General features: G+C 41.8%; 48 protein-coding genes (2 of these 48 running past the window's edge). 25 read left to right on the top strand and 23 right to left on the bottom strand.

Features of this window, described 5'->3' with window-relative positions; all coding sequences use genetic code 11:
* From R2S08_RS24065 to R2S08_RS24050, 4 genes are all read right to left on the bottom strand, one after another.
* A protein-coding gene (locus R2S08_RS24065; protein WP_316837521.1) for a succinate dehydrogenase/fumarate reductase iron-sulfur subunit crosses the window boundary here: on the bottom strand, nucleotides 1–232 show its 5' end (the start). 539 nt of this gene lie to the left of the window's left edge; 232 of the gene's 771 nt are visible here — the first part of the coding sequence; it begins with the start codon at nucleotides 230–232; the stop codon falls past the left edge of the window.
* An 18-nt stretch (nucleotides 233–250) separates the two neighbouring features.
* The gene (locus R2S08_RS24060; protein WP_133783659.1) at nucleotides 251–2230 is read right to left on the bottom strand and encodes a fumarate reductase/succinate dehydrogenase flavoprotein subunit; all 1980 of its coding nucleotides are present in this window, start codon (nucleotides 2228–2230) and stop codon (nucleotides 251–253) included.
* A 27-nt stretch (nucleotides 2231–2257) separates the two neighbouring features.
* The gene (locus R2S08_RS24055; protein WP_133783661.1) at nucleotides 2258–2938 is read right to left on the bottom strand and encodes a succinate dehydrogenase cytochrome b subunit; all 681 of its coding nucleotides are present in this window, start codon (nucleotides 2936–2938) and stop codon (nucleotides 2258–2260) included.
* A 172-nt stretch (nucleotides 2939–3110) separates the two neighbouring features.
* Nucleotides 3111–4625 (bottom strand): trypsin-like peptidase domain-containing protein, encoded by a 1515-nt coding sequence (locus tag R2S08_RS24050; protein WP_316837520.1) that lies wholly within the window; start codon nucleotides 4623–4625, stop codon nucleotides 3111–3113.
* Nucleotides 4626–4824: 199 nt separating this feature from the next.
* Here R2S08_RS24050 and dapF point away from each other — a divergent pair, with 199 nt between their 5' ends.
* Complete coding sequence (dapF, locus tag R2S08_RS24045; RefSeq protein WP_316837519.1) at nucleotides 4825–5610, top strand: diaminopimelate epimerase; 786 nt, start codon at nucleotides 4825–4827, stop codon at nucleotides 5608–5610.
* Here dapF and R2S08_RS24040 read toward each other — a convergent pair.
* The 4 genes from R2S08_RS24040 to R2S08_RS24025 form a co-directional block, all read right to left on the bottom strand.
* Nucleotides 5607–7883: a helix-turn-helix domain-containing protein gene (locus R2S08_RS24040; RefSeq protein WP_316837518.1), complete on the bottom strand. Its 2277-nt coding sequence runs from the start codon at nucleotides 7881–7883 to the stop codon at nucleotides 5607–5609. The genes dapF and R2S08_RS24040 overlap by 4 nt on opposite strands.
* A 40-nt stretch (nucleotides 7884–7923) precedes the next feature.
* A complete protein-coding gene (locus R2S08_RS24035; RefSeq protein WP_133783669.1) occupies nucleotides 7924–8625 on the bottom strand; it encodes a response regulator transcription factor in 702 nt (233 codons plus the stop codon).
* A gap of 12 nt (nucleotides 8626–8637) precedes the next feature.
* A complete protein-coding gene (locus R2S08_RS24030) occupies nucleotides 8638–10464 on the bottom strand; it encodes a HAMP domain-containing sensor histidine kinase (RefSeq protein ID WP_316837517.1) in 1827 nt (608 codons plus the stop codon).
* 82 nt (nucleotides 10465–10546) lie between these two features.
* Nucleotides 10547–11113 carry an NAD(P)H-dependent oxidoreductase gene (locus tag R2S08_RS24025; RefSeq protein WP_316837516.1) on the bottom strand — a complete coding sequence of 189 codons (567 nt, stop codon included), beginning with the start codon at nucleotides 11111–11113 and terminating at the stop codon, nucleotides 10547–10549.
* A 67-nt stretch (nucleotides 11114–11180) separates the two neighbouring features.
* Between R2S08_RS24025 and R2S08_RS24020 the strand changes: the two genes are divergently transcribed.
* Entirely contained in the window at nucleotides 11181–12401 is a 1221-nt protein-coding gene (locus tag R2S08_RS24020) for a TCR/Tet family MFS transporter (RefSeq protein WP_316837515.1), read from the top strand.
* A 504-nt stretch (nucleotides 12402–12905) separates the two neighbouring features.
* On the opposite strand, the gene R2S08_RS24015 is transcribed toward R2S08_RS24020, so the two are convergent.
* Nucleotides 12906–13268 (bottom strand): DUF3127 domain-containing protein, encoded by a 363-nt coding sequence (locus R2S08_RS24015; protein WP_108553847.1) that lies wholly within the window; start codon nucleotides 13266–13268, stop codon nucleotides 12906–12908.
* Between the two features lie 72 nt (nucleotides 13269–13340).
* Between R2S08_RS24015 and R2S08_RS24010 the strand changes: the two genes are divergently transcribed.
* From R2S08_RS24010 to R2S08_RS23995, 4 genes are read left to right on the top strand one after another with little or no spacing between them, the layout of a single operon-like run.
* On the top strand, nucleotides 13341–14528 hold the full coding sequence (locus R2S08_RS24010) for a class I SAM-dependent RNA methyltransferase (protein WP_316837514.1): 1188 nt from the start codon (nucleotides 13341–13343) through the stop codon (nucleotides 14526–14528).
* Nucleotides 14529–14543: 15 nt separating this feature from the next.
* Nucleotides 14544–15197: an HD domain-containing protein gene (locus R2S08_RS24005; RefSeq protein WP_316837513.1), complete on the top strand. Its 654-nt coding sequence runs from the start codon at nucleotides 14544–14546 to the stop codon at nucleotides 15195–15197.
* A 53-nt stretch (nucleotides 15198–15250) separates the two neighbouring features.
* Nucleotides 15251–16507 carry a putative DNA modification/repair radical SAM protein gene (locus tag R2S08_RS24000; protein ID WP_316837512.1) on the top strand — a complete coding sequence of 419 codons (1257 nt, stop codon included), beginning with the start codon at nucleotides 15251–15253 and terminating at the stop codon, nucleotides 16505–16507.
* A gap of 11 nt (nucleotides 16508–16518) precedes the next feature.
* A complete protein-coding gene (locus R2S08_RS23995) occupies nucleotides 16519–17277 on the top strand; it encodes a TIGR03915 family putative DNA repair protein (protein WP_316837511.1) in 759 nt (252 codons plus the stop codon).
* Between the two features lie 47 nt (nucleotides 17278–17324).
* Here the strand turns inward: R2S08_RS23995 and R2S08_RS23990 are convergent, their stop codons facing one another.
* Together R2S08_RS23990 and R2S08_RS23985 are read right to left on the bottom strand one after the other, a co-directional pair.
* Nucleotides 17325–18890: a SusD/RagB family nutrient-binding outer membrane lipoprotein gene (locus R2S08_RS23990; protein WP_316837510.1), complete on the bottom strand. Its 1566-nt coding sequence runs from the start codon at nucleotides 18888–18890 to the stop codon at nucleotides 17325–17327.
* A gap of 18 nt (nucleotides 18891–18908) precedes the next feature.
* Nucleotides 18909–22118, bottom strand: coding sequence for a SusC/RagA family TonB-linked outer membrane protein (locus R2S08_RS23985; protein WP_316837509.1), 3210 nt, complete (start codon nucleotides 22116–22118; stop codon nucleotides 18909–18911).
* Between the two features lie 244 nt (nucleotides 22119–22362).
* Here R2S08_RS23985 and R2S08_RS23980 point away from each other — a divergent pair, with 244 nt between their 5' ends.
* The 4 genes from R2S08_RS23980 (at nucleotide 22363) to R2S08_RS23965 (ending at nucleotide 27728) form a co-directional block, all read left to right on the top strand.
* Nucleotides 22363–24738, top strand: a complete 2376-nt coding sequence (locus R2S08_RS23980) for a phosphocholine-specific phospholipase C (protein WP_316837508.1) — start codon at nucleotides 22363–22365, stop codon at nucleotides 24736–24738.
* 137 nt (nucleotides 24739–24875) lie between these two features.
* Nucleotides 24876–25901 carry a sensor histidine kinase gene (locus tag R2S08_RS23975; protein ID WP_133783690.1) on the top strand — a complete coding sequence of 342 codons (1026 nt, stop codon included), beginning with the start codon at nucleotides 24876–24878 and terminating at the stop codon, nucleotides 25899–25901.
* Between the two features lie 163 nt (nucleotides 25902–26064).
* Entirely contained in the window at nucleotides 26065–26706 is a 642-nt protein-coding gene (locus tag R2S08_RS23970) for a DUF47 domain-containing protein (protein ID WP_199076840.1), read from the top strand.
* Nucleotides 26707–26717: 11 nt separating this feature from the next.
* On the top strand, nucleotides 26718–27728 hold the full coding sequence (locus R2S08_RS23965) for an inorganic phosphate transporter (RefSeq protein ID WP_316837507.1): 1011 nt from the start codon (nucleotides 26718–26720) through the stop codon (nucleotides 27726–27728).
* 63 nt (nucleotides 27729–27791) lie between these two features.
* Here the strand turns inward: R2S08_RS23965 and R2S08_RS23960 are convergent, their stop codons facing one another.
* Both R2S08_RS23960 and R2S08_RS23955 read right to left on the bottom strand, forming a co-directional pair.
* Nucleotides 27792–28640: a hypothetical protein gene (locus tag R2S08_RS23960; protein WP_316837506.1), complete on the bottom strand. Its 849-nt coding sequence runs from the start codon at nucleotides 28638–28640 to the stop codon at nucleotides 27792–27794.
* The gene (locus R2S08_RS23955; RefSeq protein ID WP_316837541.1) at nucleotides 28633–29211 is read right to left on the bottom strand and encodes a sigma-70 family RNA polymerase sigma factor; all 579 of its coding nucleotides are present in this window, start codon (nucleotides 29209–29211) and stop codon (nucleotides 28633–28635) included. The genes R2S08_RS23960 and R2S08_RS23955 overlap by 8 nt, the downstream gene beginning before the upstream one ends.
* 206 nt (nucleotides 29212–29417) lie before the next feature.
* Between R2S08_RS23955 and R2S08_RS23950 the strand changes: the two genes are divergently transcribed.
* From R2S08_RS23950 to R2S08_RS23925, 6 genes are all read left to right on the top strand, one after another.
* Nucleotides 29418–30200 (top strand): DUF4197 domain-containing protein, encoded by a 783-nt coding sequence (locus R2S08_RS23950; RefSeq protein WP_316837505.1) that lies wholly within the window; start codon nucleotides 29418–29420, stop codon nucleotides 30198–30200.
* A gap of 645 nt (nucleotides 30201–30845) precedes the next feature.
* Nucleotides 30846–32063, top strand: a complete 1218-nt coding sequence (locus tag R2S08_RS23945) for a DEAD/DEAH box helicase (protein WP_316837504.1) — start codon at nucleotides 30846–30848, stop codon at nucleotides 32061–32063.
* Between the two features lie 36 nt (nucleotides 32064–32099).
* Nucleotides 32100–33380, top strand: a complete 1281-nt coding sequence (locus R2S08_RS23940) for a replication-associated recombination protein A (RefSeq protein WP_316837503.1) — start codon at nucleotides 32100–32102, stop codon at nucleotides 33378–33380.
* A gap of 11 nt (nucleotides 33381–33391) precedes the next feature.
* Nucleotides 33392–34870, top strand: coding sequence for a DUF5687 family protein (locus tag R2S08_RS23935; RefSeq protein ID WP_316837502.1), 1479 nt, complete (start codon nucleotides 33392–33394; stop codon nucleotides 34868–34870).
* On the top strand, nucleotides 34867–35562 hold the full coding sequence (locus R2S08_RS23930; protein ID WP_316837501.1) for an ABC transporter ATP-binding protein: 696 nt from the start codon (nucleotides 34867–34869) through the stop codon (nucleotides 35560–35562). The genes R2S08_RS23935 and R2S08_RS23930 overlap by 4 nt, the downstream gene beginning before the upstream one ends.
* 151 nt (nucleotides 35563–35713) lie before the next feature.
* Entirely contained in the window at nucleotides 35714–36394 is a 681-nt protein-coding gene (locus R2S08_RS23925) for an OmpA family protein (protein ID WP_316837540.1), read from the top strand.
* Nucleotides 36395–36476: 82 nt separating this feature from the next.
* On the opposite strand, the gene R2S08_RS23920 is transcribed toward R2S08_RS23925, so the two are convergent.
* Complete coding sequence (locus R2S08_RS23920) at nucleotides 36477–36830, bottom strand: hypothetical protein (protein WP_133783706.1); 354 nt, start codon at nucleotides 36828–36830, stop codon at nucleotides 36477–36479.
* 80 nt (nucleotides 36831–36910) lie between these two features.
* Between R2S08_RS23920 and R2S08_RS23915 the strand changes: the two genes are divergently transcribed.
* Complete coding sequence (locus tag R2S08_RS23915; RefSeq protein WP_316837500.1) at nucleotides 36911–37924, top strand: Gfo/Idh/MocA family oxidoreductase; 1014 nt, start codon at nucleotides 36911–36913, stop codon at nucleotides 37922–37924.
* 1 nt (nucleotide 37925) lies between these two features.
* Nucleotides 37926–38708, top strand: coding sequence for a zinc-dependent peptidase (locus R2S08_RS23910; RefSeq protein ID WP_316837499.1), 783 nt, complete (start codon nucleotides 37926–37928; stop codon nucleotides 38706–38708).
* Here R2S08_RS23910 and R2S08_RS23905 read toward each other — a convergent pair.
* The 3 genes from R2S08_RS23905 to R2S08_RS23895 all read right to left on the bottom strand — a co-directional run bounded on the left by R2S08_RS23905 (nucleotide 38703) and on the right by R2S08_RS23895 (nucleotide 42840).
* Nucleotides 38703–39692, bottom strand: coding sequence for an alpha/beta hydrolase (locus R2S08_RS23905; protein WP_316837498.1), 990 nt, complete (start codon nucleotides 39690–39692; stop codon nucleotides 38703–38705). The two genes, R2S08_RS23910 and R2S08_RS23905, sit on opposite strands and share 6 nt — an antisense overlap.
* Before the next feature lie 138 nt (nucleotides 39693–39830).
* The gene (locus R2S08_RS23900; protein WP_316837497.1) at nucleotides 39831–42152 is read right to left on the bottom strand and encodes a TonB-dependent receptor; all 2322 of its coding nucleotides are present in this window, start codon (nucleotides 42150–42152) and stop codon (nucleotides 39831–39833) included.
* Nucleotides 42153–42507: 355 nt separating this feature from the next.
* A complete protein-coding gene (locus R2S08_RS23895) occupies nucleotides 42508–42840 on the bottom strand; it encodes a hypothetical protein (RefSeq protein WP_316837496.1) in 333 nt (110 codons plus the stop codon).
* Nucleotides 42841–43041: 201 nt separating this feature from the next.
* Between R2S08_RS23895 and R2S08_RS23890 the strand changes: the two genes are divergently transcribed.
* From R2S08_RS23890 to R2S08_RS23880, 3 genes are all read left to right on the top strand, one after another.
* On the top strand, nucleotides 43042–43695 hold the full coding sequence (locus R2S08_RS23890) for a TetR family transcriptional regulator C-terminal domain-containing protein (RefSeq protein ID WP_133783719.1): 654 nt from the start codon (nucleotides 43042–43044) through the stop codon (nucleotides 43693–43695).
* Between the two features lie 2 nt (nucleotides 43696–43697).
* Entirely contained in the window at nucleotides 43698–44996 is a 1299-nt protein-coding gene (locus R2S08_RS23885) for an AarF/ABC1/UbiB kinase family protein (protein WP_316837495.1), read from the top strand.
* A 156-nt stretch (nucleotides 44997–45152) separates the two neighbouring features.
* Nucleotides 45153–45548, top strand: coding sequence for a response regulator transcription factor (locus tag R2S08_RS23880; RefSeq protein ID WP_108552941.1), 396 nt, complete (start codon nucleotides 45153–45155; stop codon nucleotides 45546–45548).
* On the opposite strand, the gene R2S08_RS23875 is transcribed toward R2S08_RS23880, so the two are convergent.
* Nucleotides 45545–46312: a Ku protein gene (locus tag R2S08_RS23875; protein WP_316837494.1), complete on the bottom strand. Its 768-nt coding sequence runs from the start codon at nucleotides 46310–46312 to the stop codon at nucleotides 45545–45547. The genes R2S08_RS23880 and R2S08_RS23875 overlap by 4 nt on opposite strands.
* Nucleotides 46313–46426: 114 nt before the next feature.
* On the opposite strand from R2S08_RS23875, the gene R2S08_RS23870 reads away from it, so the two are divergent.
* Entirely contained in the window at nucleotides 46427–47188 is a 762-nt protein-coding gene (locus R2S08_RS23870; protein ID WP_316837493.1) for a dienelactone hydrolase family protein, read from the top strand.
* A 3-nt stretch (nucleotides 47189–47191) separates the two neighbouring features.
* On the opposite strand, the gene hisS is transcribed toward R2S08_RS23870, so the two are convergent.
* The 3 genes from hisS to pdhA all read right to left on the bottom strand — a co-directional run bounded on the left by hisS (nucleotide 47192) and on the right by pdhA (nucleotide 51335).
* Nucleotides 47192–48574 carry a histidine--tRNA ligase gene (gene hisS / locus R2S08_RS23865; protein WP_316837539.1) on the bottom strand — a complete coding sequence of 461 codons (1383 nt, stop codon included), beginning with the start codon at nucleotides 48572–48574 and terminating at the stop codon, nucleotides 47192–47194.
* Nucleotides 48575–48657: 83 nt separating this feature from the next.
* Complete coding sequence (locus R2S08_RS23860; RefSeq protein WP_316837492.1) at nucleotides 48658–50310, bottom strand: 2-oxo acid dehydrogenase subunit E2; 1653 nt, start codon at nucleotides 50308–50310, stop codon at nucleotides 48658–48660.
* Between the two features lie 29 nt (nucleotides 50311–50339).
* On the bottom strand, nucleotides 50340–51335 hold the full coding sequence (gene pdhA, locus R2S08_RS23855; protein ID WP_133783733.1) for a pyruvate dehydrogenase (acetyl-transferring) E1 component subunit alpha: 996 nt from the start codon (nucleotides 51333–51335) through the stop codon (nucleotides 50340–50342).
* Between the two features lie 315 nt (nucleotides 51336–51650).
* Here pdhA and R2S08_RS23850 point away from each other — a divergent pair, with 315 nt between their 5' ends.
* Nucleotides 51651–52205 carry a C40 family peptidase gene (locus tag R2S08_RS23850; RefSeq protein ID WP_199076866.1) on the top strand — a complete coding sequence of 185 codons (555 nt, stop codon included), beginning with the start codon at nucleotides 51651–51653 and terminating at the stop codon, nucleotides 52203–52205.
* A 64-nt stretch (nucleotides 52206–52269) separates the two neighbouring features.
* A complete protein-coding gene (locus tag R2S08_RS23845; RefSeq protein ID WP_316837491.1) occupies nucleotides 52270–53394 on the top strand; it encodes a CapA family protein in 1125 nt (374 codons plus the stop codon).
* A 352-nt stretch (nucleotides 53395–53746) separates the two neighbouring features.
* Here the strand turns inward: R2S08_RS23845 and R2S08_RS23840 are convergent, their stop codons facing one another.
* Nucleotides 53747–55792 carry a M13 family metallopeptidase gene (locus tag R2S08_RS23840; RefSeq protein WP_316837490.1) on the bottom strand — a complete coding sequence of 682 codons (2046 nt, stop codon included), beginning with the start codon at nucleotides 55790–55792 and terminating at the stop codon, nucleotides 53747–53749.
* Between the two features lie 183 nt (nucleotides 55793–55975).
* On the opposite strand from R2S08_RS23840, the gene R2S08_RS23835 reads away from it, so the two are divergent.
* The gene (locus R2S08_RS23835) at nucleotides 55976–56905 is read left to right on the top strand and encodes an SPFH domain-containing protein (RefSeq protein ID WP_108554793.1); all 930 of its coding nucleotides are present in this window, start codon (nucleotides 55976–55978) and stop codon (nucleotides 56903–56905) included.
* A 70-nt stretch (nucleotides 56906–56975) separates the two neighbouring features.
* Here R2S08_RS23835 and R2S08_RS23830 read toward each other — a convergent pair whose 3' ends face one another.
* Nucleotides 56976–57671, bottom strand: partial view of a carboxy terminal-processing peptidase gene (locus tag R2S08_RS23830; RefSeq protein WP_316837489.1) — the 3' end only. Its footprint extends 1449 nt past the window's final position; 696 of the gene's 2145 nt are visible here — the last part of the coding sequence; its start codon lies off the right edge, out of view; it ends in the stop codon at nucleotides 56976–56978.

Genomic DNA, 57671 nt, shown 5'->3' with positions numbered 1-57671 from the left:
GGCCATTGATAAACATAGAGCAAGCCCCACAAATACCTTCACGGCAATCATGGTCAAAAACAACTGGTTCTTCTCCCTTGTCAACAAGACCTTCGTTCAATACGTCAAACATTTCAAGGAATGACATATCAGGTGAAATATTAGATAATTTATAATCTACCAAACTACCTTTGGCAATGTTATTTTTTTGACGCCATACTTTCAGCGTTAAATTCATATTTCCTGTACTCATGGTATTGGGATTTTTTACCTATTTATAACTTCTTTGTGCAACCTTAATATTTTCGAACTTCAGCTCTTCTTTATGAAGTTCAAAAGTTACATCACCTTTGTATTCCCATGCAGAAACATAAGCATAGTTCACATCATCTCTTAAAGCTTCGCCTTCTTCTGTCTGGTATTCTTCTCTGAAGTGACCGCCGCAAGACTCATTTCTGTTCAATGCATCCATACACATCAGCTCACCCAGTTCAATAAAATCGGCTACCCGGCCTGCTTTCTCCAGTTCCGGATTCAGCTCATTGGCATCACCAGGAACACGCAGATCAGACCAGAATTCTTTGCGCAATTGCTGGATTTCCTCGATACCTTTTTTCAAACCTTCCGCATTGCGGGCCATCCCACATCTTTCCCACATGATCTTACCTAATTTCTTGTGGAAATGGTCTACAGATTTAGTTCCTTTTATGGCAAAGAATTTATCAATAATACCTTTTGCACTCGCCTCAGCCTCAACAAAAGCCGGGTGATCTTGTGGAATTGGTTTTGTAGCAAGTTCTTTTGATAAGTAAGCACCAATGGTGTAAGGAATCACAAAATAACCATCAGCCAAACCTTGCATCAGAGCCGAAGCACCTAAACGATTTGCACCATGATCAGAGAAATTGGCCTCACCCAAAGCATATAAGCCCGGTACAGTGGTCATCAGGTTATAATCTACCCATAAACCACCCATGGTATAGTGAACTGCAGGATAAATACGCATTGGAAGCTCGTATGGATCCTCTCCGGTAATCTGCTTGTACATATCAAACAAGTTACCATATTTCTCCTTGATCACTTCCCTTCCCAGTCTCATACAGGTTTCTTTATCTGGATTATGAATATTATGCTTATTGGCTTCTATCTTTCCATAACGTTCTGTATTCGCCTTAAAGTCAAGATAAACCGCTAATTTAGAAGCACCCACACCATAACCAGCATCACATCTTTCTTTGGCCGCACGGGAAGCCACATCACGCGGCACCAGGTTACCAAAAGCAGGATACCTGCGCTCTAAATAATAATCTCTTTCATCTTCTGGGATCTCCGAAGCTTTGCGGGGATCGTCTTTTTTCTTAGGTACCCAGATTCGTCCATCATTACGTAACGACTCAGACATCAGCGTCAGTTTAGACTGGTGATCTCCGGAAACCGGGATACAAGTAGGGTGAATCTGCGTATAACAAGGATTACCAAAGAAAGCACCTTTTTTATGCGCTTTCCAGGCTGCTGTAACGTTACTACCCATTGCATTGGTAGAAAGATAAAATACGTTACCGTAACCACCACTACAAAGTAATACCGCATGACCTGAATGGCGTTGCAATTCTCCGCTAATTAAATCACGGGCAATAATACCTCGTGCTTTACCGTCAACCACCACCACTTCCAGCATTTCGTGACGGGTAAACATTTCTACTTTACCCATTCCAATCTGGCGCTCTAAGGCACTATAAGCACCTAAAAGCAATTGCTGACCAGTTTGACCCGCAGCGTAAAAAGTTCTTTGTACCTGTGTACCTCCAAAGGAACGGTTGTCTAATAAGCCACCGTACTCTCTGGCCAATGGCACACCTTGTGCCACGCACTGGTCTATAATGTTCGCACTTACTTCCGCTAAACGGTGTACGTTTGCTTCGCGGGCGCGGTAATCACCACCTTTAATGGTATCATAGAATAAACGGTAAGTACTATCTCCATCATTCTGATAGTTTTTTGCTGCATTGATACCACCCTGAGCCGCAATAGAGTGCGCTCTGCGGGGCGAATCCTGGAAACAAAAGCATTTTACCTTATATCCCATTTCAGCCAGGGTAGCCGCAGCCGAAGCGCCTGCCAGCCCTGATCCTACCACGATGATCTCTATACTCCTTTTATTGGCTGGATTTACCAAAGGCATAGAAGAACGTAACTTAGTCCATTTTTCGGTTAATTCACCTTCTGGTATATGAGCATTTAATTCTGCCATGTTATTTTAAGCTTATACGTTCAAAAATTAATTAATAAAACCTGCATAGATTGCAATTGGCATTAAAGCGAAAAGCAATGCAATGATGATAGAATACCATACACCCACGCCTTTAATAAGCGGCGTATATTTCTTATGGTTCCATCCCAAAGTTTGAAATGCAGAGGAAAAACCGTGTAATAAGTGATAAGCAAGGGAAAACATTGCCAGCACATACAATACAACGATCCAGATATTTTTAAAAGTTTCCTTCATCACAGCAAACAGATCTTCATGCCCATTCGCATCTGTTGTAGGAATACCGGTAAACCGGGATACGACCCAAAAATTAGACAAATGCACAATTAAAAAGATCAGCAACAAGGTGCCCAGTAAGCCCATAGAGCGGGAATACCATTTACTGTTTGCATTACCGTTACTTACTGCATATTTTACCGGACGCGCAGCCTGGTTCTGGAAAGTTAAACGTGCACCCTGAACAATGTGTGCAATAAGCCCTACAAACAGGACAATCTCTCCAGCCCTGATCAGCCAGTTGGTGGCCATAAAATGTGCCCCAATATTAAAGGTAAGTCCACCGTCATTAATAAAGATCAGTGCATTGATAAAGCAATGCACTATTAAAAATAAAACCAAGAACAGGCCGGTAATGCCCATTATTAATTTTTTTCCGATAGAGGAGGAAAAAGCGTTTCCGAAACTAGCCATTTGATTTGTTTTTTTATAATTCTATTCCTGCAAAAGTATTTAATAAATGAATTAAATTGGTAATTCCAAGCACAAATCGACTATTTAGAAACGTTCTAAGATGACATAAGGATGATAAATAAAAAAGGGGAGCTCAGATAAAGCTCCCCTTTTGCTTAAAAAATTTTAAGGCTTAGAACGCAATCGTAAATTTACCATTGTCTCCAATGCCTGAGATGGTGGTTCTTCCATTTCTGGAAGTAGGCAGGGCCTCTTCTACTTCTTTTGCACTATTCACTGGTTTACCATTGATAGAAGTGATCAGCGTACCTCTTGCAATATCAAAAGAATCGAATGCTTTTCCTTCTTCTACATTAGTGACCATCACACCGCTTCTTACACCATATTTTGCTTTTAATCCTGCAGGTGCTGGTGAAAAGGAAGCGCCCAATTTAGAAATGCTTGCTCCGGTAGATTTGGTGCCATTGGCTTTAGCCACAACACCTACACTCTTATCACCTCTTAAAGTAACACTCATATCTCTCAGCTGACCATCTCTTAAAATCGTCAGATTAACTTTATCACCAGGACTCAGACGTCCTATTTTTTCCTGAAGATCAGGAGAATCGTAGATCACATTACCTTCTACTTTTTTAATGATGTCACCCGGTTTAATTCCCGCAGCCGCACCACCGCCATCAGGCATCACATCGCTCACATATAAGCCATCAATATCTTTAACTTTCAAACGTTCGGCCTGATCAGCATCAAGTGGCGTAAAAGTAACGCCGATATAACCGCGTTTTACCGCACCATACTTTTTAAAATCCTCCAGGATTTTTTTAGCCAGGTTTACCGGAATCGCAAAACCATAACCTTCATTTGTTCCTGTTTGAGAAGCAATAGCAGCATTAATACCGATCAATTCACCATTTGCATTGACCAAAGCACCACCGCTGTTTCCTGGATTAATGGCTGCATCGGTCTGAATATAAGATTCAATGCTGCTGTTGGCTGGTCTTTTACCAGTCTTTTGATATTGTTCATATTCTTCTTCAGTTGGCTGCTGATTTCTGGCCAGAATTCCAATAGATCTCGATTTAGCACTTACAATACCTGCGGTTACTGTGGTTTGCAGATCCAATGGGAAACCTACGGCCAATACCCATTCCCCAACCTGTACATTATCTGAATTCCCCATCTTTACCACTGGCAAATCTGTAGCCTCAACTTTAATCAAAGCCAGATCTGTATTTGGATCAGCACCAATTACCTTGGCGATTACTTTTTTCCTGTTCGACAGAACCACTTCAACTTTCTCTGCATTTTCTACCACGTGATTATTGGTTACAATATATCCATCAGGTGTTAAGATTACCCCAGATCCAGATGCTGCCCTTGGAGCACGGGATCTACCCCCGCCACCAAAAAACTGCTCCATCATATCCATTGGAGAAGAACCCCCGCTATTATTTGAACTGTTAAATGTTGTTCTGATGTGCACTACCGCCGGCGAAACTGCCGCTGCTGCCTGCACAAAATCTACTGCCCCTGCTGAAGAAATCTTAATTGGGTTACTTGCAAAAAGCACCTTTTGTTTTTCTTCAATAGACATTCCATCCTGACCGCGCTCTAAAAATCTATAGGCGCCAATTGCCGCAGCACCACCTACCAATGCCGCTAAAACTATTAATCCTATCTTTTTCATTTGTTCTGTATGTTTATGGTGTATATCAATTATTATATCTGTTTTACAACATCACTAATCCGGTTTTAATGGCTGTAAATGAGTGAAATAATTATTTTTATATTCCTATGTTCAAATTTAATACCATATGCACGATATTTGTATCTGCTCAGCATCATTATTTAGTTAAAAAATGTTAAATAGGGAGCAAATAAAATAAATGAACATTCCATTCTATAAATACCAGGGCGCCGGCAACGACTTCATTCTGATCGACAACAGAAAAAAAGAATACAACCAACTGAATTATAAAGATATAGAAAAAATATGTGATCGACGATTTGGAGTTGGCGGTGATGGATTAATGTTGCTGCAGGAACATTCTGGCTATGATTTTGAGATGCTCTATTTTAATGCTGATGGCAGGCCGGGAAGCATGTGCGGTAACGGTGGGCGTTGCATTGTTGCTTTTGCCAAATTTCTGGGCATTATCGACACAAAAACTGACTTTTTGGCTGTAGACGGCCCGCATCACGCCAAAATTACAGCCGAAGGCAATTGGGTAGATCTGCAGATGATCGATGTGAACCACATCAGCCAGGATGGTGAAGCCTATGTATTGAACACAGGTTCCCCTCACTATGTAGAGCAGGTTACTGACCTGGAAAGGCTGGATGTATATCTGGAAGGAAAATCCATCCGGAACAATGAAACCTACAAAGAACAGGGCATCAATGTGAATTTCATAGAAGACAAAGGCGACCATCTCTTCGTAAGAACCTTCGAAAGAGGGGTTGAAGATGAAACTTATGCTTGCGGAACAGGTGTTACCGCTGTTGCTTTATCTATGGCGAAACATAAAGGCCAGAGTGGCCACATCAGCACACCAGTCAAAGTATTGGGCGGAAAGCTCCGGATTGAATTTGATTATGACGGAGATGCCTTCACCGATATTTTTCTTTGCGGACCAGCAGAGCAGGTCTTTGCTGGAACAATCAAGCTTTAATCTCCCTCGGCAAGATGCGCAGCGATGCCAATTTTGATCTCGCCAAAACTGTATTCTCTGCCAAGACGATCCCTGATAGGGTTCATTTGTAAGGTCTTAAGGTCGCGGATAGCTTCCAGAATCTTTTGAAGTTTTTTAGCTCCTATAATCTCTTTTGCGGAGATTTCCTGCCTCGCAATATAGTGGGCCAGATGACCTTCTATGGTGCCAAGCGCCATTTTTCTTTCTGAAGCTATTTCCTGTACCGTTTTGCCTTCTTTCAACAACTGGAGAGACAGTTCCTTTGTATCTACTTTTGGAACTTTTTCTTTAGCTTCCGTTTTCTTTGTTTTCGATGTCTTGCTTTTTTTGGCCGTAAAATCCAATGTATTAGGCATTGCGAATACCTTTTTCATTTCAAATTCGCGATTGGCCTCATCCAGCAGTTCATTGACATCCTTTTTGGTAAATTCCTCTCCCCTGATCGTCGCTTTTAGAAGCGCAGTAGCCTTCCTGATGTTTTTATATTGTTCATAGAACAGAGACTCCATCTCCAGTAGTTCTGTTAGAAAAGCAACCACCTGCTTATCCTGTTTAACCAGCTCCATGCGGTCAAAAATATTCTTTGACATCCGCTGAAGCAAAGGATTAAAGTAATTCTCTGCAGCAATTGTACGGTCCAGCAGCAAATTCAAACCAGCTTCAGTCTTATCCGCGCAAAGCCGCTGTATCTGCACCAAAAACTTGCTGGCATTCACTTTTTGCTCACTGAGTTCCTTCAACAATTGCTGGGCCCATTTAAAATGCTTTTGTTTCGCCGACTTATTCAGGTCTTTGGTATAGGAATGAACATGTTCATAAACATAATTATCAAGGCTCGTTAAATCAAAACACTTTAGAAGATAGCGCTGCAAAAACACTTCACTCTCCGATTTAATCTGATCGCCAAGCACTGCCCCGTCGGCCTTATTTTTAGAAAAAAGAGAAACATTTGGATCCTGGCGGATACCCGTTGAAGGAAGTGGAGAGGTAAGTACCAAGCCATCCAGAGACCGGAGCCTGGACAAGGCCACATATATCTGACCTGGAGCAAAAGCATTACCAATATCGACAATTGCCTTATCAAAGGTCAAACCCTGGCTCTTATGCACGGTAATTGCCCAAGCCAGCTTGATCGGATACTGTATAAACTTTCCGATCACCTCTTCCTTAATTTCGTGAGTTACTTTATCAGTGGTATATCTGATGTTCTTCCAGGTATATTTTTCTAGTTTGATCCGCTCTCTCTCTCCTTCGGTTTCTACTTCAACAGCGTCGGCAGCCAACGACACCACTGTAGCAATTTTCCCATTAAAGAATCTTTTTTCCGGCGAAGGATCATTCTTGATAAACATGATTTGTGCACCTACTTTCAATTCGAGACTCTGCTCTGCCGGATAGGAGGACTCACTGAATTCATCTTCAATGGCTGATTTATAGAAATAAGACGGAGATTTCAACGCATCCAGGCTCTGCCTGTTCAAAGCATCCGCCCTTTGATTGTGCGTAGTCAGGGTAATGTATTTTTCTGTAACAGGGGGATTGAAATTCTCTTTATAATGCTGTTGTAGCAGGGCCACATCTGCAGCAGTAGTCGCATTATTCCTCAGATTATTCAAGAGGTTGATAAAAACCTCATCTGCTTGCCTGTATACCTTTTCCAATTCTATATAAATAGGCGGATGGTGCAGCAATGCATGGGCATCAAAAAAATAAGGACTTTGATAAAAGGTACTTAGCAATGGCCATTCGTTGGATTTCACCACCGGAGGCAACTGATGCAAATCACCAATAAAAAGTACCTGTACGCCTCCAAAACTTGAATTATCTCTTCGTATATAACGAAGCACCATATCTATGGCATCCAGAAGATCTGCCCGCAACATACTGACCTCATCAATGATCAGCAATTCCAGATCCGTAAAGATCCGGCGTTTGGTACTATTCATTTGCAGATGGCGGACAATCGATTTAGGCGTGTTGTAATGTTGATTTCCCTCCACTTCTCCTGCCACTGGCTGCTTGGGCAGGTAAGCCCCAAAGGGAAGCTGGAAAAGGGAGTGTATGGTTACCCCTGCTGCGTTAATCGCCGCAATTCCTGTTGGCGCTACAATAACCGCCCTTTTATGGGTCAGCTCAATTAAATTCCTCAGAAAAGTAGTTTTACCAGTACCAGCCTTTCCGGTAAGAAAAATGTGTCTGGAAGTATAATTGATAAATTTAGCAGCAAGCTCAGCAGGATTCGTTTCAGCCATGAAACAAAGATAGCAAGATTTTGATTAATCTATTAAAAAATTAATTAACCAACAGCTTATATCCTTTACCATGAACATTCAAAATCTCCACCTTTGGATCTTCCCGCAGGTATTTACGCAGTTTACTTAAAAACACATCCATACTCCGTCCGTTAAAATAATTATCATCGTGCCAGATGCTCAGTAAAGCTTCTTCACGGGTCAGTACAGAATTCTTCTTTAAACAAAGCAATTGCAGGAGTTCCGCCTCCTTGGTCGACAGTTTCTGTTGCTGTCCGTTAAACCAGATGAGCTGTGTAGTATAATCAAACACATAATTCCCAATTTCAAACTGGGTTTGCTGAGGTTCCTTCTCATCAGATTCCCTTGCAGTTGATACCCGTTTCAATAAAGCATTGATGCGAAGCAGCAATTCTTCTATTCTAAATGGCTTGGTAATGTAATCATCTCCTCCCAGGTCGTAAGCAGAGGCTTTATCTTCCATCATAGCTTTGGCAGTTGCAAAAATAATAGGCACATGCTGATTGATCTTTCTGATCTCCTTACCTAACGTAAAACCATCTTTTTTAGGCATCATTACATCGAGGATACAAAGATCAAAGCTCTGCTTATGAAATGCACGCAAACCTTCGTCCCCGTCAACACACAACACAACATCAAACTTACCTTTTAACTGCAGATAATCCTGTAAGAGCAAGCCCAGGTTCGGATCATCTTCCACAAGTAGAATTTTTTTGAGCATATATAAAGATATTTAAATTAATGGTAAAGTTATTTCAAAAACGGTGCCTTTGTCTTTTTCACTTTGCACTTTAATATTTCCACCCAGCTGGGTAACTATATCCTGCACATAATTCAAACCCAGACCAAAGCCTTTTACATCATGCAGGTTTCCGGTTGGAACCCGGTAAAACTGATCAAAAATCCGCTTGGTCTGATCTTTCGTCATCCCAATCCCATGATCGGTAATTTGAATCAAGAGATTTCGCGGAGTATTCTTCGTTATAATTTCAATTACAGGACTTTCCATACTGTACTTATTTGCGTTGTCGATCAGGTTATAGATCACATTGGAAAGGTGTAATTCATCTCCCTCAACTACCGGATGCGCCGCATCCAGATTGAGGATCAGTGTTGCATTTCTTTTCTGCAGCTGCAGGCTCATACTATCCGCCACCGCAGCAATCAGATCATTCATATTGACCTCTGTTTTTTCAAAGTGGAGCTCATTTTTTTCCAGCCTAGCGATACTCAGCACCCGCTCGATATGGTTGCCTAAACGGACATTTTCATCATAAATAATTCCCGCAAGCCGTTTAATACGGCTTTTGTCTTCTACAATCTCCGGATCTTTAAGCGCCTCACTGGCAATCATAATTGTTGCCACCGGAGTTTTAAACTCATGCGTCATGTTGTTGATGAAATCCGTTTTCATCTCTGAGATTTTCTTTTGCCTTAATATGGCGTAAAGCGTATAAGAAAAAATAAAAATCAGGACCAGCAACAATCCACCCGAGGAGGCAAGGGTAACCCCCATATTGCTAAAAATGGCCTCACTTTTATTCGGAAAACTAACATACAGCATTCCGGGATCTCTTAAAATATCATTGCTAAATAAAGTTGTCTGATAGGTATTGGACGGTAAAACCTCTGCTGCTGCATTGGAGACTTTCTTATACAGCAAGGAATCCCTATTGACCAGTTTCACCCAAAAATCGTAAGGAAGGTCAATATTATTATTAACCAGTTCTCTTTTAATAAGGGTATCCAGAACATCTTTTGAAATTCTTTGGGTAATCGGAACATCTCCCCTTTCCATTTCCTTTGCTGTTTCCTCTACCAAATTAAAATTACTGGAACTGAACAATGGAATGGTATCTGCTTTCAATTGCTTCATTTCCCGCTCATAACGCCTTTTTGCCAGTGTATCATCCCTGTTAAACCGCAAGGCAACGTCACCATCAACCGTAGCGACAGACACTTTTAGGGGTTTTCCATCCAGCTTATTATAAACCAGGTAGCGAATACTATCCGGAAGCTTATAAGGGCGCATGCTAAATGTTCTTGCCCTGGAAAGCATAAATGTCTTTCTAACATTGCCACCAACAACATTCAAATCTGAATCAAAAGCGACACTTACATCGACATTTAAAGGTGTGGTCGACTGACTGCTCAAAGCAATATAATCGGCCTCTGAAATAATGGTCGGATTTAAATATACCGCCCTGATGATGCTGTCCTGAAGATTCAGGTCATCAATGATCATGCGCTGTTGTTCAAACTTACGCTTGCGTTCCCCCTCCTTATAACGTTCCTCCAGACTAGCAATCGTCTTTTCCTTATCACGCTGCTCTTTTTCTCTCTTCAATCTCCAGTCAAAATCCTTCCGTGTAATCAGCGTGGCCGCGTTCCTCCGCTGTACCTTGTTCACCACAGCAGTTAAAGCCTGGTTAACATTCTGTTTAAACACCTCAGAATTTAGTTCATAGGCCTGCCTGATGTAATATAACTGCATTACAACCACACCTACCAGCGCAATAGTCATCAGCGCGGTAATCAGCCAAAAGCTCCTTTTCTTCATGATCTATTCAAAATTAACGAAGCATGAACAGAAAGCTGTGTTTTTAACACTTTTTAACTTAAAGGCTTAGCCTTTCCAGACCTTATTCACGCATTGTTTTCAAGGCTCTTGTCCAGCGAAGCAACTCCTTCAGCATATTATCTGCAGCAATTAAGGAGATCTCGCCCGGCACAAATTCATTCTGCTCGTTAATCAGTTTCGCAAAAAATGGAATAAACACGGCATCTGCCAGAGGAACGATCTTTAAGGTGGCAAGATCTCCCTTTAAACTGTTTGCCGCCCGCGTACCAGCGGAGATACCTCCATAACTAACTATACCAGCCGCTTTATATGCCCATTCCTTTTGAAGATATTCCAACGCGTTTCTCAATGGAGCCGGATACCCGAAATTATATTCCCCGGTCACAAAAATAAAGGCATCCGCACTGTTAATTTTAGCACTCCAGTCTTTGGTATGCTGATGCTGATATTTCTGAAGCGAGGGATGATTGGGCTCATCCATCATCGGAAGTTTTACCTCCCCAAGATCCAGCAGTTCCACTTCAAACTCCTCATTTCGGCGGGCAATATCCGCTATCCATTTAGCGATTACCGGACCTTTCCTCCCAGGCCGTACAGTAGCAGATATAATTTTCAGCTTATACATCATTCCTTATTTTTAAATTATAACATCTGCTGGCCACATCTTGTTTAGTGATTTAATTACATTTGAGGTTATGAACCAGATTCAACAAGAAATGCGTCCGGCAGGATTAAGCTTTATTTTCATTACTCTTTTGATTGATGTAATAGGTCTAGCCATTATTATACCTGTTTTCCCTAAGCTCATTGAAGGCCTCATTCACGGAAATGTTAGCGATGCATCCAGGATTTCCGGCCTGCTGCTGGTGGCCTATGCTGTCATGCAGTTTCTTTGTGCACCCCTGGTTGGAAACTTAAGTGATAAATATGGCCGCAGGCCTGTACTCCTTTTTTCTTTACTCGGATTCGGGATCGATTACCTGTTCCTTGCTTTTGCGCCCACGATTGGCTGGCTGTTTGTAGGCCGGATCATTGCGGGGATCACCGGTGCCAGTTTTACTACAGCTTCAGCTTATATTGCAGATGTCAGTACACCTGAAAAACGTGCCCAAAACTTTGGAATGATCGGCGTGGCTTTTGGTCTTGGTTTTATCCTTGGCCCTGTGATCGGGGGTATTCTGGGAAAAATAGATACCCATTATCCCTTTTATGCCGCAGCAGCCCTCGCTTTTATCAATGCGCTATATGGCTTCTTCATCCTTCCGGAGTCTTTATCTAAAGAACACCGCCGCCCACTGGACTGGAAACGATGTAATCCTTTGGGTACTTTGATACAACTCAGGAAATACCCGTCCGTGATCAACTTATCGGTATGTCTGTTCGTTGTGTATTTTGCCGGGCATGCCGTGCAAAGTGTATGGACCTTTTACACCATGCAAAAATTCAAATGGAGTGAGGATCTGGTGGGCTATTCTTTGGGCTTCATCGGACTTATGATCGCTATTGTACAGGGCGGCCTGATCCGGATTGCGATCCCCAAACTTGGGCAAGAACGCAGCATCTGGATTGGCCTCACACTCTATGCCATAGGCATGGTCCTTTTTGGCCTTGCCAACAAGAGCTGGATGATGTTTGCCTATATGGTACCCTATGCTTTAGGTGGTATTGCCGGTCCGGCGCTGCAAGGTATTATGACCAATCAGGTTCCCGCAAACGAACAGGGAGAACTTCAAGGGGGCTTAACCAGCTTAATGAGCCTGAGCTCTATTTTCGGCCCCTGGTTTATGACCTATATCTTTTATTACTTTACCAACGCCAACGCTCCGATCTATTTACCAGGCGCACCTTATTTTGTTGGTGCGGCACTGATGTTGCTGAGCGCTTTTCTGGCGATAAGAAGTTTCAAAACAGCCTGACCCGGATTTTTTTCAAATGAACAATTTTCCTGTTAAGTTGGTTAGGATTGAAACAAATCTGGCAACTGTCTCAAGGCTGCGCCTGATTAGGCCCCTGAAAAAGGGGCAAATCAGCCAAGGCCTTTCAACAGCAGCCAAATTTGTTTCTGGATCCCACGCCTAGCCGGATGAACTGCACAAAACTCCTAAAAGTCCAGGTTTGGGCTTATTCTTTATAAATCCGCTAGACCTATAAACCTATTTTCTTTCTTCAATTTGCTCTGCATCCTGCCCAGTCACCCCCCTCCCTCTGCAATTTGCTACGGAAAATTCTCGTACACTGCGGAAAGACCTCAGAGATCTGCGGGCTCCTTCAGCCCGCCTGATATCGTTAGTCTTGAAGCAGCTGTACAGAATTTTCCGACCAATTCACCCTCCTAAAACCCCTTAAAAAAAGCCATAAAAAAAAGCACCGGGATAAATCCCGGCGCTCCTAGTTCAAAATTGTTTCCTTAAAAAAGATCTTTAAAATGGCAGGTCATCTTCCTCACCAGGTGCACTGTTTAAATCTACAGGCGGAGCATATTCTGGAGTAGCGGCAGCAGCATTGTTCAATGCATTGATACGCCATACTACTAAACTGTTAAAATAAGAAACTTTACCGGTTTTATCCGTCCACGGGCGACCGCGTAAATTGAAGGCAACCTCTACATTGTCACCAACTTTCAAACTATCAAATAATGCAGTTTTATCTTGCAAAGCCTCAAATCTGATATATTCCGGATAAGTAGGGTTTTCAGCGTACTCTATGATCAGATCACGTTTTTTAAAAGTCTCACTCACTTGCTGTAATGCACCGATTTCGTGCACTTTTCCTTTTAATTCCATAACAAATACTCTTATATTCTACTTTCAAGTTCAAATCTCTATATTTTTATTGATAACTTCGCACAATAAATTATGCAAGTTTTCCACACAAAGAATAAGGTTATCGTAACCTGCAACAAAAGACTGTCTTCCTATCTGGCGGAAGAAGTTAAAGACCTGGGATACACCATTATCAGGGAATTCCCTACCGGTGTAGAGCTAAATATCACCTTAACAGAGTGTATAAAACTCAACCTCAACCTGCGTTGCGCCAGCCAGATTTTATACTGTTTAAACAGCTTCAAGGCCAATAATCCAGAAGAACTATACCAACAGCTGGTCGAAATGCCATGGGAAGAACTCATTGATTTTTCCGGTTATTTCTCGGTAACCTCTAATGTGGATAACCCAACCATTACAACCCCATTATTTGCCAACCTGAAAGTAAAAGATGCGATTGTCGATCGCTTCCGGGCAAAGAAAAACATCCGGCCAAATTCTGGTTCCGATGCCAATAAAACCGTAGTTCATTTATACTGGAAAGACAGCGAGGCCGACATTTTTCTGGATACCTCCGGAGAAACCCTGGCCAAACACGGTTACCGCAAAATACCAGGAAAAGCACCCATGCTGGAAGCCCTGGCTGCAAGTACCATATTGAGTACAAAATGGGACAGAAAATCACCTTTTGTAAACCCAATGTGCGGTTCCGGTACCCTGGCCATTGAAGCAGCCCTGATCGCAACCAACAGACGTCCGGGCCTGTTCAGAATGAATTATGGCTTTATGCACATCCTCGGTTACGACGAAGAAGTCTTCTTTGCCGAAAGAAGAATACTTAAAGACCAGGTGATCAAGAATATTGACCTTAACATTATCGCTACTGATATTTCTGAGGATGCCGTAGACGTAAGCCGCAGAAATGCAAAAACTGCTGGTGTAGATACCTTAATTACCTTTGAAGTTTGCGACTTTGCAGATACCCAGGTACCTGAAGGCGGCAGGGGCATTGTAGTCTTTAATCCGGAATACGGAGAGCGCCTAGGAGAACATTCTAAACTGGAAGCCACCTATAAGCGAATGGGCGACTTTATGAAACAGCACTGCAAAGGCTATTCTGGCTATATCTTCACCGGAAATCCGGACCTGGCAAAGAGGATCGGGCTGAAAGCCTCACGTAAAATCGAATTCTATAATGGAAAACTGGACTGCCGGATGCTGGAATATGAATTGTATGACGGAAGCAGAAGACCGGAGCATGAAAGACCAGTAAAAAATTAGACCCTGATCCATCTGATGAGCAACATAGAGATCATTAACAAAACCATCGATTTTGTAAAAGAAACCCTGGCCGGTGCAGAAGCCGGGCACGACTGGTTCCATATTGAAAGGGTCTACAAAACGGCTCAGCACATCAATAAACAGGAACAGGGTGATGAGCTGATCGTTGCCTTAGCCGCACTTCTCCATGACATAGCGGATAGCAAATTTAATGGTGGAGATGAAGAAATCGGACCAGAAATGGCCGGCAACTTTCTGAAAGGCCTGGAACTTGACGCTATAGTTATTGAACAGGTACGGCAAATCATCAAAAATCTCAGCTTTAAAGCCAGCTTTGGAAAACTGACCTTTCAATCCAAAGAACTGGACATTGTACAGGATGCAGATCGTCTGGATGCCATTGGAGCCATAGGTATCGCACGTGCTTTTACTTATGGGGGCTTTAAGAACAGGGTTTTATATGACCCTGAAATTGAGGTCAATCTGCATATGAGCAAAGAGCAATATAAAAACACCACAGCCCCCACCATCAACCATTTTTATGAGAAATTGCTGTTGCTTAAAGACCTGATGAAAACCCCAACCGGGAAACAAATGGCAGAAAACAGGCATCAATTTATGCTCAGTTACCTGGATCAGTTCTACGCCGAGTGGGAAGGTATTAAATAATAATACTATTTTTTTTAGTAAAAACACTATCTTTGTTTAACAAAGCCTGGTGTATGTCTGAACGAATTAGAGAGAAGTTAAGCATCCTTGCCGATGCTGCTAAATATGATGTTTCCTGCTCATCCAGCGGAAGCAAAAGAAAAAATGACAACAAGGGCCTTGGCAATGGCCACAACTCAGGCATCTGTCACACCTATACTGAAGACGGGCGCTGTGTTTCTCTTCTAAAGATTCTACTCACCAATCATTGCATTTTTGATTGTGCCTATTGTGTCTCCCGCAAAAGCAACGATATTGAAAGGGCAGCGTTTACCGTCGATGAAGTGGTCCAATTGACGATGAATTTCTACCGCAGGAATTATATCGAGGGCTTATTTTTAAGTTCAGGAATCTTTAAAAATGCAGACTTCACTATGGAACGGCTATTAAAAGTCGTCAAAAAGCTTCGGCTCGAAGAAAGGTATAACGGGTATATTCACCTAAAGACCATTCCCGGAGCAAGTGAAGAATTGGTTAGGGAAGCAGGAATGTATGTTGACAGAATGAGCATTAACCTGGAAATGCCTACCGAGGCGGGTCTTAAATTACTGGCCCCCGACAAAAGTCATCAAGAAGTGATCAAGCCGCTCGGTGATGTGCAAAGACAAATTATTCAATTTAAAGAAGAAAAGAAAGTCATTAAAAGCGTTCCGCAGTTTGTTCCTGCAGGACAGAGCACACAAATGGTGATCGGGGCAACCCCGGAAACAGACAAAGACATTATGCATACCGCAGCCGAATTCTATAAGAACTTCTCCCTGAGAAGGGTCTATTATTCAGGCTACATTCCCATCAGTACAGACAACAGACTTCCCTTATTGGGAACACAACCACCGCTGATCCGGGAAAACCGTCTTTACCAAACCGACTGGCTGATGCGGTTCTATGGTTTTCATGTCAATGAACTTTTAAATGACGCCAATCCACACCTCGATGTAGATATAGACCCTAAACTCAGTTGGGCATTACGTAACCTCCAGTTCTTCCCGGTAGATATCAATATTGCTTCTTACCAAATGATCCTTCGCATTCCAGGGATTGGAGTAAGTTCTGCAAGAAAAATTGTACAGGCAAGAAAGTTTGGAAGACTGCGGATAGATCAATTAAAAAAAATTGGTGTATCCTATAACAGGGCAAAGTATTTCATCACCTGCACAGACAGTCCCCCTATGTTCAGAGACTATCAGGCTACGCAAATCAAATCTTTTATCCTGGCAGAAAGCCAAAGCAAATATTTGAAAAACGACATTCAGCAATTGAATCTATTTTAATTTCCAGAGCAATGATCTACGTTTTTGACGGTTCTTTGGAGGGATTACTGACCGCAGTGTTCGAATACCATGAGCGGCGGCCTTCTAACCTTATCTTAACCACAACCGAATGCTACCAGCCTGATGTCTTTACCGCGGCATACAGGATCGACAACGATCCCGTGAAAGCAGATCGTGTATGGAAAGCTTTGCACAGAAAACTTCCAGCCAAATGGCTCCGCAGATTTTACTGTGCCTATTTATCAGAAATACCTGAAGCTTTTAGAGATCTTTTTGAATTTTGCCGGTACATTTTCAGCAACCCTTCCGATGCAGCACAAAATTATGGCAACCCTCATGTGCTGGCGGTTGCCGGCTACGCTAAGAAAGTAGAAAGAGAAAAGCACCGGATGGAAGCGTTTATCCGTTTTCAGCAGAGTTCGGATGGATTGTTCTATTGTGGAATAGACCCTGATTTTAATGTTATACCGCTCATCATTAAACATTTTAAAGATCGTTATGCCGATCAGACCTGGGTTATCTATGATTATAAACGGCACTATGGCATTTATTATAATCTGGATAAAGTAGAAGAAATCAATTTAAATCAGGAAGAGGAGAAGAATCTAAAGCTACAAAGAAACAAGATTGCTTCAGAACAAGAGCCTTTATATGCCGCACTCTGGAAAGATTATTTTAAAAGCACCAATATAAAAGCCCGTAAAAACACAAAATTGCATGTGCGCCATGTTCCAAGACGGTATTGGAAATACCTGACAGAAAAAGAATAAGCCGACAGTAAGAATACTGCCGGCTTACAGAGCGTGGTTGATATAGGTTACTTAACGATCCATGGCGCAAGGTTGATGTCATCAACTCCTCCATACTGCCTTGTGACTGCAATATTCAGTTGGTCTCCGTTCGTTGTCCTGTCGACGGTAGGGTATTGAAATCTTAATGGGATTCTACCGCTGTTACCTGTTCCAGGTCCTGTCAGAAAGTTCGGAACACCAGTACGGCGATACTGATTATAGGCCTCAAATCCAGAATTCCGGAAAAAAGCCAGGTATTTCTGCGTCAGGATTTGATTTAACCCATCTGTATTGTTACCTGCATATTTAACTGCCGACTGCGTATAATAATCATTTTCGAAAGAGAAACTGATGGTGAAACTATCATAATCGCCCGCTTTCCCATCCTTCTTTGCGAAGTATACGGAATTAGCCCCTTCTTTTATACCATAAAACCCCATAGATGCCTGGATTCCCTTTTTATACCAGGACGCGGCATCCCCAGTGGCCCAGCCCCGGTTGATCCCTTCCGCTATATTAAAGCAAAGCTCAGGATAACTGATAATGAATGTGTTTTCGGCTGTATAACCGCTGTAATACCGATAACGGCCAATCAACGAATACATCCCCTTTTGGACCTTATCCAGCATGACACCCTGATCTTCACCAGAACTCGCTCCAACAAAATTCCTGAAATCCGTCAATACATAATTATGTTCTTTGGCAATGCCCCAGGCTGGTTCCGCGACCATATAAGCTCTGGGATCATGAAGCGTTGACAGTGTATTTAAATAGGTGGCCGCCATGTTATACCGCAAAGCATCATTACCCAGGTTGTCTTTATTATTTGGATATTTATTCGCGCTTTCGTTATATACATACTGCAGGTTATCTGACATACTTTCCATAAGTGGATACTTTGCAGGATTGGACAGTATGGCGGCGAACTGCTGCTTCAATTGCAAATCGGCATCATCCACCTTCTTGCTTAACTGCAAAAGTGTTCTCAAATGGAAGCTATTGACCACTTTCTGCCAGGCAGGTAGGCTGTTCTTTAAATAAAAATCTCCTCTGAGTTCCGTATTTCCAGCAGTGATCAATCCGTTCAAATCATTATTAGATTCTTCCAGCCAGCCGAGCGATTGCTTAAAGATATCTTTTTGAAGGTCATATTTTGGCGTAAGATTGGCCGATCCTTTCAGTGCCTCTGTCATAGGAAGATCTCCCACTTTCAAACTCATTCTCACAAAGAAATAAGCCTTAAAGAATTTAGCCAGGGCCAGATAAGGTTTTGCTACTACTCCGCCCAGTCTGTTCGCCTCCTCTTCCATTTTTACAATGTTTTTTACTGTTGGATAATCCAGGCTTGCTCCGGTCCAGTCATAGTTGTTGGTGTTATAATAGAAATAATTCGCCGCAGTATACTGTCCCCATCTTTCAGAGCCTCCAAATGGCGCTTCATACATTTCATTAATGATCCCTGTAAAGATCAGGTCAGGCGGCACATGCTCTGCCTGGTTTGGATTTTTGAATTTATCTTCAAATTCTTTTTTACAACCGCTGGCCATAACCAGGGTGATGAAAAGAAAAACAATACTATATATTTTCTTCATGATCTTCTTATTTATAGATTAGAAAGTAACATTTACATTAAAGCCGATGCTTCTTGTCGTTGGTGTCTGTAAGCCAGAAGTTGCCTCACGTCCCGAGTACTGATCAACATCAACATCATTATAGGTAGAGTTGATGAAATAAAGCAGGTTCCTGCCAACCACCGAAATACCAGCCGTACGGATAAATGTCTTAGACAATAATTTTTTAGGCAATTGGTAACCTATGGTCACCTCCCTGAGTTTTGCATACGTCCGGCTCATCATGGTATTTTCTTTTGCATTATAGAAAACCCCTATATAATCCTGTAACAACTGTGGTGTAGTATTGGGCGCAAAAGTGAGCTCATTGTAATTGGTGATCACACCTGTAACCGGATCAAATTTGATCTTTCCGTTATTGGCAACCACAACACCATCACCTACCCAGGTTCCTTTATAATTCTTATCATTTACATGAAGAAAATCCTGGTAACGGGCTTCTCCCATTTTTCCTTGAACGGTCTCGATCTGACGTCCACCCTGGAAAGATTTGAGGCGCACATAATCCTGCATGACACCACCAACTTTTCCATCCAGCTGGAAACTGAAGCTGAAGTTTTTATATCGAAATTTGTTGCTGATGCTCCAAACCCAGTTTGGATCAGCATGACCTAACAATTGGTTCACAGGCAAAGCAATTGGAGTACCACTAGAGGTATGGATCACTTTTCCGTCTGGTGTTTTAGCGAGAACTGAACCATATACATTATCAATCCTGTCGCCTGTTTTGAAAAACTGATCTACATAAGTTTCTCCCGGGGCAAGTTCCTTGTAGGTTTGCTTATAGGTAGACCAATTCACCAATACATCCCAGCCAAAACGCTCATTACTTACCGGCGCACCCGACAAACTCAATTCCACTCCACGATTCTGTGTTTTTCTTCCGTTGATGGTATTTGTAGTGAAACCCGTGGCGGAGGTAATGGCTTGTTTAATGATCTTTGGTCCGTCAACATACCGGAACCAGGTACCTTCCAGGCCCAGACGGTTGTTGAGGAATTTCAAATCCGCTCCCAACTCATAATTGGTCCTGCTTTGCGCCTTAATTGAATTGATGTCAATCAGGTTGTCGGTGTAATAAGCTGCCGGCTGATTATTATAAGAAGGCCTGATGCTGTAAGGTGACGACAATCCATAACCCGGCCCGCCATAAGATGACGTATACTCTGCACCATAGCCCAGAGGATAGGTCTGCAGTGGTGTAGCACCTATGTAATCCAAGGTACCCAGACCAGGATCCTTCACGTTCGCATAAGAAGCCCTCAGCTTAGCAAAAGAGATAAATGATGGCAAGGTGGTATAATCTGAGAAAACAGAGCTTAAAGAAGCCGATGGGTAAAAAGCGGTATTATGTCCCGGAGGCAAAGCTGAGTTTTTATCTACCCGGCCTGTTGTATTTAAATTTAAATATTTTTTAAAGCTTAAATCTACAGAGTAGAATGCGCTCATCACCAGCATGCTGGAATTAAAATTAAATGCTTTTACCGGGTTCTTGGAATTGGAGAAATTATAAACATTAGGAACATTCAGATAATCTGTTGTGGTGAAACTGGAATTGTAATTAAAATTACGGATGTTTCCTCCACCAAAAGCACTGATGTCAAAAGTTTGGTCTATGTTCTTGTTGAACTTCAGGATCAGCTGCGTATTGTTTTCAAACATACTTCTCCGGTCCTCCCGATAATCACCCAGGGCTTGCTCTCTTCCGTATGGATGCGCAGAAAAAGGCATTTTTTCTGTTCTTAACTGATCGTAGGTAGACACTTGTGTTTTCAGCATCAGGTCTAAACCTTTAATGAAATTGTAGTTTAAGGAAGCATAACCATTTACATCATTCTTTTGATGTCCCCTCAACCATTCATAAGACATGAAATAAGGATTGTGATAACGCGTATATTCTGCAAAGACAGACTGTATGCCTTCCTTTCCTGGCTGCCAGTAATTCTTCATGTCATCGATATTCCAATCTGCTCCGCCCCAAAGCGTCATATTGTAAATGACACTGTTTGGACCATAGTTTACATCCGGTATATTTTTGGAGTATTGTCTGCTGTAGTTAATATAAGCTTCTGCTTTCAGTTTAGCACTCAGATTATATCCTCCGCTTACATTAAAGCTATTGATGTTCAGATCGGTATTTGGTATAATCCCCTTCTGGTAATTATTCGAAATAGATACCCTTAAATTATATTTATCATTTGCAGTAGACAGGGCAATATTATTGGCCGACAGAATACCCGTCTGGATAAACCTCTTTAAATTGTCTTTTCCACGGGCCACCCATGGTGTACCCTGACGTACACCGTTCTTATCCACCGGGCTGTCATATTGCGGGATCAGCTGACCTTCAAATTTGGGGCCCCAGATGTCATAATCTGCATCATTTAAACCGTTTCCTTTACCATCGCCAAAAGCATAAGCACTATGTTCTCCCGCACCATATTCGTCCTGGCTTTTGGGCAAGGCAATAAAACCTTTATTAAACTGGGTACTTGAATTCAATTCAACCGTGAATCCTTTATCGTTAATCTTTCCCTTTTTAGAGGTAATCAGCAAGGCTCCGTTGTAAGCCTGGTAGCCATACAATGCTGCCGCAGCCGGTCCTTTTAATATCGTATAACTTTCAATATCATCTGGATTGATGTTCCAGGTATCGGAATTGATCGGCACTCCATCAACGACTACCAGGTTCACGCTGTTTCCACGCAGATACACAGATGACCTGCCCAGGAGTTCTGAAGAAACACCAACGGTCAAACCAGCTACCTTTCCCACCAGTCCGTTTACCGGATTCGCCTCTCTGGCTTTAACCAGATCTGCACCTTTCACTTCCTGGATGGCATAGCCGAGGTTTCTCTTCTCCTTCCGGATGCCCAGTGCCGTAACCACTACTTCATTTAAATTCCTCGAATCTGCTTTAAGGATCACATTCAGAGTTGTACTGCCGCTAAGCTGTATCTCCTGCCTTAGAAAACCTACAGAGCTGAAAACAAGAATATCCTGAGTGCCTGCCTCCAGGCTAAAACGACCGGACTGATCTGTGGACACTGCTCTTTTTGTTCCCTTAACAAGTACACTTACGCCGGGAACGGCCTGTTGTGAGTCATCTCTAACGACTCCTGTGATTTTAGTTTGTGCCCAGGTTAAATAGGGCAAGAGACATAGAAACAGCAAGGTTACTATGCTCATTTTTGGTTTGTAAAGAATTTTCATGTAAGTCTGGAATCTTTAATTGGTTTTGGACGCAATATTAAGGTCTGGGTGTTAGCAGGATAAAAATTCTGAGTTAACAAATACCAGTATTTTCGTTTAGTATTTGTTAACAGAACTGTAAATTGGTAACAAAAACATTACAGTTTTTCTCACTTTAATTAACCTGGTTGCCGTTACTTCACAATAAGTAAAAAACCACAAAACCTCATACCTTTATTACATGGATTCAAGAAGAGATTTTCTTAAAAAAGCGGCCCTGCTCAGCGGTGCAACAGGAATGGCTAGTGTTATCCCAATGTCGATACAAAAAGCGATGGCCATTAATGCCGATCCGGGCACTACATTTTATGATGCAGAGCATGTCGTTTTCCTGATGCAGGAAAATCGTTCATTTGATCATTTTTTTGGAACTTTAAAAGGGGTTAGAGGATTTAATGACCCAAGAGCAGTCCGACTTCCCAACAGCAATAAGGTCTGGCTTCAGGAAGATCAGAAAGGAAATACATATGCCCCGTTCCATGTAGACATTAATAAGACGAAAATTACCTGGCAGGGCGGTCTTGCCCATTCCTGGCCAGATCAGGTTGCCGCAAGAAATCAGGGAAAACACAATCATTGGGTACCTGCAAAATCCTCCATGTGTCTGGGTTATTACAAAAGGGAAGATATTCCTTTTTATTACGCACTAGCCGATGCTTTTACCGTATGCGACCACAGCTTTTGCTCTTCCCTAACAGGAACAACACCAAACCGCCTGTTCTTCTGGACAGGTACCATCAGGCCGGAACAGAATGGCGAATCCATAGCGGTAGTGAACAATTCTCAGGCAGAATCACAAGACAACGTCTTTGTAGACTGGGAAAGCTTCCCAGAAGTACTGGAAAACAATGGTATTGACTGGAGAGTTTACCAGAACGAAGTATGGACAGCCAAACTACCCGAAGAAACAGATGACTGGCTGGGAAACTACGGCGACAATCCCCTGGAATATATCAAAAGACACCATGTAAAGCTTTCTGCTTATTTCAGAAAAAATGGAGACTCTACCAGCGCTCCAAAATTAACTGCGGAAGAAGTTAAAGAGAAATACGATAAACTCTCGGAAAAGGAGAGGAATCTTATCAATAAAGCATTCACTACCAATATGCAATCACCAGAAGACTATCTGGCCCTGGCCCCCTATACCTTCACCGATGATCAGGGTGTTCAGCAAACCATCAATATTCCTAAAAATGATATTTTTCATGAATTTAGAAAAGATGTAGACCAGGGCAAACTACCCACAGTATCCTGGCTGGTTGCCCCGCAGCGTTTTTCAGACCATACCAGTTCTCCTCTCTATGGCACATGGTATGTATCGGAAGCACTTGATATCCTCACTAAAAATCCGGAGGTATGGAAGAAAACCATATTTATATTAACTTATGATGAAAATGATGGTTATTTCGATCATTTACCACCATTTGTTGCGCCTAATCCAAAAGATGCTTCAACAGGTAAGGTTTCATCTGGCATTGATGCCGACGTAGAGTTTGAACGCATCGCGGGAAGTCCTTTAGGTTTGGGTTACCGAATCCCGTTTGTGGTCGCCTCTCCATGGAGTAAGGGTGGCTATGTAAACTCCCAGGTATTCGACCACACTTCGTCATTAATGTTCCTGGAAAAGTTTCTAAGCAAGAAAACGAATAAAAACATAAAAAGCAACAACATCAGCAGCTGGAGACGGGCCGTTTGCGGAGATCTGACTTCTGTATTCAGACCTTACAAAGGCGAAAAACTATCCCCTCCCGCAGCGCTGAAAAGAGAGGCTGTTATTGACACCATTCAAAATGCGAAGAATAAGCCACCTCAGGTTAAACCAAGTCCACTGAGTAAGGCGGACATAGAGAACATCAACACCCATCCTGCCTTTTCCCCAATGAGTTCTCCTTTTATGCCAAAACAAGAAAAAGGAATGAAACCCGCCTGTGCACTGCCTTATCGTTTATACGCTGACGGCACTTTAAACGCTTCAAAGACTGGAATTGAATTGATCATGGAAGCCGGTAAGGCCCTTTTCGGTGCCAAAGCAGAGAATACCGGAGCTGCATTTAACATCAGTATCTATAATACCAACAATGAAGTAAAACCCAGAGCCTATGCGGTAAGTCCTGGAGCCCAGCTTACAGATGAAATAGGCTTGCAGGAATTTTCAGAGGACCGGTACGATATTGCAGTACATGGGCCCAACGGTTTTTTCAGGCAGTTTAGCGGGAGCAAACAGGATCCGGAACTACGAATCAGCTGTACCTATGAATCCACCAGCAGGCTCAATAAAAAACTGAATGGGAATATCAAGCTGATCATTGAAAATACCGCTAACCGTGAACACAGCTTAAACGTAAAAAGTGCCTCGTACAATCATGCACTACCAGATGTAGTACGTATACCTGCCAAAGGAAAAACCGAACTGACTGTTGTTCTTAAAAAGAGTTATGGCTGGTACGATGTCATTCTGGAAAGCAAAGAAAGCCCTGGCTACCTTAGAAAATACGCCGGCCATGTAGAAACAGAAGAAGAATCGATTACCGATCCGCTCATGGGGGCCATGGCTTAATCTAAATTTAATAGGGGATTAGAATTAATCTTGTAACTTGCCCTCTAAACCGACATGCTTAACCAGATGATAGCGCCATGTGTATCATCTGGTTAAACATCAAAGGCTCCATCTGACAATTAAAAACAATAAAATAGATGAAATTAAGTGTCCTTGTTTTTATCACTGCACTGGCGGTGGGCATATCCATCAGTCTGGTCAATTTTCACTTCCAAAACAGCTGGTATTACATGCTCGTTTCTTTTGGCGTTTCCTTTATCACCAGTTTCATTGTCTTTTACTACCTTTTGGAAAAATACATTTACTCTAAGGTCAAACTGATCTATAAGCTGATCCATAACCTCAAACTGGGCAAAGATTTGAAAGATGCCCTGGGTGAATATGTAAGTACTGACCCTATTAATGATGTAGAGCAGGAAGTAAAGGAATGGGCCGGTGCTAAAAAGAAGGAAATTGAGGTTTTGAAAAAACAGGAACAATTCAGAAGAGAATTTCTGTCTAATGTTTCCCATGAATTTAAAACACCGCTCTTCGCCATACAGGGCTATATAGAAACCTTGCAGGATTGCATTACGGACGACCCGGAACTGGCTGTAAAATTTCTAAAGAAGGCAGAAAAAAATGTGGAGCGCCTAAGCTACCTGATTAATGACCTGGACTCGATCTCTAAACTGGAAAGCGGTGAGATCCCGATCAATTATGAAAAATTCGATTTTGTCCTGCTGGCCAAAGAAGTCATGGAAACCATGGAGGATAAGGCCCGGACTAAAGATATACAGCTGTTTTTCAAAGAGAAGTATACCCATCCGGCCATGGTTAGGGCAGACCGCGAAAAAATCCGCCAGGTACTGATCAATCTGATCCAGAATTCCCTGAAATATGGAAAGGACCACGGTTCTACGGCCATTAAAATTTTCGAACTCCATGACCAGTATCTGATTGAGGTTACAGATGACGGTATCGGGATAGATGAAAAACATCTGCCAAGATTGTTTGAGCGTTTTTACCGGATTGATACCCACCGGGCAAGGGAAGTTGGGGGAACAGGACTTGGTTTGGCTATTGTTAAACATATCCTGGAAGCACACCAGCAGATTGTTTCTGTGCGAAGCACCTTGCAAATCGGAACAACCTTTGCCTTTACCCTGGAAAAGATTGGTTAAAATTTTAATAACAAATTAGTGTAAACCCAATACTTAACACTAACTTAACATTGCAATCCTACTTTTGTAAAATATTTTGTAGTTAAAATAGACAGGGCGTATGCTTAAAGATATTAAAGGCCTGCACCTCCATTTGACGAATAAAAGAAACTAAAACATACAGATGAATAATATTTTTAAGTTCTTTACGCCTAAAGACAAAAAATTTCAGCCCCTATTTGAACAAGCAGGAAGCAACGTTTTAAAGATCTCTGAAGCCTTATTACTTGCTTTAAGCACCACTGATCTGGAAAAAAGAAAAGAGCATATTAAAGAAGTTGAGCGTCTGGAGCATGTTGGGGATGACATTACCCATTCTATATTCCTGGAATTGAGCAAGAACTTCATTACCCCATTTGACAGGGAAGACATCCACTCTCTGGCAAGTGCAGTAGACGATATTGCAGATTACATCCATGCTTCAGCAACAAACATTGAATTGTATAACATTACCAAAATTGGTGATTCTATGATCAAACTTGCAGAATTGCTGGTGGAAATGTGCACCGATCTTGAAAAAGCAATCAAAGAATTGAGAAGCTTCAAAAACATCCGTGTAATTGCTGATGCTTGTGTAAGGATCAATAGTGGTGAAAACCAGGCAGATTATGTTTGCAATCTGGCTATTGCCCGTCTATTTGAATTTGAAACTAACGCTATTGAATTAATTAAACAAAAAGAAGTTCTGCAAACTTTAGAACTTGCAACTGATAAATGTGAAGATGCAGCGAATGTGTTGGAATCTATTTTGGTAAAGAACGCTTAAAACTTCAAAAAATGGTAACAACCTTACTGGTCGTTGTAATTATTTTGGCTATTGGATTCGATTATATCAATGGCTTTCATGATGCAGCGAATTCTATTGCGACAATTGTATCCACCAAAGTACTTTCTCCTTTTCAGGCTGTGCTTTGGGCGGCTTTATTCAATTTCGCAGCCTACTTTTATTTTACAGACCATAAAGTAGCCAATACAATCGCCAAAACGGTTGTAGAAAATTATATTACCCTGGAAGTGATCTTTGCAGGACTGGTAGCCGCCATTGTATGGAACCTGTTTACCTGGTGGTTTGGTATACCTTCCAGTTCTTCCCATACTTTAATTGGAGGTTTTGCAGGAGCAGGTATGGCGAAAGCAATGACTCTGGGGCACGATGCCCTGGCTGCAATTAACTTTGCACCGATCTTTAAAGTGATTGCCTTCATCGTTCTGGCACCGGTTATTGGTATGATGATCTCTGTGATCATTTCCATCATTATCCTGCACATTTCCAAACATGCCCGGCCGTCTGTTGCAGAAAAGTGGTTCAAAAGACTTCAGCTGATCTCTTCTGCAGCATTAAGTTTTACACATGGTGGTAATGATGCCCAGAAAGTAATGGGTATTATCTACGTAGCGATGGTGGCCGCGAACGTACTGCACACAGGAGATGTCATGCCAGAGTGGATCCCGATTTCATGTTATGCAGCTATTGCATTGGGCACCATGAGCGGCGGATGGAAAATCGTAAAGACCATGGGTTCCAAGATTACGAAAGTAACCGCTTTTGAAGGTGTTGCCGCAGAGGCTGCCGGTGCAGTAACTCTCGGAATTACCGAGCACTTCGGTATTCCTGTATCTACTACACATACCATTACAGGTTCAATTGTTGGGGTGGGTTTATTAAAAAGGGTTTCAGCAGTACGCTGGGGGGTTACGGTTCGTTTGCTTTGGGCATGGATACTAACCATTCCCGTTTCAGCAGTTCTTGCCGGTCTGGTGTATGCCGTAATACATCTTTTGTTTTAATCTGTTTGAGGCCTTATGGCTTTATCGATCATAAAAAAAGCAACCCATTGGGTTGCTTTTTTGTTAGAATTCTATTTGAAGGGTCACCTCATTAGTGCCCCGATCCGGCAATACCCAGTCTGGTCCTTCTTTAACAAGCCTGATGGCCTCCTCCACATAATTTTGTGCAGAATGACTTAATATTTTGAATGCACTCGTTTTACCGTTCTGGTCCACTGTAAAAGTCAGAAGTACAAAAGGATTTTCCTCGTTACGGATTAATCTTTTATTCTTTTCCAGATAAGTCCTGTAGCTTTCATATCCCTCCTTTGGCTGAGGAGCCGCCTCGGCCATCTTACTTCTTGCGACCATAGCAGCTGCTGGTACAGGCGCAACCATCTTTCTCGCCATCGGAGCCATTTCCTCTCTTTTCTCTTTCTTTGTATCTGCAACAGCTGCATATGCATTTGTTTTCGCTGCTGCAATGGCTTTATCCATCTCTTTATCTGCTTTAACAGATGCCGCAGCAGTAGGTGCTGCCGCTACCTGACTTTCTTTTGGTGCAATCACCACATCCACCTTTTTCGGCTGTTGCTTCGCCATCTGTTCCCTGGCCGCATTATTTTTCATCCAGAACACAATGCTCACAGAAATAAACATTACAGCTGCAGTTGCAGCAATACTTAAGCGCTGCCAGGTGACTACAGATTTCTTTTTATGGGTGGCCTGAGCAGACACCCTATCCTGTAATTGCTTCTGAAGCAAAGAAATGGATTGAAGTGACCGTTTGGGTGATGCACTTAAACCAGCCAAAGCCTCCGCCACAAAAGGATCTTCCAGGGCATGTTTTTCCACCATGTGCATTGACCTGGCATCAAGTTTACCATCCAGGTAATCTTCTAAAACATCTATATCTAACCAATCCTTATTCACTGCTGTTCTTCTCCATACAAATTTTCAAATTCCGTTTACCGTTCTGAATATAGCTTTTCACTTTAAGCATTTCATATCCGGTTATTTCGGCCACTTCTTTATAGCACTTTTCCTGCAGATAAAACAAATCCACACTAATTCGTTGCTCGTCGGGAAGGGTCTCCATGCACTTTTCCATTACGGTAAGTTGCTGTTCTTTTGTATCGTCGATATCAAGATGCACAAACTCACTGTTTTCCACAAATGTTTCTTCCAGAGAGACCGTATTGTTTTTGGATGATTTCCGAATCGCCATCAGACAATAGTTTCTGGCCAGCACATGCAACCAGCTTTTAAAATTCTGGACTTCATGGATCCGGAGTTTCACCACCAGTTCTTCGAAGATTTGCATCACAGCATCTTTGCTCTGTTCTTCATCTTTCAGATAATTAAGGCACACCCCAAAAACCAGATGCATGTAACGATTATACAATGCGCCCAATACCTCCAGATCACCGCTTGATTTGTATTGCAAAATCAGTTCGGTGTCGTTCTTCTCGTTTATCTTATGCTGGTTCTTTATAAATTTCAATGATCTGCTGCGGAAAAATCTAATCAAGTATAAAAATATTTTCCGACTTATCCAGTATTACCCCCGCAATCGGGCATTTCCTCTACACCTTTTCCATTTAAAACCTTACAAGATGTCCATAAGACCCTATCCTACAGACGGCATAAAATCAGATCAAACTCTTTTTAACGATGGCCGAAGATTTGCTATCTTCAAAAAAAATAAACATGAAAAAGATCAGCATTTATATGGCCGCTACGGGTTTAGTTCTATTAAGTTCTTTACAGGTTGAGGCACAATCTAAACTTGGCAGTATTCTAAAGAGTATTTCGTCAAAACAAACGAAGTCGACAACTACCAAAACAAGCAGTTCAAGTGCTTCAACTGGAACCCCTTCTACACTTGAAATTGGCCAGGGCATAAAACAAGCCCTGGAAATAGGCATTGCCGCCGGAGCAGATAAGCTTTCGGCTAAAGATGGTTTCTTTGGTAATATGGCGGTTAAGATCCTGTTTCCACCAGAGGCCCAGAAAGTAGAAAAAACTTTAAGGACTATTGGTTTAGGTTCCCTTGCCGACAATGTGGTTTTAAGTCTAAACCGTGCTGCAGAGGATGCCGCCAAAGAAGCAAAACCCATCTTCCTGGCCGCGATTAAACAAATGACGGTAGCCGATGCAACCAATATTCTGCTGGGCAGCAGCGATGCCGCAACTCAGTATTTCAAAAAGGCAACTACTGCTCAGCTCATGGAGAAATTCAAGCCGGTGATCTCCGCCAGCTTAAATAAAGTTGGTGCCACAAAATACTGGACAGATGCCGCAGGACAATACAATAAACTTCCATTGGTTAAACCGGTGAATGCAGATTTATCTGATTATGCAACCCAAAAGGCAATCGATGGGATGTTTATCCAGGTGGCTCAGGAAGAGTTAAAGATTCGTGGCAATACGGCATCCAGATCAACTTCTCTGTTGCAGAAGGTGTTTGGTTATGCAGATAAAAATAAATAAGTAAGCTTTATAAAAATAAATGTACTCTTCGAACACTGAAGTCCTTGCCGCGCTGCGCTCTGGTGGCAAGGCCCTCTGAGGTGTTCTCTGAGTAACATTGATTTTTCTGGGCGCTTAGCTGGGGGGCGAGTCCGGGGAGGGTGCAGACAATGTTATGGAAATCGTTTAGTCTTGAAAAGACCTAATGTTTATTCCTTATACCTGGCTTTTTTAGAGCTAGACAGGTCCTGGCTTCGTCTTGATTCGTCACTTCTCCGCCGCTTCTGCGCCGTAACTTAGGCAAACAGGTACTTTTACCGGACAATCTGCGCTAAAAGGCCGGATCATCGAACAACGAATACAAAGCCAGGTATAATCCAGCCCTCATCCATAACCCGCTCTGCACCATACCTAGTTTATGCGCCATACCTAGTCTATGCGCCATACCCGGTCACCACCCTCCTCTGCAATTTGCTAAGGAAAATTCTCGTACGCTGCGGAAAGACCTCAGAGATCTGCGGGCTCCTTCAGCCCGCCTGATATCGTTAGTCTTGAAGCAGCTGTACAGAATTTTCCGAACAATTCACCCCATTTTCACCAAAGCTTACTCTTTTCTGTTTTTTTAACCTACTTTTATAGAATACATTAGTAACAATATAAAGTAGATTGGATTTTAAAGACTTTAATTTTAACCCCGAATTATTAGAAGGGTTACTGGCAATGGGGTTTCGCAATGCCACACCTGTTCAACAACAGGCTATTCCTCTTATTTCGGCTAAAAAAGATTTAATTGCCTGCGCACAGACCGGAACCGGTAAAACCGGGGCTTATCTTTTGCCGATTATGAACATGATCAGTGCAACGGAAAATCGTCACAATAACACCTTGATTTTAGCGCCAACCCGGGAGCTGGCACAACAAATAGACCTTCAGGTAGAAGCGCTCTCTTACTTTACCAATATCAGCTCACTGACCGTATATGGCGGCGGTGACGGTATAGCCTACGAGCAGCAAAAACGCTCTATGCGGGAAGGCGTAGACATCATTATTGCTACCCCAGGAAGACTGATCTCGCATCTTTCTTCAGGAGTGCTAAAACTGGACCAGTTGCAACATCTGGTCCTGGATGAAGCAGACCGCATGCTGGATATGGGTTTTTATGATGACATCATGAAAATTGTGAGCTATTTACCAACGAAGAGACAAACTGTACTCTTCTCCGCCACAATGCCTCCCAAGATCAGAAAACTGGCTGCAACATTACTGGACCAGCCTGAACAGATCAGCCTGGCTATCTCAAAACCTGCTGAAGGAATTTCGCAGCAGATCTACCACGTACACGATGCGCAAAAAGTTCCATTACTCACCGGAATATTGAAAACAGATGATTACAAAAGCATTATTGTTTTCGCTTCTACCAAAGAAAAAGTAAAGAATTTAGGTAAAGTGTTTCGCGGTTTAGGTTTAAAAGCAGAAGCTTTTCACTCCGATCTGGGACAGAAAGAACGTGAAAGTATTTTACTTACCTTTAAAAACAAACAGCTTCCCATCCTGATCGGAACAGATGTATTGAGCAGGGGAATTGATGTGGAAGGTATTGACCTCGTTGTTAATTTTGATGTCCCTCACGACGCAGAAGACTATGTACACCGCATTGGACGTACAGCCAGAGCTGCAACCAAGGGAACAGCTATAACGCTGGTCAACGCAAAAGATAAACGCAAATTAGACAGTATTGAAAAGCTGATTGAACGCAAAATTGACGTGATACCACTTCCAGAAGATATTGCAGCAATAGAAGCTGTTCATAAACCTGAAGCACCAAGAAAAAACAATACAAACAATTCCAGGAAAAAGAAGGTTTGGCATAAGAAGAAAGCGTAATCCTTCTTTTTCATCCATTTTCTTATCTTTACCTATATGCAAAATCTTCCTCCTTTAGCTGAACGTATGCGTCCTCAAAATCTGGACGAATACGTAGGGCAGAAGCATCTGGTAGGTCCCGACGCTGTCTTGCGTAAAGCCATTCAAAGCGGACAACTTCCTTCCATGATCTTCTGGGGGCCGCCGGGTGTTGGGAAAACCACGCTGGCCTATATCATTTCGCAGACCCTGGACCGTCCTTTTTTCAACCTGAGCGCCATCAATTCCGGTGTCAAAGATATCCGCGATGTGATTGACCGCGCAGCCTTATTAAAAGACAGCCTCATGGGCTTACCCATTCTGTTTATTGATGAGATCCACCGGTTCAGCAAATCCCAGCAGGACAGTCTGCTTGGTGCAGTAGAAAGAGGACTAGTCACCTTAATTGGTGCGACCACTGAAAATCCATCATTTGAAGTCATCTCCGCCTTACTTTCCAGATGCCAGGTCTATATCCTGAAATCTTTGGACGAATCTGAACTTTCCGGTTTGCTGCATACCGCGATCAAACAAGACGTTGTATTAAAAGACAAAAAAATCACCATAAAGGATCATGAAGCACTGATCCGGCTTTCCGGCGGCGATGCCAGAAAATTGCTCAATGTACTGGAGATTGCCATCAATGGAATTGGCGGAAATAAAATTGTGCTCACCAATGAAAATGTACTGGCACATGCCCAGCAAAATCTGGCTTTGTACGATAAAGCGGGTGAACAGCATTATGATATTATTTCTGCTTTTATCAAATCTATACGAGGCAGCGACCCTAACGCCGCGGTTTACTGGCTGGCCAGAATGATTGAGGGAGGCGAAGATCCTTTATTCATTGCCAGAAGACTGCTTATTTTAGCTTCGGAAGATATAGGCAATGCCAATCCAAATGCCCTACTCCTGGCCAACAATTGTTTCCAGGCGGTAAATGTGATTGGCTATCCGGAAGCCAGGATTATTCTTTCACAGGCAGTAACCTATATGGCTTCTTCTGCAAAGAGCAATGCATCTTATGAGGCCATCAACAAAGCGCAAATGCTGGTGAAACAAACCGGTAATTTACCTGTTCCCCTCCACATCAGAAATGCACCAACCAAGCTCATGAAAAATATCGGCTATGGTAAAGATTATAAATATTCCCATGGCTATGAAGGGAATTTTTCTGAACAGGAGTATTTGCCTGAACAAATCAGTGGCACCAAACTCTATGATCCAGGCAAAAACCCGGCAGAAGATAAACTCCGGGAAAAATTAAAACAGAACTGGAAAAACAAGTATAATTATTAATTTGTAGCTAAATGCTCTTCACATTTTTAAATCATCAATGGTTAGGTTTCTGGAGATCCAGGGGCAAAGGTGGCAGTATTGCCCTTCAAATTGTCATGGGGATCCTGATCCTCTACATTTTAGCCTGCGCGCTAATCGCAGGACTGGCTTTTGAAGAACTGATTAGAAAGTTCTTCCCAGGAAAAGATATTGCATCTGTATTCAATGGGGCTATCCTTTACTATTTTGCCATTGAATTCTTAATGCGTCTGCAATTGCAGGAACTTCCCACCTTATCTATCGTTCCTTACCTGCATCTGAATATACCAAAGAATAAACTGGTCACATTTTTAAATGTCCGGGCCCTTTTTTCTGCCTTTAATATCCTTCCGGTATTTCTCTTTTTCCCCTTTTGCGCAACCTATATCCATGATACCAATGGTGTGCTTACGGAACTGTTATTTATGCTCTCCATCTTTTCTTTAACGATCTTTAACAATTATCTGGCATTATATGTCAAAAGGCTATCCACTGCAAGCACGATATTTGTTTTTTCGGGCTTGTTCCTTTTGCTCAGCTTTGGCACGCTGGAATATCTAAAAGTGTTCTCCATATCGGACTTGTCCAACCGGGTATTTGCACAGCTTGCCACACATCCTGCAATTGGAACTATCTTTCCCATACTTGCCTTCGTAATGTTTCGGATCAATGCCTCTTACTTAAAAAACAACCTCTATATAGAAGGACTATCCAGGGGTGAGAAAAAGAAATCAGCAACAGATTACCCATTTCTCAATAAATTTGGTGAAGCCGGCACTCTGGCCGCATTGGAGATCAAACTGATCTTAAGAAATAAACGCTCTAAATCAACCGCATCGAAAGGCCTTCTTTTTATTCTTTATGGCTTTCTTTTTTATAAAAAGGAGCTGATCAATAAAGATGAATTTGGAATGATATTGTTTGCAGCGACTTTCATGACAGGTAATATGATCCTGCTTTACGGTCAATTTATGTTTGGCTGGCAAAGCGCGGAATTTGACGGACTAATGGCCAGTAAAACCAGCATTAAGAATTTTATAAAATCAAAATTCCTGTTGTTCAGCATTTCTTCTACGGTACTCACACTGATCATCAGTCTATATGGACTCATCAGCTGGAAAATACTATTGGTACAGTTTACAGCTTATTTTTATAGCATCGGCATCGCGTCTGTGCTGGTGCTGTATTTTGCGACCAGGAACTACAAATATATTGACCTAAGTAAAGGATCCAGTTTCAACTGGCAAGGTGTTGGAGCTTCTTCTATGCTGATGAGCCTCCCGGTTTTTCTGCTTCCTTTTGTGATCTATATTCCCCTATCCTATTTCTTCAATCCGTACCTCGGACTCTCAGGTGTGGCTATTTTTGGATTGGCGGGTTTATTTTCCCGGACTTTTTGGGTAGATTTCTTAGTCAAAGAATTTAACAAAAGAAAATATCAAATAGCCGAGGGCTTTAGAGAACGCTCATGATAGAAATAAAAAACTTAAAGAAGGTTTACGCCGGACGTACTGTCGTTAACATAGAAAGCCTGGAGTTTGGTTCGGGAGAAACAATTGGTTTGGTTGGAAATAATGGTGCAGGAAAAACAACCCTGTTTAGAATGCTACTTGATCTGATTAAACCAGATTTCGGAGAAATTCTATCTAAGGAAGCCGATGTTTCCAAACTAGATCAATGGAAAAACTATACGGCGTCCTATCTTGACGAAGGTTTCCTGATTGATTATTTAACACCTGAGGAATATTTCGTCTTCATTGGAAGCCTGCACCATAAAACCGCTGCTCATGTACATGACTACCTGAAGCGGTATGAAGAATTTTTTAACGGAGAAATTTTAGCCAGCGGGAAATACATCCGGGATTTTTCTAAAGGGAATCAAAACAAAATCGGCATTGCCGCAGCAATCATGCAGGATCCTGAACTCCTGATACTCGATGAACCTTTTGCCAATCTGGATCCAACCACACAGATCCGGTTGAAAATGTTGATCAGAAACCTACAGAAAGGCCACAACGTAACGACCTTAATTTCCAGCCATGATTTAAATCATGTTACTGATGTTTGTGACAGGATCATTTTAATGGAAAAAGGCCTTATTATTAAAGATCTCCGTACTGATGAAAACACACTAAACGAATTAGAAGCCTATTTTTCTGAATAGCTCTGTACTGAATTTTGGTCACCCCAGCTAGGCAAAAGCGCATCATCCCACTAAGAACCGGAAAAATAACAAGAAAATTACGTTAATTATTTCAATTGGGATTATTGGCACTCCGTTTGATTCAGCACAGTCAGTAAATTAAAATCAAATGATGACGACTTCAAAATTCAAAGTAGCAACATTCAGCATCGCCCTAGCCATGAGCGCAATGGCTTTTCAAGGTTGTGACAGCTTAACAAAAACACAAAAAGGTGCAGGTATTGGTGCTGCAGCCGGTGGTGTGCTTGGTGCCATCATTGGTAAAAAAGCAGGTAACACAGCTGTAGGTGCGCTAATTGGTGCCGCTGTAGGTGGTACTGCAGGTGGTTTTATTGGGAAGAGGATGGATAAGCAAGCGGCAGAGATCCAAAATGCGATCCCTAGTGCTGAAGTTATCCGCGAAGGAGAAGGTATCATTGTAAAATTTGACAGTGGAATCTTATTTGATTTTGACAGTTCCAATTTAAAAGATCCGGCTAAAGAAAACATCAAAACGCTGGCGGCTTCTTTAAACCAGTATCCCGGAACCGACATTAAAGTAATTGGTCATACAGATAATAAAGGAACAGAAGCTTATAATATGAGCCTATCTGAGAGAAGAGCTGCAGCAGTTAAAGCTTATGCAGTTGCACAGGGTGTACCTTCTTCCAGATTGATCACTGTAGGAAAAGGTTTTTCTGAGCCGATTGCTGACAATTCAACAGATGCAGGAAGAGCAGCTAACCGTCGTGTAGAGATTGTTATTGTTGCAAATGATCAGCTTAAACAAGAAGCAAAAGCACAAGGAAAATAAAGAATTTACATCTACCTATGTAAAATCAAAAAACCCGTCGTACCATGTACTTCGGGTTTTTTATTTAACTAAATTTCCGGTTTTACACCTCTTCGTTATAGATATCCTCAAAGTAAAAAATGGCCAGTGATTTAAGCAGTAATTCCTGCTCCATCATAGCATAAGAAGGAATAGGCTTGATCAGTTTCCAGTGTGGCCAGCCATCCTGGTCTAATCCCTCCAGTTCATAAAACCCCATTTCGCTCAACAAACGACAGGTTGCGATGTGCATTAATTCTTCTTTTTGCCTTTTACTGTATTTACCAGGTCCTTTTCCAAGTTCCTGCACGCCAATCAGGAATAAAATAACTTTAAGATCCGGAGTATCGGAATCAAACTCCTTCGCTATTTTCTGCTGAAGGACTTTCCACTTTGCATGTATTTCTGCTGGCTTCATAAAGGCAAAGATACAGTTATCGGCTTTGTTTATGACATTAATATTGAAGCAATGGTGTGTGGATTTATTACTTTTATAAAATGGAAAGAGTAATTACAACCGGCCTGCTGGCCTATGGAATGTCGGGAAAAGTATTTCATGCTCCGTTTATAGATGCACATCCTGGATTTAAGCTGTATGCAGTTACCGAAAGACATCAGAAACAAGCAACAACCGATTATCCTGGAGTGATCAGTTATACTACGATTGATGATCTTCTTGATGACCAACAGATAGAGCTTGTTGTGATCAATACCCCTAACTTTACCCATTTTGATTTTGCAAAGAAAGCCCTGCAAAAAGGAAAACATATTTTAGTGGAGAAGCCCTTTGCGGCCACTGCAGCTGAAGCCCAGGAGTTATTTGACCTCGCCAGATCAGTGGATAAAAAGGTTTTTGTTTACCAGAACAGAAGATGGGATAGTGATTTCATCGCCATAAAAAAAGTTCTGGAGGAAGGTACTTTAGGGAAATTAAGCGAAGTTCATTTCCGTTTTGATCGTTACCGTGCTTCCATTGGACCAAAAACATTTAAAGAGGAACCTATTGCGGCAAGCGGGCTGCAATATGATCTTGGTCCGCATCTGCTCGATCAGGTGATCAGTATCTTTGGAAAACCACTCCATTTTCATAAAGTTCTGGGAAAAAACCGTGTAAACACACAGGTAGATGATTTTTTCAGTATACACCTGAGCTATCCGGACAGTGTAAACGTTTTTGTACATGCCAATATGCTCGTTACAGATATTCAGCCAGCCTTTGTGATACATGGCACAAAAGGCAGTTTAATCAAATACCGGGCTGATGTGCAGGAAGAACAACTACTGAAAGGAATTAAACCTACAGAAGAAACTTATGGTGCTGAAGAAAAAGGTAAAGAAGCTCTATTGACCGTCCTGAATGCAGAAGGACAAAAAGAACAAGTTTATATTCCATCGGAAAAGGGCAATTATCTCCCTTTGTTTGAAGCGGTTTATGATGCGCTCACCAAAGGAAAGCCTTATCCTGTTGAAGAAAGTCAAATTCTTACCCAAATCACTATACTAGAGTCTTAAGATGAGTTCAATTTGGATATTAATCCCCATAGCGGGCTTGGTTATATACCTGATCTTAAGAAAAAAACCAGCCAAAGCACCCGCTTCCTTAAGCCCGGAAGAGAAAACAATTTTACAGGAACACGTAGCATTTTACCAGCATCTGGATGCCAAGCACAAGCTCAAATTTGAAACCAAAATCGGAGACTTTCTAAACCGGATTAAAGTGGAAGGGATTGGCGTTGATATTACGGCTCTGGATCGCCTCCTTATTGCATCAAGTGCAGTCATCCCAATCTTTGGATTTGACGGATGGCAATACCGGAACCTGACCAATGTGGTTCTGTACCCGGATACCTTTAACAAAGACTTCGAGTTTGAAGGCGGGGCAAGAAATATACTCGGCATGGTGGGTACGGGCTACATGAATGGCCAGATGGTTTTATCCAGATCGGCTTTACGTGCTGGTTTCTCGGCCGATGCCGGAGATGAAAATACAGGGATTCACGAATTTGTCCACCTGCTGGATAAGTCTGATGGGGCAACAGATGGCGTACCTGAAAATCTGCTGAAACATGAATATACCATTCCATGGTTAAAGATGGTCCATCAGGAAATGCACAGAATTGAAGCTGGAAAATCCGACATCAATCCTTATGCAATCACCAATGAGGCTGAATTTTTAGCTGTTGTATCAGAGTATTTCTTTGAGAAGCCAGATAAATTTAAAAGCAGGCACCCTGAGCTCTATCAGATTCTTTCTGAAATGTTCTCCCAGCAACCTGCAATTGAAAAGGACTTATAAGCTGCCCAACAGGGCAATCAGGAATTCTGTAGGTACTTCCAGGTGAGGAATGTGCCCACAGGCTTCAAATTCTATCAGTTTTGCCCCCGGGATCTTAGCTGCAGTTTGCTTACCCAATACCTTGTATTGTCCATGAAGGACTTGCTGTTCCGGGCTAAGCAGGCCTTTGCCTACGATGGTTTTATCTTCTTTCCCGATAAACAATACTGTAGGAACTTTTAGATAAGGGAACTCATAGACAACCGGCTGTTCATAGATCATGGTAAAAGTCATTGCGGCAACCTTAGCCCAGCGGGGAAAATCAGTACTATAACCCACCCCTGCGGCTATCCGCACCAGTTCTTCATACTCCGGTTTCCAAAGGGTAAAATAGGATGTCTGGTAATATTTCCGGACAGATTCTGCTGTAGCTTTTAGTTCTGTTTTATACTGCTCTTCTGTATTTACATAAGGAATGAATTCCCTGTAATCCTCCAGGCCAATCGGATTTTCCAACAGAAGCTTTTCTACGTTCTGGGGATAAAGCAAGGCGTACCTGGTGGCCAGCATCCCGCCCATAGAATGGCCCAGAATACTTGCTTTCTGAATACCCAGGCTATCTAAAAGCATTTTATTCCATCGTGCCATCTGGTGAAAACTATAGTGAATAAAAGGTTTTGAAGACTTCCCAAAGCCAATCTGATCCGGAACAATCACCCGGAAGCCCCGATCTGTTAGTGCCTTGATGACATTTGTCCAATAATAGCCGCCGAAGTTCTTGCCGTGAAAAAGCACAACAGTCCTGCCGTTCGCCCTCTGCTGTGGAACAATATCCATATAGGCCATTCTCAAATCCTGTCCTTCTGTTTGGACGCCAAAGTATTTTACCGGGTAGGCATATTTAACATTTTCAAGGGTAATGGAGAGTGTATCGGTTTTCTGGGCAGATACGCCGGTATAAGAAGCAAAAATGATCAGGATAAAAAGGTATATTTTTTTCGGCATGGTAGTGGTTTTTACTGAAAACAAATCGCAGATAGCGAAAGTTCTAAATATAGAATTTTTTTAGAATTTGCATTCCAGTCCCACAAAAATAAGACATAATCAAAAAGGCCGCCTCTTTCGAAACGGCCTTTTTAAGATTTACTTTTTCAATGTAAAAGGGATATTTACCCCAAAGGTAATGTTGCGCCCCTGGTTATAAATACCAAGTGTTGGATCTTCGTCACTCAATCTACCCGGCTTAAAACGGCTCAGGTGGTCATAATAAGCTTTATCCAACAAGTTCTTACCTGCCACATACAAGGTAATCTCCTGGTTTTTGCTCAACTTTAAAGTGGTTCCCACAGAGGCATTCAACAAAGTATAACCAGATGTCGGGGTTTCAAAGCTGTCTATTTTAGTTTGTTTGAAGAAATTATCTATTCCAACAGAAATATACGAATGAGAAGTTCCTGCAATATTGGGCTCAAACCGGAGTTCATTACGCAAAGTAGCCGCCGGAATAAAAGGCAAAGATCCTTTTGTCGTACGGTTGGTGGCACGGGTGTAAGAAAAACTGTTGTCAAAATGGATATAATGCACCGGATGCAGTGTTAAAGAAGCTTCTATACCTCTAAGAAAAGCATTATCCTGTACAAAATCATATACTGGATATTCTCTGCCCTCTACTGTTTTTGTCTGCCCGTTGGTATTGTAATAAATATAATTGTTGATATAATTCGCAAAACCACCCAGGCTTGCATTTAAGTACTGGTTCTCATAATCGAATGAAGCATCAAACTGGAAACTTTGCTCTGGCTTCAGATTCGGATTTCCAACCTCATATCGGAATACCCCTTCGTGAACACCATTGGAAGAAAGTTCAGCTATATTAGGGGCCCTAAAAGCACTTCCTGCATTCGCTTTAAAACTAAAAGCATCATTAAATTCATGGGTATAGCCCAATGCTCCGGTCACATGTGAGAATTTATTGGTAAAGGCATTAAAGTCTGTTTCATCGCTGTGAAACTCCTTGCCTGTCATCTTCCTGTAGTCAAATCTTGCTCCCGCATTAAAGGTATCATTGTCCCAGGTTTTTTTGATGAAGACAAAACCTCCAAAAGCCTGGCTGTCAAAATCAGGAACCAGTTGTTCCAGTCCAGTCGTATTTATGCTGTGCATAAACTCTCCCGAAATACCGGCAACAGGTGCCCAGCCATTAAATTCTTTAAAGGAGTATTTCAGGTCGTAGCTGTAGGTATAACTGTTCAGAAATAAAGAAGGACCCTCGTTTGGCGCACCAAGCTCTCTGCGCAGGTTATGCTGATAACCTAAGGTAGCTTTTAAGCTCCCGTCGCCTAAAAGAAGATTACTGTTCAGCGCTATTTTATAATGACGCACATCCTGCTTAGGGTAAGCCAGCGCTCTGTCTTTATTCTGGGCATCTGTAAAAGGATTCCCGTCTTCATCGACCAATTGTCCTGCATCATTTCTTACCGGATCATAGAAACCAATATTGGTCCGGAAGCTGGAAGCATCCAGATGGGCATATCCCCATTTTTTATTCAGGCCGATCTGCCCTTCAAAGTTGGTTTCGTTGTAACCTGAATTGGGTACATATTCCGTTGGCGTTTTATAAGAATAAGCATTTTTATAAGAGCCTCTTGCCCTGTACACAAACCCATTCTCGTTACCCTGAAGCATTAAAGAGCTACCAGTAAGTCCGTTGTTTGTCGCATAATTAGATAGAAATTCTCCTTTTAATGTTCCCTCCGGCGCAGGAAGGGCATCCAGGATATTGATCACACCACCTAAAGCATCAGAGCCGTACATTAAACTCGCCGGTCCTTTTAGCACCTCTACCCGATCTGCGCTATACTGATCAATCTCTATTCCATGCTCATCCCCCCATTGTTGTCCCTGTTGTTTTACACCATCGCTCAAGGTAACGACACGGTTATAACTTAACCCGCGGATAACGGGTTTGGATATACCTGGCCCGGTGGTGATCTGAGATACACCTGGTGTCCTGGAAATGGCATCAATCAGGTTAGTAGAAGGATGATATAAAAGATCTGCCTTACTTACAGAAGAGATAGTTGTACTGTTCTTTTTATTGTCAGAGCTGTTGGCTGATCCGGTAATGACCACTTCCTTTCCTTCGATCACGCTGGGTTTCAACCGAAACTCGGTGGCACCTGCATTTCCAAAGTCTATGGTTTGCGTAATGGTTTGATATCCGACATAACGGATCTGGATCAGAAAATGACCGTGTGCAGGGATATTTTTAAGAATAAAGGCTCCCGATTCATTGGTCACTGCAGAGACGCGCAGATCAGGAATCGTAATCATTGCTCCGGGAAGTGGCTGTTTGGTATCTGCGTCGATTACTTTTCCCTGGAATTGTGTAAGTTCCACGGCAAAAGCCGCCGTAGTAAACAGTGTATATAATAGTACAGCTAACAAGAGTTGTATCTTTTTCATCAGTATATAATTTAATTTTTAATTGTTATGAAGCTATCATAAGCATATTCATTGCTGTTTGTAAGCGGTATGCTTATGATGGTTTCATCAGTATATAATTTAATTTTAATGGTGATGAAGCGATCATATGTTCCCTGATCCTGCGTCGTTAGATTTGACGTAGTGCAGCACATGATGTTCCATCAGATAATTTCCTAACCACAAAGCAGACATAAAATATGAAGGCTCCTATTGTGTGTTCTAAATTTAGTTTATGCAGGTTTGTTCCCATCGAACATGGAAATAACAAGCTCCTTTCAAGCCATAAATACAGGAAACATGTGAATACATAATTTCCATTCATAACATGAAAAATTTAAGCTACAGGAGGTCCGCGAAGGGAAGAATCTATAAGTTCAGTATAAGAACTACTGATTAAGGGGTCTGTTTTTGATAAAGACTTTAAGGTCAAAAACACCTGAAAATGACTGGTGGTAGCCACAAAGTCCTTTTCAAAATGTGCAGCACAAATTAAGCAGGTTTCAGAATGACTGCTGATGTGCAGCTTATGGGTACAATTCTTTTCCTGGGTAAGATGGACTTCATCTTCATGATCATGCAAAGCACTCCAGGGTGTCAGGGCAATAGAAAACACCATCAGCATCAGGACTGATAGAATTCTGTTGATATGTTGACGCTGCTTTCTCAATTTCCTGAAACAAAAGTAATCAATCCTTATGATTAAATCTATTCCTCAAAGTAACATTGCCTTGATATGACGACGATAAAGATCAATCCTAACTTGCAGAAGTCGTTTTTATTACAATAGGATGATGCATAAACCCCTGTAATCCATAGATAAACAAACCATAATACGCAATTTTACGTTATATCAAGTAAAAGAATCAACATGGCAACAGCTCAGCAAATTAAAAACGCCTATATGGATTATGTGCTTACGCACGATGAGAAGCCCAAATCGGTATACAGTTTTGTGAAGAAACTTAAAATCAGTGAGTCTGAATTTTATGAATTCTATGCTTCATTTGAAAGCATAGAAAAAACAGCCTGGGTAGAATTAACTGTGGAAACCATTGATACCATAGAGCAACAGGAAATCTGGTCACAATACTCTTCCCGGGATAAATTGCTTTCTTTTTTCTATAGTTATATTGAGGTACTGAAAAAGCACAGGAGTTTCATTATTTATAGTTTGAAACAGTCTGGAAATAGATTTTCAACACCTGAAGTACTCTCTGGCACCAAACCAATTTTTGAAAATTTCGCAGAGAATATCATCAATGAAGGCTTAGATTCCGGAGAACTGGCCGATAGAAAATTCCTGAGCAAACGTTATAAAGATGCGCTTTGGATTCAGTTTGCCTTTATTGTAAATTTCTGGGTAAATGATGATTCCGCCGGTTTTGAAAAGACCGACGAGGCTATTGAGAAAGGAATTAACGTAACATTTGATCTCTTTCAACGTTCCCCTCTCGACAACCTGTTTGAATACGGAAAATTTTTATCCCGGAACGGAAATTTCAAAGAAAAGATGAGGTTCTAAGCATGCGGGAACAGAAAACCATTCCAACCTCCAAAACAGAACGATCGGCGAAGTTTGTGAAAACAGGCATCCAGATTGGCGGTAATTATATTAAACATTACTCCAAAAAACTGTTCAACCCTGGTCTTAGCCGGGAGGAGCTTAATGAAGACAATGCAACAGACATCTATAATTCCTTAAGTGAACTTAAAGGAAGTGCTTTAAAAATTGCACAGATGCTCAGCATGGACAAAAACATGCTGCCAAAATCCTATATAGATAAATTCACGCAGTCTCAATACAATGCACCCCCACTTTCGGGCCCGCTCATTGTGAGGACTTTTTCGAAGAATTTCGGCAAAACGCCAGAACAGATCTATGACCGGTTCAACCTTGTTTCCAGTAATGCCGCCTCTATAGGACAGGTGCATGAAGCCGCATTAAATGGAAAAAAACTTGCGGTCAAGATCCAGTATCCCGGTGTTGGCGACAGCATTTCTTCTGATCTTAAACTGGTGAAACCATTTGCCTTTCGCCTCCTGGGCATGGACGAGAAAGACCTCAACATCTATATAAAAGAAGTAGAAGAACGTTTACTGGAAGAAACGGATTATGAACTCGAGATCAAACGTTCTCTTCAGTTTTCCAGGGCCTGTAAAGACCTCAAGAATATTGTTTTCCCAGATTACTATCCTGAATTATCGGGAAAAAGAATCATCACTATGGATTGGATTGAAGGTCTGCACCTTCGTGAATTTCTAAAGACAAACCCAAGTGCTGAACTTAGAAACAAAATTGGACAAGCCCTCTGGGATTTCTATAATTTCCAGCAACATGAACTTCGTGCCGTTCATGCAGATCCTCATCCAGGTAATTTTTTAATTACGCCCGACGAAAAACTAGGTGTAATAGACTTTGGCTGTATCAAGGAAATTCCAGACGATTTTTACAAGCCCTTTTTCTCCCTGATCTCTGATGACGTGACCACAGACAAAACCAGGACAATAAAAGCCTTCAGAGAATTGGACATGATACACGATAAGGATTCTGATGCTCAGGTCGAATTTTATTATACGGCCTATAAGGAAATGATCGAGCTTTTCGCCAGGCCTTACCGCAGTAAAACATTTGATTTCAGCCAACCGGATTTTTTTGAACAGTTGTACCACTATGGAGAAAAGATTTCAAAAATGCCGGAGTTTAAACAAGCCAGAGGGGTCAAACATTTTATTTATATCAACCGGACAAATTTTGGCCTCTACACCATTTTGCATGAATTAAAGGCAATCGTTAAAACAGACACCTATAAGCCTCATGTTTAGAGAATCTGCTGAAACATTTTTTATAGTTTTTCCAGCAGAAATATCGCCTATGTCATAAATACGCTCCTATTCTTGAATTTTTGTCTATTAATTTACAAAAACCCCTAAACATTAATTTTCAATTGTATATTTGTATGTCCCTAATGAGCAAACAACTTGGCAAAAGAATCTAAATTGTACAAAAATATTCTGGTAATAGAAGATAATCATGCCATTTTGGATGTGATTACACTTATTTTGCAAAGTGAGGCCTATAAAGTTACAGGGCTAAACAAAAGTGCGGATATGCTTGTACATATCGAAGGATTTAAACCAGATTTGATCATCCTGGACATTATGCTTCCTGATGGTGACGGCCGGGTTTTACTTCAGGAATTAAGATCTGACGACAAGACAAAGGACATTCCTGTGTTAATGATTTCTGCGAGATATACAGAAGAAAATATCCAGCATGGCACACATAAGCCTAATGGCTTTTTAGCCAAACCATTCGACATCGACGATCTGCTGGACAGGATTGAAGGAATTCTTGCAGGGAAAATCTACAATTAAGCTCCCTTTTTATTCAGGCTCTGCATCAGCTGTTCATAAAGATCATCGCTTGTAGCGGCTTTAGGCTCCAGCTTTTTAACTGTGGCACGTTTCCCCTTAGCTTTTGCTTTAATGATTTTTAGTAGCTCCTGGGTGTATTCATCTTTAAAATTCTTAATATCAAAAGCAGAGGTATATTGTTTAATTAAAGCCAGACCAACATCAAGTTCTTTTTTATTAATCGTATTGATAGGCGGGATCTTCATTTCCTCTGCAGTTCGGATTTCTTCCTGGAACCGGATCTTTGTAACCACAATGATTTCATCGAGTGGATGGATAACGCATAAATTTTCAGTACTTCTTAAAACAAATCTGGCTATTCCTGCCTTTTTTGACTGGATCAGTGCTTTCAACAACAATGCATAGGCCTTTTTCCCCTGTGCTTCCGGCTCTGCATAATAGGATGTTTCATAATAGATCGGATTGATTTCCTCTATATCGACAAAATTCTCCAGTTCAATCATTTTGGTCTTCTCCGGGCTGGCATCTTCAAAATCCTGTTCATCCAGAATCACATACTGATCTTTCAGCAGGTATCCTTTCACAATCTTATCGTAAGGCACCTCTTTACGCGTACGTTCATTGATTCGCTGAAATTTGATGTGGGCATGATCTTTACTGTCCAGCATATCCAGATCGAGATGACTGTTCTGTACAGCAGAAAAAAGCCTCACGGGAATATTAACTAAGCCAAATCCAATGGATCCTTTCCAAATTGCTCTCATAATTTGCACATTAAACCTTTAGGTAACAACAGTGCTATAGAATTGTTTTACAGGCAGAAACAGGTAATTTATCAAATCTTATCCCTAAATTAGTAGAACGATAAACGCCTGGATATGAAACTCACTCCCGTTTTAATCTTCCTGTTCATGAATACAGCAAGCTTCGCCCAGTTAAAACCAGTTACCTACAATGATGGCAAACAAGTGCTCCATGGTCTGGCCATTAAACCTGTTAAAGAAAATAAAGGTGGGGTATTGATTCTACCCGCCTGGAAAGGCATTGACGAAAGTTCAAAGAATGTTGCCGAGCGACTGTCCAATCTCGGGTATTATGCATTCATTGCAGACATCTATGGAGAGGGTAATTATCCCAAAGACAGTAAGGAAGCCGGAGAAAGATCTTCCTATTATAAAAAGAATTATGGTGAATACCGTCAAAGGATCAGCCTGGCCTGGCAGGAATTGTTGAAAACCGGTGCAGACCCGGCCAAGATCGTTGTAATAGGTTATTGTTTCGGAGGAACAGGAGCCCTGGAGGCAGCAAGAACAAATCTACCGGTAAAAGGCGTGGTGTCTTTTCATGGTGGACTAGCCAGAGATGCTTCAAGAGAAATTGTCCCCATCAAACCAAAAGTATTGATCTGTCATGGGGCAGACGACCCTTCTATGCCACAAGCCCAGGTACAAGCCTTTCAGCAGGAAATGAGAGATGCAAAAGCCGATTGGCAAATGATCTTTTATTCCAATGCCGTACATGCCTTCACAGACAAAAGTGCAGGAAATGACAATGCGAAGGGTGCGGCCTATAACGAGCTTGCAGATAAACGCTCCTGGCAACACTTCATGGATTTCCTTCACGAAGTATTGACCAAATAGCTTTTAGTCCTTCAGCCGGCTTATAATATCCTCCACGGTGTGTTTCTGCTGCTCACCACTGTGCATATCTTTTAAAGTCAGTGCTCCGCTTTGCATTTCATCGCTTCCGATCAAAATCACAAAGGGGATATTCTTTGCATCAGCATAACTCATTTGTTTTTTCAGTTTTGCTGAGGAAGGGTACAGCTCTGCAGCAATCCCTGCTTCACGTAAAGTTTGCAAAACCGGCAAGGCATATCTTTCTGCTTCCTGATCAAAATTACTGATCAATACTTTAGTCCCTGTTACTACAGAGTCTGGAAAAAGGTTGAGTTCAGCAAGCACGTCATAAATACGATCTGCACCAAAGGATATTCCTGCACCAGTAAGCCCTTTAAGTCCAAACATCCCGGTTAAGTCATCGTATCTTCCGCCTCCGCCTATACTTCCCATAGCCACCTCGTTGGTTTTCACTTCAAAAATACAGCCTGTATAATAGTTTAATCCACGCGCAAGGGTAATATCCAGTTCCAGATCCGGTTGTTTTCCAGATTTACCGATAAGTGCCTTCACATAATCGAATACTACCTCTATCTCTTCTATTCCTTTTAACCCTGTCTCAGAAGTCGCGAGAACGGTTTTCAAGGTCTGAAGTTTAGAGCTATTGGAACCTTCCAGAAGAATGACTGGTTTCAGCTGATCAATATCCGCTGTAGTAAAGCCTCTCTCCATGAGTTCTTTCGTTACCCCTTCGAAACCAATCTTGTCCAGTTTATCGATGGCAACTGTCATATCAATAATCAATTCAGGCTTTCCGATAATCTCTGCAATACCGGAGAGAATCTTACGGTTGTTGATCTTAATGGTAAAATCTTTCAATCCCAGATCGCTTAAGGCTTCCTGGTAAATCAGTACAAACTCCGCTTCATTAAGCAAGCTTTCTGATCCCACCACGTCCACATCACATTGATAAAATTCCCTGTAACGTCCCTTCTGCGGACGGTCTGCACGCCAAACCGGTTGCACTTGAAAACGTTTAAAAGGTAAAGCAATTTCATTCTGGTGCATCACCACATAGCGTGCGAAAGGAACAGTAAGATCATAACGCAGCGCTTTCTCACTTAAAGAGGAAGTCACCGCATTCGAATTCTTTACCGCCAAAAGATCAGGATTTACCTTCGAAAGAAAATCACCGCTGTTTAAAATCTTAAAAATGAGTTTATCTCCTTCATCTCCATATTTCCCTGTCAGGGTCGACAGATTTTCCATAGAAGGTGTCTGGATCTCTGCATATCCGTATTTCCTAAATACTTTTTTAATCGTATCGAAGATGTGATTGCGTTTAATCATTTCCAGTGGAGAAAAGTCCCGGGTTCCTTTAGCTAAAGATGGTTTGATGTTTGACATGGGCGCAAAAGTACAAAAAGTAACAGGCATAAAAAAAGGTTGTCTGCTTTATGGGCAGACAACCTTCCTATTTTATTTACGGTTTAAACCAATAACCTGATTGGCTCTTCCAATAATCCTTTAAGGGTTTGTAAGAAAGCAGCGCCTGTTGCACCATCAACCACACGGTGATCGCAACCTAAGCTCAGTTTCATTACGTTACCCGGTACAACGGCTCCGTTTTTAACAACCGGAATTTGTTGGATAGCCCCTACAGATAAAATTGCACCGTCAGGTGAGTTGATGATTGATGTAAATTCATCAATACCAAACATACCCAGGTTAGAAACCGTGAAAGTAGAACCTTCCCAATCTGCCGGTTGTAATTTTTTAGCTTTCGCTTTCTGTCCGTATTCCTTAACTTCTGCAGAGATATGAGATAATGATTTACCATCAGCAAAGCGAACTACAGGAACCAGTAAACCATCTTCCACAGCCATTGCTACACCAATATTGGTATGCTCGTTGAAGCGGATTTTATCTCCAAGCCAAGAAGAGTTAACTGCTGGATGTTGTTTTAACGCAACAGCAACAGCTTTAATGATGATATCATTAAAAGAAACCTTCACTGGAGCAACGGTATTGATAGCGGTACGTGCAGCTATTGCATTGTCCATATCAATACTAATATTCAAATAGAAATGTGGAGCGGTAAATAAGCTTTCTGCCAAACGTTTTGCAATTACTTTACGCATTTGCGACACCGGTTTCTCCGTGAATTTCACTTCACCAACATAAGCAGGAATAACAGGAGCAGCTTTCTCTGCAGCCGGAGCTGAAGAAGGTGCTGTACTTGCTGATGCTGCAGCCGGTTTAAAGTTTTCAATATCTTTTTTAATGATCCTTCCGCCGTCAGCACTACCTGCAACTTGTGACAGGTCAATACCCTTTTCTTTAGCGATCCTTTTAGCTAAAGGAGAAGCTTTTACTCTTCCTCCATCAGCTGTTACGGCTTCAGGAGCAGCCGACGCCTCTGCTGTATTCGCTTTTTCAGCTACCGGTGCATCAGATTTTTGATCTGCAGCTACAGCCGGAGCAGTACCCTGACTTAAAATACCACTGATGTCCGTTCCTTCAGGACCAACAATAGCGATAATACCATTTACTTTAGCGGCCTGGCCTTTTTCAACACCAATATGCAATAGCGTACCTTCAGCATAACCCATCACCTCCATAGTCGCCTTATCGGTTTCTACATCAGCCAGAATATCATCTTCTTTTACTTTATCACCTACTTTTTTATGCCATTCTGCGATAACACCTTCTGTCATGGTATCACTCAGTAAAGGCATACGAACAACCGTTACACCTTGTTTGGCAAGCTCTGCTTCAGATAATCCTGAAGAAGCTTTATTTTCTGCAGGTGCCGCAGGAGTTTCCTCTGTTTTAGCTTCTGCAGCTGGAGCCGCTGCAGGAGAACCTGCACCCTCTGCTTCCAGGGCAGCTTTATAGTCTTCGCCTTCTTTACCAACCACAGCGATAACTGCGTCTACAGGAACGGCTTTACCCTCTTCTACACCAATGTACAGAACAGTTCCATCCCAGTAGGATTCTAAATCCATGGTCGCCTTATCGGTTTCCACTTCGGCCATTACATCGCCGCTCTTAACTTTATCTCCAACTTTTTTATGCCACTTTGCCATTACCCCTTCGGTCATGGTATCACTCATTTTGGGCATTCTAACTATTTCAGCCATTCTATAATATCAATGAAATCCGTTAAAAATTAATCTAGTACGTATGGATAGTCCTTTTGAACATAAATATCAGAATACAATTCTGATGCTTCTGGCCATGGAGACTCTTCTGCAAATTTCACAGAGTTATCTACAATTTGTTTTACCTTCTGCTCTATTTCCTCAATCCAGGCCTGGTCAGCATACTTTTCTTTAAGAATAGCGTCTTTAACCGATTCGATAGGATCTTTAGCTTTATATTCTTCTAATTCATCTTTAGTGCGATATTTAGCTGGATCAGACATGGAGTGGCCTCTGTATCTGTAAGTTCTCATTTCCAGGAAGGTTGGTCCTTCACCAGATCTTGCACGCTGAATAGCCTCGTCCATTGCATTGTGAACAGCAATCGGATCCATCCCGTCAACCGGAGCACATGGCATATCAAATCCTAAACCAATTTTGTAAATGTCAGTCATATTTGTAGTACGCTCAACTGAAGTACCCATAGCGTAAAAATTGTTCTCGCAAACAAATACCACAGGAAGTTTCCAAAGCATTGCCATGTTGAATGCTTCGTTCAAAGCACCCTGACGAACTGCGCCGTCACCCATGTAGCAAATATTTACATTATTTGTGCCTTTATATTTTTCTGCAAAAGCAATACCTGCGCCCAAAGGGATCTGACCACCAACAATACCATGACCACCGTAAAAATGGTGTTCTTTACTAAAAATGTGCATAGAGCCACCTTTTCCTTTTGAACAACCAGTAGCTTTACCATACATTTCTGCCATGATACTATCTGCACTTACGCCCAATGCAAGTGCATGAGCATGATCGCGATAAGTCGTAATCATTGAATCACCTTGTTTCATAGCAGAAATAGCTCCTGCTACAACAGCTTCCTGACCGATATATAAATGACAAAAACCACGGATTTTTTGTTGTCCGTAAAGTTGACCAGTTTTTTCTTCGAACTTGCGCATTAGCAACATCGACTCAAACCACTTCAAATAGGTATCTTTATTAATTTCTACTGCACTCATTTTGGGTGTTGATTTTTTTACGAGAGCAAATCTACTTTTTTATTGCAATATATCGAAGAAATCGAATGTAATTTCAACACTAAGGTTACACAACCTCTATATATTTTCCAACAAATAGATCTAATTTTTTTTAAGTCAGCTTAGCTTTCCACACTAAAAAAAACTTTTTGCACAAAAAATGTGGATAACTTTTAAATTTGTTTCGATGACATTTGGATAACATTTGTAAAAAGCATAGTTTTGACAACCTAACAATAAGCCCTGGTGGTGTACGTTTAAGTGTAAGTGCCTTTTACCCAAACTTAACAGTATAACATGATAAAAAAGTTTTTACTTTCATCTCTAATTGTTTTGTGCAGTATCACATTCGTATCCGCACAATCAAAGACAAAAGAAACTAACAAACTCGAGGATCCTGACAATTTAGCTTCACAATATTTCTCCCAGGTTATGGGTGTCGCTGTGGACGCAACCTCCAATATCAAACTCTATAAATTTATCTACGAATGGATCGGAACTCCTTACCGGTTTGGCGGGAATACAAAGAAAGGCATTGATTGTTCCGCTTTTACCAAAGCCATTTACGATAAAGTTTTCAACACTACGATCTTAAGAAACTCCAGAGATATATTCAGTATGGTCAATCCTCTTCCAAAGGATGAACTTCGGGAAGGCGATCTGGTTTTCTTTAAAATAAAGAGCAACAGCATTACCCATATCGGAATATATCTGGGCGATAACCGTTTTGCTCATGCATCTTCTTCAAGAGGTGTGGTGATCAGTAACCTGAATGAACCTTATTATTCCCGTTATTTTTACAAGGGTGGCAGGATACTGGATTCTGTTAAAAAGGATCTAATAGAAGAATAACAAGAATTAAACGAATACAGAATCCTCCTGAGCACTTAGGGGGATTTTTTTATGAACTACCCCTATGAAAACATCCCAGTACGCTTTGCTAAGCCTATTGATCTTTCCTGCCCTGATGAGTTGCCTTGGTAATAATGTTGCCGCGGAGCATTCTTCAGTTGTTCAGGATACCCTGCCAAAAAAGACTATTAAAGATACCATATCCATTACTGCAGTTGGCGATATTATGCTGGGCTCTGCCTATCCCAATAAACTGGGTCTGCCACCCGATGATGCCGTTAACAGCTTCCAGCAAGTAAAGGAGGATCTGCATGGAGATGTTATTTTTGGAAACCTGGAGGGCTGTTTTCTAAATCAGGGGAAATCTACCAAATGTAGTGACACCAGTGGAAACAGCTGTTTTGCTTTTAGAATGCCTGAAAGGTATGCAGGTATCTACAAAGCTGCCGGTTTTAATCTCCTGAGTGTAGCCAACAACCATGTCGGCGATTTTGGTGCCGCAGGCAGAAAAAAAACAGCTGCGATCCTGGATTCTCTTCAGATTAACTATGCCGGGCTCACCTCTCATCCATTTGCCCTTTTTGAAAAGGACAGTGTAAAATATGCATTCTGCGCATTTGCACCTAATGAGAACACTGTCTCCATTAATAAAATAGACAGCGCCAAAGCACTGGTCGCCAGGTTAAAATCACAGGCAGACATTGTTATTGTTTCCTTTCATGGCGGTGGCGAGGGCGCTAAGTTTGAGCATGTACCACGGAGAAACGAAATCTTTTATAAGGAAAACCGGGGAAATGTGTATGCTTTTGCCCATGCCGTGATTGATGCTGGTGCTGATGTTGTTTTAGGTCAGGGGCCTCATGTAACCCGCGCGGTCGAGGTGTACAAGAACAAATTCATTGCCTACAGTCTTGGAAATTTCTGTACCTATGGTATGTTCAGTTTAAAAGGTCCGAATGGCTTTGCTCCCTTATTGCAGCTAAAGATCAACGCAAAAGGTGATTTCCTTTGCGCAGACGTCATTTCCGTGAAGCAAGACCGGATCAACCGTCTCACCAGGGATGAGAACGCTACAGCCTTTAAAAAAATGGCTGCGCTAACAGATGCTGATTTCCCTGGTCATGGCTTGCGTTTTGAAAACGGACAAATTCTTTTGAAATCGGATTTGGATAAGGTTCCTGTGGAGTAAAAATTTCACCTGCTCTTTTCGCGCTACATATTCTCGCTGAAGGGCTCGAACACGTCAGGCGCTCTCCGAGCAGGTAAAATTTTTCTGGGAGCTGAGTCTATCCCGAGTATAGGAAAAGCTCAAAAATCTCTTTTTGTTTATTTGAAGGCTGCCTATTTACCACGAAATCCGGTTAGGCGCCATACTGAAAAAAAGAAGGTGTAAGGGAGAAGGCCTTTTAAGGTTTGCGGGCTTTTTCTGCCCGCCTAAGCTTAAGCAGCCTTCGAGTTTACCCTTCTTTTTTTCACACCAGGAAGGCCAAAAAAAAGCCCGGCTATTCAAAACAGCCGGGCTTTTCAAAAACAACAAAATCCTACCAAACACCTACACGATTTGCAGGCGCAACGTACATTTTCGCTGTTGCAGGAATATTAAATGCTTTATAGAATGGCTCCATGCTATACACAGGTCCATTAACCCTGAACATTTCAGGAGAATGCGGATCTGTTTTTAAACGGACACGCATAGACTCATCCCTGCTCTTAATCCGCCATACCTGAGCAAAGCTTAAGAAGAAACGCTGATCCGGCGTAAAACCATCAACCTTCTTATCACTTTTGCCCTGCGACGTTAATTTGAAAGCCTCATAAGCAATAGCCAAACCACCAATATCGGCCAGGTTTTCACCCAGGGTCAATTCACCATTAACATGCTGTTTGTCTAGCAAAGTAAAGCCGTTATACAAGTCTGTAACCTTTTTCGCCTTGTCCTTAAATTTAGTGGCATCACCAGCCGTCCACCAATCTTTCAGATTTCCGTCCTTATCATATTGTCTTCCCTGATCATCAAAACCATGTGTCATTTCATGCCCGATTACCGCACCAATGGCACCGTAGTTAATGGCATCATCCGCTCCAAAATCAAAGAAAGGAAATTGAAGAATTCCAGCCGGGAAAACGATCTCATTGATCGAAGGATTGTAATAGGCATTCACCGTTGGCGGCGTCATTCCCCATTCTGTTTTATCCACTGGCTTGCCCAGCTTATTTATCATTTCATTATAAGCATGTTTATCGGCAGACTGCAGGTTCGCATAATAATTGTCTTTGGTGATATTCACATCATCATATTTCTTCCATTTATCCGGATATCCGATCTTTTTGATAAAAGCCTGCAGCTTATCAACTGCTTTCTGTTTTGTTGCCGGGCTCATCCAATCCAGCTTTTCGATTCTGGATTTATAAACCTTTTGCAAATTGTCAACCAGTTCCAGCATTCTTTTTTTCGCTTCAGGCGTAAAATGCTCCTTTACATAAAGCTGGCCCAACAATTCACCAATATTTCCATCTGTGCTGCTTACAATAGCTTTCCAGCGTTCTTTTGGTTCCTTTAAGCCCTGTATGGTCTTTCCAAAGAATTCAAACCTTGCCGTACGAAAATCCTTACTTAAGGCAGGTGTTGCGCTGTTGATGGCGTCAAATTTCAATTTCTCTTTCCATACCTCTATTGGCTGGGATTTCAATAAATTATTCAGTGCCTGGTAATATTTAGGCTGCCCAACCAGGATGGTATCTGTTTTGAGTTCCATTTTACCCAATAAAGTTTTCCAGTCCATATCCGGAGTGAGCTTCTGAAAATCCGCAACATAATATTTATTGTAGTTTTTCTGAGGATCGCGCAGTTCTACCGGGGTAGAATGGGAATTGGCAATGCTGGTTTCCAGCTTAAGTACGTTATCTGCATATTTCGCCGCCTCTTCCTTAGCCGATCCGGTAAGGACGAACAACTGTGTCATGTATTTTAAAAACTCTGCCCTGATCTTTTTGGTCTGTGCATCATTATTAAAATAATAACTCCGCTCTGGCAAAGTAGTACCAGACTGAGAAAAGTTCACCGCATTTTTTGTGCTGATCTTATCATCTGGCCCAACATAAAACCCAAACAGATCGCCATTTCCGTCTTTGTAACCTTCCGCTACAAAATTGAGAACGTCTTTATAATCCTTAAGGGCATCGATTTTAGCCAGCAAGGGTTTTAATGGAGTATAGCTTAATTTTTCAATAGCAAGGGTATCCATACCGCTGGCGTAGAAATCGCCAACCTTTTGCTCCAGACTACCCTTAGGGTGCTCTTCCTTAGAGGCATTGATCAGAATCTCGTCCAGGCTTTTAATGTTGTCATTGTACAAGGTATAAAATGAGCCCCAGCCAGTCTCTGTTTTCGGAATCTGTGTCTTTTTCATCCACTGTCCGTTTGCATACAGGAAGAAATTGTCACCAGGATTAACCGTAGTGTCCATTCCTGATTTATCAAAGAATTCTGTCCGGACCTCCTTGCCTGCCGCGCTGCCTTTGTCTTTGTTCTGACATGCGGCAAGGAGGGCGAGTCCCGCTAATGATAAACTTAATTTTGTTTTCATATTTATAATCTTAGTTAATTTAAAGCATTATTGCATTCAAAAGGTGCTCATCCAACCTTCTGCTGCAAAGAACTCAGAAACCTGTTTGGTCTAATTTCAGAATAAAACTAAGAAAACAGGTACACAAATCAGAATATTTATCCCAGTTAAACAGTTAATTTCCTAACTTCAAGAAAAAAAACTATGGATTACTTTCTTTATACCATTCTGATTATTGCTCTCATTGTGGCCCTAAGTTCTTTCGTAACCGTTAGACAGGGGACCATTGCCGTTGTTACTGTATTTGGAAAATACAGACGCCAGCTCCGTCCAGGCCTGAATTTTAAATGGCCCCTGATCGAAATCATTCACTCCAGGATCTCTATACAGAACCGCTCAGTAGAACTCTCTTTCCAGGCCGTTACCCAAGATCAGGCCAACGTTTATTTTAAAGCCATGCTGCTTTATTCTGTCCTGGACCACGAAGAAGAAACCATCAAAAATGTCGCCTTTAAATTTGTGGATGCGACGAATTTAATGCAAGCGCTGATCCGTACAATTGAAGGTTCCATCCGTGCTTATGTGGCTACACAAAAGCAAGCAAATGTTTTGGCGCAGCGGAATGAGATCGTAGAGCATGTAAAACAACAGATCGACAAAGTTTTAGAGTCCTGGGGGTATCACCTGCAAGATCTGCAACTCAATGACATTACTTTCGACGAGGAAATCATGAGGTCAATGAGCAGGGTTGTGGCCTCCAACAACCTGAAGGCAGCAGCAGAAAACGAAGGGCAAGCACTTTTAATTACCAAGACAAAAGGCGCAGAAGCTGATGGTAACGCGATAAAGATCGCAGCAGCAGCAGAAAGAGAAGCCGCTCAGCTTCGCGGACAAGGTATTGCTTTGTTCAGGGCTGAGGTTGCACACGGTATGACTAAAGCCGCTCAGGAAATGGAGCAGGCCAATCTGGATATCTCCGTTATCCTGTTTACAATGTGGACAGAGTCCATTAAACATTTTGCAGAGAACAGCCAGGGAAATACCATCTTTCTTGATGGATCTACAGATGCGATGAACAAAACGATGAAAGAACTGATGTCGGTTCAGATGCAGAAACTTTCTGACAAAAAATAACAAAGCATTTTTACAAAAGAAAGGGGCTCTTAAAATTTTAAGAGCCCCTTTCTTTTTTTATTTTAGAATACTATTTATTCATCTGCATCAGATCTGCCATTACTTTAAGGCTTTCATTCTCTACAAAATCAAAGCTGTCTTCCTTGGTAATTTTATCTCCCTTCTTAATCGGAGGCAAGCCTCTCGATGCCCTTAGTTCATTGGTTTTAGCCAATGCCTTTGCTTCAAGACTATCGCGTTCTACTTTTAATTTGTTTTCATTAAGGGTTACAGAAACCTCATTGTCTCTTTTCTTCATATCCGCAATATCCTGCTGAAGAACCTTATAGTACAGTGAATTTGCCATACGCTGCTCATGCTGTTTAACCAACACCGGTCTTACCGCCGAAAGATCCTGAACAGCCGTGAAGTTAGAGCGGTTAACCACATCCCATGGCAAAGCAGAAGGCTCTGTATCCTCTCCAATCTTGTCCATTGGATATACAGAAGGGAAAATAATGTCTGGCATTACACCTTTATGTTGTGTGCTGCTTCCTGTAACCCGGTAAAACTTGGCCATGGTTAAGTTGATCTGTCCTAACTGAGGGGGCGTAGAGCCCGTACCCGCAGCACCAACAGAACCCTCCTTACTAATCAGTGCAGCTAACCTTTGCAAAATAGATGGATTGACCAATTTATTCAGGTCAATAGAAGATTGTACCGTACCCTTACCATAGGTCTGTGTACCCATGATGATACCACGGCCATAATCCTGGATTGCTCCAGA

This window comes from Pedobacter nutrimenti (genome assembly GCF_032678445.1).
GTDB classification, from domain to species: Bacteria; Bacteroidota; Bacteroidia; order Sphingobacteriales; family Sphingobacteriaceae; genus Pedobacter; species Pedobacter nutrimenti_A.
This window is presented reverse-complemented; position numbering and strand designations above follow the sequence as displayed.

What these genes read in the sequence shown, in the direction of transcription:
- R2S08_RS23970 (WP_199076840.1), top strand. Translation starts at nt 26,065, where the DNA reads ATGAATAATATTTTTAAGTTCTTTACGCCTAAAGACAAAAAATTTCAG.
- R2S08_RS24005 (WP_316837513.1), top strand. Translation starts at nt 14,544, where the DNA reads ATGAGCAACATAGAGATCATTAACAAAACCATCGATTTTGTAAAAGAA.
- R2S08_RS23835 (WP_108554793.1), top strand. Translation starts at nt 55,976, where the DNA reads ATGGATTACTTTCTTTATACCATTCTGATTATTGCTCTCATTGTGGCC.
- R2S08_RS24050 (WP_316837520.1), bottom strand. Translation starts at nt 4,625, where the DNA reads ATGAAAAAGATAGGATTAATAGTTTTAGCGGCATTGGTAGGTGGTGCT.
- R2S08_RS23870 (WP_316837493.1), top strand. Translation starts at nt 46,427, where the DNA reads ATGAAACTCACTCCCGTTTTAATCTTCCTGTTCATGAATACAGCAAGC.
- R2S08_RS23840 (WP_316837490.1), bottom strand. Translation starts at nt 55,792, where the DNA reads ATGAAAACAAAATTAAGTTTATCATTAGCGGGACTCGCCCTCCTTGCC.
- R2S08_RS23860 (WP_316837492.1), bottom strand. Translation starts at nt 50,310, where the DNA reads ATGGCTGAAATAGTTAGAATGCCCAAAATGAGTGATACCATGACCGAA.
- R2S08_RS23920 (WP_133783706.1), bottom strand. Translation starts at nt 36,830, where the DNA reads ATGAAGCCAGCAGAAATACATGCAAAGTGGAAAGTCCTTCAGCAGAAA.
- R2S08_RS23975 (WP_133783690.1), top strand. Translation starts at nt 24,876, where the DNA reads ATGAAATTAAGTGTCCTTGTTTTTATCACTGCACTGGCGGTGGGCATA.
- R2S08_RS24040 (WP_316837518.1), bottom strand. Translation starts at nt 7,883, where the DNA reads ATGGCTGAAACGAATCCTGCTGAGCTTGCTGCTAAATTTATCAATTAT.
- R2S08_RS23845 (WP_316837491.1), top strand. Translation starts at nt 52,270, where the DNA reads ATGAAAACATCCCAGTACGCTTTGCTAAGCCTATTGATCTTTCCTGCC.
- R2S08_RS23850 (WP_199076866.1), top strand. Translation starts at nt 51,651, where the DNA reads ATGATAAAAAAGTTTTTACTTTCATCTCTAATTGTTTTGTGCAGTATC.
- R2S08_RS23925 (WP_316837540.1), top strand. Translation starts at nt 35,714, where the DNA reads ATGACGACTTCAAAATTCAAAGTAGCAACATTCAGCATCGCCCTAGCC.
- R2S08_RS23905 (WP_316837498.1), bottom strand. Translation starts at nt 39,692, where the DNA reads ATGCCGAAAAAAATATACCTTTTTATCCTGATCATTTTTGCTTCTTAT.
- R2S08_RS23930 (WP_316837501.1), top strand. Translation starts at nt 34,867, where the DNA reads ATGATAGAAATAAAAAACTTAAAGAAGGTTTACGCCGGACGTACTGTC.
- R2S08_RS24010 (WP_316837514.1), top strand. Translation starts at nt 13,341, where the DNA reads ATGCAAGTTTTCCACACAAAGAATAAGGTTATCGTAACCTGCAACAAA.
- R2S08_RS24015 (WP_108553847.1), bottom strand. Translation starts at nt 13,268, where the DNA reads ATGGAATTAAAAGGAAAAGTGCACGAAATCGGTGCATTACAGCAAGTG.
- R2S08_RS24030 (WP_316837517.1), bottom strand. Translation starts at nt 10,464, where the DNA reads ATGAAGAAAAGGAGCTTTTGGCTGATTACCGCGCTGATGACTATTGCG.
- R2S08_RS23995 (WP_316837511.1), top strand. Translation starts at nt 16,519, where the DNA reads ATGATCTACGTTTTTGACGGTTCTTTGGAGGGATTACTGACCGCAGTG.
- R2S08_RS23940 (WP_316837503.1), top strand. Translation starts at nt 32,100, where the DNA reads ATGCAAAATCTTCCTCCTTTAGCTGAACGTATGCGTCCTCAAAATCTG.
- R2S08_RS23875 (WP_316837494.1), bottom strand. Translation starts at nt 46,312, where the DNA reads ATGAGAGCAATTTGGAAAGGATCCATTGGATTTGGCTTAGTTAATATT.
- R2S08_RS23885 (WP_316837495.1), top strand. Translation starts at nt 43,698, where the DNA reads ATGCGGGAACAGAAAACCATTCCAACCTCCAAAACAGAACGATCGGCG.
- R2S08_RS23950 (WP_316837505.1), top strand. Translation starts at nt 29,418, where the DNA reads ATGAAAAAGATCAGCATTTATATGGCCGCTACGGGTTTAGTTCTATTA.
- R2S08_RS23915 (WP_316837500.1), top strand. Translation starts at nt 36,911, where the DNA reads ATGGAAAGAGTAATTACAACCGGCCTGCTGGCCTATGGAATGTCGGGA.
- R2S08_RS24000 (WP_316837512.1), top strand. Translation starts at nt 15,251, where the DNA reads ATGTCTGAACGAATTAGAGAGAAGTTAAGCATCCTTGCCGATGCTGCT.
- dapF (WP_316837519.1), top strand. Translation starts at nt 4,825, where the DNA reads ATGAACATTCCATTCTATAAATACCAGGGCGCCGGCAACGACTTCATT.
- R2S08_RS24020 (WP_316837515.1), top strand. Translation starts at nt 11,181, where the DNA reads ATGAACCAGATTCAACAAGAAATGCGTCCGGCAGGATTAAGCTTTATT.
- R2S08_RS24025 (WP_316837516.1), bottom strand. Translation starts at nt 11,113, where the DNA reads ATGATGTATAAGCTGAAAATTATATCTGCTACTGTACGGCCTGGGAGG.
- hisS (WP_316837539.1), bottom strand. Translation starts at nt 48,574, where the DNA reads ATGTCAAACATCAAACCATCTTTAGCTAAAGGAACCCGGGACTTTTCT.
- pdhA (WP_133783733.1), bottom strand. Translation starts at nt 51,335, where the DNA reads ATGAGTGCAGTAGAAATTAATAAAGATACCTATTTGAAGTGGTTTGAG.
- R2S08_RS23910 (WP_316837499.1), top strand. Translation starts at nt 37,926, where the DNA reads ATGAGTTCAATTTGGATATTAATCCCCATAGCGGGCTTGGTTATATAC.
- R2S08_RS24035 (WP_133783669.1), bottom strand. Translation starts at nt 8,625, where the DNA reads ATGCTCAAAAAAATTCTACTTGTGGAAGATGATCCGAACCTGGGCTTG.
- R2S08_RS23990 (WP_316837510.1), bottom strand. Translation starts at nt 18,890, where the DNA reads ATGAAGAAAATATATAGTATTGTTTTTCTTTTCATCACCCTGGTTATG.
- R2S08_RS24060 (WP_133783659.1), bottom strand. Translation starts at nt 2,230, where the DNA reads ATGGCAGAATTAAATGCTCATATACCAGAAGGTGAATTAACCGAAAAA.
- R2S08_RS24055 (WP_133783661.1), bottom strand. Translation starts at nt 2,938, where the DNA reads ATGGCTAGTTTCGGAAACGCTTTTTCCTCCTCTATCGGAAAAAAATTA.
- R2S08_RS23985 (WP_316837509.1), bottom strand. Translation starts at nt 22,118, where the DNA reads ATGAGCATAGTAACCTTGCTGTTTCTATGTCTCTTGCCCTATTTAACC.
- R2S08_RS23900 (WP_316837497.1), bottom strand. Translation starts at nt 42,152, where the DNA reads ATGAAAAAGATACAACTCTTGTTAGCTGTACTATTATATACACTGTTT.
- R2S08_RS23935 (WP_316837502.1), top strand. Translation starts at nt 33,392, where the DNA reads ATGCTCTTCACATTTTTAAATCATCAATGGTTAGGTTTCTGGAGATCC.
- R2S08_RS23965 (WP_316837507.1), top strand. Translation starts at nt 26,718, where the DNA reads ATGGTAACAACCTTACTGGTCGTTGTAATTATTTTGGCTATTGGATTC.
- R2S08_RS23980 (WP_316837508.1), top strand. Translation starts at nt 22,363, where the DNA reads ATGGATTCAAGAAGAGATTTTCTTAAAAAAGCGGCCCTGCTCAGCGGT.
- R2S08_RS23890 (WP_133783719.1), top strand. Translation starts at nt 43,042, where the DNA reads ATGGCAACAGCTCAGCAAATTAAAAACGCCTATATGGATTATGTGCTT.